Annotated in this window: 60 protein-coding genes and 1 tRNA gene (2 of these 61 only partly in view); 27 read left to right on the top strand and 34 right to left on the bottom strand. The window is 61.5% G+C overall.

Features of this window, described 5'->3' with window-relative positions; genetic code table 11:
• The 3 genes from MSIL_RS14240 to MSIL_RS14230 form a co-directional block, all read right to left on the bottom strand.
• Nucleotides 1–974, bottom strand: the 5' portion of a protein-coding gene (locus MSIL_RS14240; RefSeq protein WP_012591787.1) for a [protein-PII] uridylyltransferase. The gene continues 1,840 nt to the left of window position 1, outside the view; 974 of the gene's 2,814 nt are visible here — the first part of the coding sequence; it begins with the start codon at nt 972–974; the stop codon falls past the left edge of the window.
• Between the two features lie 127 nt (nt 975–1,101).
• Nucleotides 1,102–2,124, bottom strand: coding sequence for a glutathione synthase (gshB, locus tag MSIL_RS14235; RefSeq protein WP_012591786.1), 1,023 nt, complete (start codon nt 2,122–2,124; stop codon nt 1,102–1,104).
• A gap of 158 nt (nt 2,125–2,282) precedes the next feature.
• Nucleotides 2,283–3,716, bottom strand: a complete 1,434-nt coding sequence (locus MSIL_RS14230) for a TAXI family TRAP transporter solute-binding subunit (protein ID WP_244406139.1) — start codon at nt 3,714–3,716, stop codon at nt 2,283–2,285.
• 209 nt (nt 3,717–3,925) lie between these two features.
• Here MSIL_RS14230 and MSIL_RS14225 point away from each other — a divergent pair, with 209 nt between their 5' ends.
• The 5 genes from MSIL_RS14225 to MSIL_RS14205 all read left to right on the top strand — a co-directional run bounded on the left by MSIL_RS14225 (nt 3,926) and on the right by MSIL_RS14205 (nt 6,644).
• Nucleotides 3,926–4,288: an HdeA/HdeB family chaperone gene (locus MSIL_RS14225; protein WP_012591784.1), complete on the top strand. Its 363-nt coding sequence runs from the start codon at nt 3,926–3,928 to the stop codon at nt 4,286–4,288.
• A 215-nt stretch (nt 4,289–4,503) separates the two neighbouring features.
• A complete protein-coding gene (locus tag MSIL_RS14220) occupies nt 4,504–5,487 on the top strand; it encodes a SphA family protein (protein WP_012591783.1) in 984 nt (327 codons plus the stop codon).
• A gap of 127 nt (nt 5,488–5,614) precedes the next feature.
• Nucleotides 5,615–5,691: transfer RNA gene (locus MSIL_RS14215), tRNA-Arg, on the top strand.
• Between the two features lie 358 nt (nt 5,692–6,049).
• Nucleotides 6,050–6,427, top strand: coding sequence for a response regulator (locus MSIL_RS14210; protein WP_012591782.1), 378 nt, complete (start codon nt 6,050–6,052; stop codon nt 6,425–6,427).
• A complete protein-coding gene (locus tag MSIL_RS14205; RefSeq protein WP_041368077.1) occupies nt 6,411–6,644 on the top strand; it encodes a hypothetical protein in 234 nt (77 codons plus the stop codon). Before MSIL_RS14210 ends, MSIL_RS14205 begins: the two co-directional genes overlap by 17 nt.
• An 89-nt stretch (nt 6,645–6,733) precedes the next feature.
• Here the strand turns inward: MSIL_RS14205 and MSIL_RS21395 are convergent, their stop codons facing one another.
• The gene (locus MSIL_RS21395; protein WP_148213098.1) at nt 6,734–6,985 is read right to left on the bottom strand and encodes a hypothetical protein; all 252 of its coding nucleotides are present in this window, start codon (nt 6,983–6,985) and stop codon (nt 6,734–6,736) included.
• A gap of 579 nt (nt 6,986–7,564) precedes the next feature.
• On the opposite strand from MSIL_RS21395, the gene MSIL_RS21385 reads away from it, so the two are divergent.
• Nucleotides 7,565–7,753, top strand: a complete 189-nt coding sequence (locus MSIL_RS21385; RefSeq protein ID WP_012591780.1) for a hypothetical protein — start codon at nt 7,565–7,567, stop codon at nt 7,751–7,753.
• Between the two features lie 305 nt (nt 7,754–8,058).
• Here MSIL_RS21385 and MSIL_RS14200 read toward each other — a convergent pair whose 3' ends face one another.
• From MSIL_RS14200 to MSIL_RS14190, 3 genes are all read right to left on the bottom strand, one after another.
• A complete protein-coding gene (locus MSIL_RS14200; RefSeq protein WP_012591779.1) occupies nt 8,059–8,460 on the bottom strand; it encodes a hypothetical protein in 402 nt (133 codons plus the stop codon).
• A gap of 3 nt (nt 8,461–8,463) precedes the next feature.
• Nucleotides 8,464–9,159: a hypothetical protein gene (locus MSIL_RS14195; protein WP_012591778.1), complete on the bottom strand. Its 696-nt coding sequence runs from the start codon at nt 9,157–9,159 to the stop codon at nt 8,464–8,466.
• Between the two features lie 75 nt (nt 9,160–9,234).
• The gene (locus MSIL_RS14190; protein ID WP_012591777.1) at nt 9,235–9,561 is read right to left on the bottom strand and encodes a hypothetical protein; all 327 of its coding nucleotides are present in this window, start codon (nt 9,559–9,561) and stop codon (nt 9,235–9,237) included.
• A 134-nt stretch (nt 9,562–9,695) separates the two neighbouring features.
• Here MSIL_RS14190 and MSIL_RS21720 point away from each other — a divergent pair, with 134 nt between their 5' ends.
• The gene (locus tag MSIL_RS21720; RefSeq protein ID WP_012591776.1) at nt 9,696–9,854 is read left to right on the top strand and encodes a hypothetical protein; all 159 of its coding nucleotides are present in this window, start codon (nt 9,696–9,698) and stop codon (nt 9,852–9,854) included.
• Between the two features lie 89 nt (nt 9,855–9,943).
• Here the strand turns inward: MSIL_RS21720 and MSIL_RS14185 are convergent, their stop codons facing one another.
• Nucleotides 9,944–10,792 (bottom strand): ParB/RepB/Spo0J family partition protein, encoded by an 849-nt coding sequence (locus MSIL_RS14185; protein ID WP_012591775.1) that lies wholly within the window; start codon nt 10,790–10,792, stop codon nt 9,944–9,946.
• A gap of 492 nt (nt 10,793–11,284) precedes the next feature.
• Between MSIL_RS14185 and MSIL_RS14180 the strand changes: the two genes are divergently transcribed.
• The 4 genes from MSIL_RS14180 to MSIL_RS14160 all read left to right on the top strand — a co-directional run bounded on the left by MSIL_RS14180 (nt 11,285) and on the right by MSIL_RS14160 (nt 14,224).
• On the top strand, nt 11,285–11,863 hold the full coding sequence (locus MSIL_RS14180; protein WP_012591774.1) for a hypothetical protein: 579 nt from the start codon (nt 11,285–11,287) through the stop codon (nt 11,861–11,863).
• Nucleotides 11,864–12,241: 378 nt separating this feature from the next.
• A complete protein-coding gene (locus tag MSIL_RS14170; protein WP_012591772.1) occupies nt 12,242–12,496 on the top strand; it encodes a hypothetical protein in 255 nt (84 codons plus the stop codon).
• A gap of 53 nt (nt 12,497–12,549) precedes the next feature.
• Nucleotides 12,550–13,143 carry an SOS response-associated peptidase gene (locus MSIL_RS14165; protein ID WP_012591771.1) on the top strand — a complete coding sequence of 198 codons (594 nt, stop codon included), beginning with the start codon at nt 12,550–12,552 and terminating at the stop codon, nt 13,141–13,143.
• Between the two features lie 103 nt (nt 13,144–13,246).
• Entirely contained in the window at nt 13,247–14,224 is a 978-nt protein-coding gene (locus tag MSIL_RS14160) for an alpha/beta fold hydrolase (protein WP_012591770.1), read from the top strand.
• 113 nt (nt 14,225–14,337) lie between these two features.
• On the opposite strand, the gene MSIL_RS14155 is transcribed toward MSIL_RS14160, so the two are convergent.
• From MSIL_RS14155 to MSIL_RS21380, 5 genes are all read right to left on the bottom strand, one after another.
• On the bottom strand, nt 14,338–15,114 hold the full coding sequence (locus MSIL_RS14155) for a manganese catalase family protein (RefSeq protein ID WP_041369220.1): 777 nt from the start codon (nt 15,112–15,114) through the stop codon (nt 14,338–14,340).
• Between the two features lie 160 nt (nt 15,115–15,274).
• Nucleotides 15,275–16,951 carry an ATP-binding protein gene (locus tag MSIL_RS14150; RefSeq protein ID WP_012591768.1) on the bottom strand — a complete coding sequence of 559 codons (1,677 nt, stop codon included), beginning with the start codon at nt 16,949–16,951 and terminating at the stop codon, nt 15,275–15,277.
• The gene (locus tag MSIL_RS14145; protein WP_012591767.1) at nt 16,941–18,455 is read right to left on the bottom strand and encodes an ATPase domain-containing protein; all 1,515 of its coding nucleotides are present in this window, start codon (nt 18,453–18,455) and stop codon (nt 16,941–16,943) included. Before MSIL_RS14145 ends, MSIL_RS14150 begins: the two co-directional genes overlap by 11 nt.
• Nucleotides 18,456–18,781: 326 nt before the next feature.
• Nucleotides 18,782–19,021, bottom strand: coding sequence for a hypothetical protein (locus tag MSIL_RS14140; RefSeq protein ID WP_012591766.1), 240 nt, complete (start codon nt 19,019–19,021; stop codon nt 18,782–18,784).
• A 164-nt stretch (nt 19,022–19,185) separates the two neighbouring features.
• Nucleotides 19,186–19,695, bottom strand: a complete 510-nt coding sequence (locus MSIL_RS21380) for a CFI-box-CTERM domain-containing protein (protein WP_012591765.1) — start codon at nt 19,693–19,695, stop codon at nt 19,186–19,188.
• Between the two features lie 840 nt (nt 19,696–20,535).
• On the opposite strand from MSIL_RS21380, the gene MSIL_RS14135 reads away from it, so the two are divergent.
• Entirely contained in the window at nt 20,536–20,745 is a 210-nt protein-coding gene (locus MSIL_RS14135) for a hypothetical protein (RefSeq protein WP_012591764.1), read from the top strand.
• A gap of 283 nt (nt 20,746–21,028) precedes the next feature.
• Here the strand turns inward: MSIL_RS14135 and MSIL_RS14130 are convergent, their stop codons facing one another.
• The 16 genes from MSIL_RS14130 to MSIL_RS20835 form a co-directional block, all read right to left on the bottom strand.
• Nucleotides 21,029–23,005 carry a hypothetical protein gene (locus tag MSIL_RS14130; RefSeq protein WP_148213097.1) on the bottom strand — a complete coding sequence of 659 codons (1,977 nt, stop codon included), beginning with the start codon at nt 23,003–23,005 and terminating at the stop codon, nt 21,029–21,031.
• A 117-nt stretch (nt 23,006–23,122) separates the two neighbouring features.
• The gene (locus MSIL_RS14125) at nt 23,123–23,962 is read right to left on the bottom strand and encodes a hypothetical protein (RefSeq protein ID WP_012591762.1); all 840 of its coding nucleotides are present in this window, start codon (nt 23,960–23,962) and stop codon (nt 23,123–23,125) included.
• A complete protein-coding gene (locus MSIL_RS14120; protein WP_012591761.1) occupies nt 23,959–24,861 on the bottom strand; it encodes a hypothetical protein in 903 nt (300 codons plus the stop codon). The genes MSIL_RS14125 and MSIL_RS14120 overlap by 4 nt, the downstream gene beginning before the upstream one ends.
• 9 nt (nt 24,862–24,870) lie before the next feature.
• Nucleotides 24,871–25,122, bottom strand: coding sequence for a tail fiber domain-containing protein (locus tag MSIL_RS14115; protein WP_041368074.1), 252 nt, complete (start codon nt 25,120–25,122; stop codon nt 24,871–24,873).
• Nucleotides 25,119–25,922, bottom strand: a complete 804-nt coding sequence (locus MSIL_RS14110; RefSeq protein WP_041368073.1) for a hypothetical protein — start codon at nt 25,920–25,922, stop codon at nt 25,119–25,121. Before MSIL_RS14110 ends, MSIL_RS14115 begins: the two co-directional genes overlap by 4 nt.
• On the bottom strand, nt 25,922–26,116 hold the full coding sequence (locus MSIL_RS14105; protein WP_012591760.1) for a hypothetical protein: 195 nt from the start codon (nt 26,114–26,116) through the stop codon (nt 25,922–25,924). The genes MSIL_RS14110 and MSIL_RS14105 overlap by 1 nt, the downstream gene beginning before the upstream one ends.
• A gap of 4 nt (nt 26,117–26,120) precedes the next feature.
• Entirely contained in the window at nt 26,121–26,324 is a 204-nt protein-coding gene (locus tag MSIL_RS22355; protein ID WP_083772240.1) for a ribbon-helix-helix protein, CopG family, read from the bottom strand.
• Nucleotides 26,325–26,965: 641 nt separating this feature from the next.
• Entirely contained in the window at nt 26,966–27,370 is a 405-nt protein-coding gene (locus MSIL_RS14100) for a hypothetical protein (RefSeq protein WP_012591759.1), read from the bottom strand.
• The gene (locus MSIL_RS14095; RefSeq protein WP_041368071.1) at nt 27,367–27,672 is read right to left on the bottom strand and encodes a hypothetical protein; all 306 of its coding nucleotides are present in this window, start codon (nt 27,670–27,672) and stop codon (nt 27,367–27,369) included. The genes MSIL_RS14100 and MSIL_RS14095 overlap by 4 nt, the downstream gene beginning before the upstream one ends.
• Nucleotides 27,673–27,674: 2 nt before the next feature.
• Nucleotides 27,675–29,270: an AAA family ATPase gene (locus tag MSIL_RS14090; RefSeq protein ID WP_012591757.1), complete on the bottom strand. Its 1,596-nt coding sequence runs from the start codon at nt 29,268–29,270 to the stop codon at nt 27,675–27,677.
• A gap of 64 nt (nt 29,271–29,334) precedes the next feature.
• Nucleotides 29,335–30,312, bottom strand: a complete 978-nt coding sequence (locus MSIL_RS14085; RefSeq protein ID WP_012591756.1) for a DUF1376 domain-containing protein — start codon at nt 30,310–30,312, stop codon at nt 29,335–29,337.
• Nucleotides 30,309–30,764, bottom strand: a complete 456-nt coding sequence (locus MSIL_RS14080) for a hypothetical protein (RefSeq protein WP_012591755.1) — start codon at nt 30,762–30,764, stop codon at nt 30,309–30,311. Before MSIL_RS14080 ends, MSIL_RS14085 begins: the two co-directional genes overlap by 4 nt.
• A gap of 203 nt (nt 30,765–30,967) precedes the next feature.
• Nucleotides 30,968–31,186 carry a helix-turn-helix transcriptional regulator gene (locus tag MSIL_RS14070; RefSeq protein WP_012591753.1) on the bottom strand — a complete coding sequence of 73 codons (219 nt, stop codon included), beginning with the start codon at nt 31,184–31,186 and terminating at the stop codon, nt 30,968–30,970.
• A gap of 102 nt (nt 31,187–31,288) precedes the next feature.
• Nucleotides 31,289–32,017, bottom strand: coding sequence for a hypothetical protein (locus MSIL_RS14065; RefSeq protein WP_148213096.1), 729 nt, complete (start codon nt 32,015–32,017; stop codon nt 31,289–31,291).
• On the bottom strand, nt 31,978–32,628 hold the full coding sequence (locus tag MSIL_RS14060) for a site-specific integrase (protein WP_148213095.1): 651 nt from the start codon (nt 32,626–32,628) through the stop codon (nt 31,978–31,980). The genes MSIL_RS14065 and MSIL_RS14060 overlap by 40 nt, the downstream gene beginning before the upstream one ends.
• Before the next feature lie 169 nt (nt 32,629–32,797).
• Nucleotides 32,798–33,151: an integrase arm-type DNA-binding domain-containing protein gene (locus MSIL_RS20835; protein WP_083772238.1), complete on the bottom strand. Its 354-nt coding sequence runs from the start codon at nt 33,149–33,151 to the stop codon at nt 32,798–32,800.
• A gap of 677 nt (nt 33,152–33,828) precedes the next feature.
• Between MSIL_RS20835 and MSIL_RS14055 the strand changes: the two genes are divergently transcribed.
• Nucleotides 33,829–34,191: a hypothetical protein gene (locus tag MSIL_RS14055; protein ID WP_041368069.1), complete on the top strand. Its 363-nt coding sequence runs from the start codon at nt 33,829–33,831 to the stop codon at nt 34,189–34,191.
• Nucleotides 34,192–34,347: 156 nt separating this feature from the next.
• Here the strand turns inward: MSIL_RS14055 and MSIL_RS14050 are convergent, their stop codons facing one another.
• The gene (locus tag MSIL_RS14050) at nt 34,348–35,649 is read right to left on the bottom strand and encodes a TAXI family TRAP transporter solute-binding subunit (protein WP_012591750.1); all 1,302 of its coding nucleotides are present in this window, start codon (nt 35,647–35,649) and stop codon (nt 34,348–34,350) included.
• A 309-nt stretch (nt 35,650–35,958) separates the two neighbouring features.
• On the opposite strand from MSIL_RS14050, the gene MSIL_RS14040 reads away from it, so the two are divergent.
• From MSIL_RS14040 to MSIL_RS14030, 3 genes are all read left to right on the top strand, one after another.
• Nucleotides 35,959–36,210 carry a hypothetical protein gene (locus MSIL_RS14040; protein ID WP_012591749.1) on the top strand — a complete coding sequence of 84 codons (252 nt, stop codon included), beginning with the start codon at nt 35,959–35,961 and terminating at the stop codon, nt 36,208–36,210.
• Between the two features lie 118 nt (nt 36,211–36,328).
• The gene (locus tag MSIL_RS14035) at nt 36,329–38,035 is read left to right on the top strand and encodes a SulP family inorganic anion transporter (protein ID WP_041368066.1); all 1,707 of its coding nucleotides are present in this window, start codon (nt 36,329–36,331) and stop codon (nt 38,033–38,035) included.
• Nucleotides 38,036–38,201: 166 nt separating this feature from the next.
• Entirely contained in the window at nt 38,202–38,966 is a 765-nt protein-coding gene (locus MSIL_RS14030; protein WP_012591747.1) for a bestrophin-like domain, read from the top strand.
• A gap of 45 nt (nt 38,967–39,011) precedes the next feature.
• On the opposite strand, the gene MSIL_RS14025 is transcribed toward MSIL_RS14030, so the two are convergent.
• The 4 genes from MSIL_RS14025 to MSIL_RS14010 form a co-directional block, all read right to left on the bottom strand.
• Entirely contained in the window at nt 39,012–39,746 is a 735-nt protein-coding gene (locus MSIL_RS14025) for a hypothetical protein (protein WP_012591746.1), read from the bottom strand.
• A gap of 90 nt (nt 39,747–39,836) precedes the next feature.
• Nucleotides 39,837–41,066, bottom strand: a complete 1,230-nt coding sequence (locus MSIL_RS14020) for a patatin-like phospholipase family protein (RefSeq protein ID WP_012591745.1) — start codon at nt 41,064–41,066, stop codon at nt 39,837–39,839.
• A gap of 254 nt (nt 41,067–41,320) precedes the next feature.
• Entirely contained in the window at nt 41,321–41,593 is a 273-nt protein-coding gene (locus MSIL_RS14015; RefSeq protein ID WP_012591744.1) for a hypothetical protein, read from the bottom strand.
• Between the two features lie 1,459 nt (nt 41,594–43,052).
• Nucleotides 43,053–43,763, bottom strand: coding sequence for a carbonic anhydrase (locus MSIL_RS14010; protein WP_012591743.1), 711 nt, complete (start codon nt 43,761–43,763; stop codon nt 43,053–43,055).
• Nucleotides 43,764–44,766: 1,003 nt separating this feature from the next.
• Here MSIL_RS14010 and MSIL_RS14000 point away from each other — a divergent pair.
• The 11 genes from MSIL_RS14000 to hypD form a co-directional block, all read left to right on the top strand.
• Entirely contained in the window at nt 44,767–46,578 is a 1,812-nt protein-coding gene (locus MSIL_RS14000) for an NAD(P)H-dependent oxidoreductase subunit E (protein ID WP_012591741.1), read from the top strand.
• 1 nt (nt 46,579) lies between these two features.
• Complete coding sequence (locus MSIL_RS13995; protein WP_012591740.1) at nt 46,580–47,302, top strand: 2Fe-2S iron-sulfur cluster-binding protein; 723 nt, start codon at nt 46,580–46,582, stop codon at nt 47,300–47,302.
• Between the two features lie 80 nt (nt 47,303–47,382).
• Complete coding sequence (locus MSIL_RS13990) at nt 47,383–47,871, top strand: NADH-quinone oxidoreductase subunit B family protein (RefSeq protein WP_148213093.1); 489 nt, start codon at nt 47,383–47,385, stop codon at nt 47,869–47,871.
• 25 nt (nt 47,872–47,896) lie between these two features.
• Nucleotides 47,897–49,363, top strand: coding sequence for a Ni/Fe hydrogenase subunit alpha (locus MSIL_RS13985; protein ID WP_012591738.1), 1,467 nt, complete (start codon nt 47,897–47,899; stop codon nt 49,361–49,363).
• On the top strand, nt 49,360–49,851 hold the full coding sequence (locus tag MSIL_RS13980; protein ID WP_012591737.1) for a hydrogenase maturation protease: 492 nt from the start codon (nt 49,360–49,362) through the stop codon (nt 49,849–49,851). The genes MSIL_RS13985 and MSIL_RS13980 overlap by 4 nt, the downstream gene beginning before the upstream one ends.
• Nucleotides 49,848–50,261 (top strand): response regulator, encoded by a 414-nt coding sequence (locus MSIL_RS13975; protein ID WP_012591736.1) that lies wholly within the window; start codon nt 49,848–49,850, stop codon nt 50,259–50,261. The genes MSIL_RS13980 and MSIL_RS13975 overlap by 4 nt, the downstream gene beginning before the upstream one ends.
• Nucleotides 50,254–50,595, top strand: coding sequence for a hydrogenase maturation nickel metallochaperone HypA (gene hypA, locus MSIL_RS13970; protein ID WP_012591735.1), 342 nt, complete (start codon nt 50,254–50,256; stop codon nt 50,593–50,595). Before MSIL_RS13975 ends, hypA begins: the two co-directional genes overlap by 8 nt.
• Nucleotides 50,595–51,476: a hydrogenase nickel incorporation protein HypB gene (hypB, locus tag MSIL_RS13965; protein WP_012591734.1), complete on the top strand. Its 882-nt coding sequence runs from the start codon at nt 50,595–50,597 to the stop codon at nt 51,474–51,476. Before hypA ends, hypB begins: the two co-directional genes overlap by 1 nt.
• A 13-nt stretch (nt 51,477–51,489) precedes the next feature.
• On the top strand, nt 51,490–53,772 hold the full coding sequence (gene hypF / locus MSIL_RS13960; protein ID WP_012591733.1) for a carbamoyltransferase HypF: 2,283 nt from the start codon (nt 51,490–51,492) through the stop codon (nt 53,770–53,772).
• Nucleotides 53,773–53,776: 4 nt separating this feature from the next.
• Nucleotides 53,777–54,025 carry a HypC/HybG/HupF family hydrogenase formation chaperone gene (locus MSIL_RS13955; RefSeq protein ID WP_012591732.1) on the top strand — a complete coding sequence of 83 codons (249 nt, stop codon included), beginning with the start codon at nt 53,777–53,779 and terminating at the stop codon, nt 54,023–54,025.
• Nucleotides 54,022–54,787, top strand: the 5' portion of a protein-coding gene (gene hypD, locus MSIL_RS13950; RefSeq protein ID WP_012591731.1) for a hydrogenase formation protein HypD. 380 nt of this gene lie beyond the right edge of the window; 766 of the gene's 1,146 nt are visible here — the first part of the coding sequence; the start codon lies at nt 54,022–54,024; its stop codon lies beyond the right edge, outside the window. The genes MSIL_RS13955 and hypD overlap by 4 nt, the downstream gene beginning before the upstream one ends.

The raw sequence follows: 54,787 nt of genomic DNA, 5'->3' as shown, positions 1-54,787 counted from the left end.
AGCCGCGAGGCGATCGGCAGCTGCAGGTCGAAGCTCAGCCGCTCCTCGGCGCGCCCTGTCATGAAATGAAGGTGGCAGCGCACCCGCCAGAGAAAGTCCTCGCAGCGACAGAACAGGCGATATTCCGCCTTGGAGAATAGGCCGGCGGCGACGAGCTCGGACGCCTCGCGCACCTCGTAGACATATTTCGCGATCCAGAACAGCGTGTTGAGGTCGCGCAGCCCGCCCTTGCCGTCCTTGACGTTGGGCTCGACGAGATAGCGCGAGCGGCCGGCCCGGGCGATGCGCGCGTCGCGCTCGGCGAGCTTGGCGGCGACGAATTCGGCGCCGGAGCCATGCACGATCTCGCGCTCGAACCGCGTCCGCATGGTCTCGAACAGCTTGGCGTCGCCCATCAGCATGCGCGCTTCAAGGAGCGCGGTCCGCACGGTGAAATCGGCCAGAGCCTCCTCGAGACATTCCTCGATGGAGCGGACCGAATGGCCGACCTTCTGTCCGAGATCCCATAATAAATAGAGGGTCGACTGAACGATTGCCTGGCAGCGCTCGCCCGGCTCCTTGTCCAGAAGGAAAAGCAGATCGATATCGGAGCCTGGCGCGAGGGTCGATCGGCCATAGCCGCCAACCGCTGCGATCGCGAACGGCTTTTCGGGCGCGCCCGCAATCGGCGGATGAAGATAGGTCACGACATAATGAAAGATCGCGGCGATCAGCTCGTCTTCAATATGGGCGAGCTGCCCGGCGCAGGCGAGGCCCCGCCCATTGGCCTCGAGCGCCGCGCGGGCGCGGGCGCGCCCGCGGTCGAGCGCCGCGCGCAGGATCGAAAGCACCGCGGCGCGCGGCGATTCCCCGGCGCGCTGCCCGTCCGTATGGAGCGCCGCGATCTCGGCGCGGACGCCGGCGCGATCGAACAGCGAACTCTGCGGCGGGGCGGACGCGCGGCGCCGCTTCGTTGGGGAAATCGTCTCAAGCATGCCGTCAAACATTCCGACTAGATCACATTCGTGCTTTTCAATCGACCCGATCCGAAAACAGGAACGTCATCGTTTCCAGCTATTCAGACCACGATATAGGTCCAGAAAGTCTCCGCATCTATTGGCGTCATGCTCTAGAAGCGGCCCTATCTTCGCCGGAGCCCCGCGCGCCGTCGCCGCCCACATGGGAGGAGACTATATTGATTTTTTCGTTCCGTCTCGCCTCGATCGCGTCCCATGCCGCAATCGCGAGATCCGGCCCGCCGACGCGCCTGATCGCCCGGACGCCGGTTGGCGAGGTGACATTAATTTCGGTCAGATTTCCGTCGATAACATCGATTCCAACGATAATCAGGCCAAGCCGTTTGAGTTCCGGCCCGATCGCCGCGCAGATGTCGCGCTCGCGGGGCGTGAATTCCGTCGCCGCCGCGGCGCCGCCGCGCACCATATTGGAGCGGATGTCGTTTTCAGCCGGCACGCGATTGACGGCGCCAAGCGCGACCCCATCGATCAGGATGATACGCTTGTCGCCGCGGCTCACGGCGGGAAGGAACTGCTGCACGACCCAGGGCTCGCGGAAGGTCGTTGCGAACAGATCGAACAGCGAGCCGAAATTCGGATCCTTTCGCGCGACCTTGAAGACGGCGGACCCGCCATGCCCGTAAAGCGGCTTCATCACCACCTCGCCATTCGCCTCGCGGAACTCCTCGATGGTTTTCTTGTCGCGCGAGATCAGCGTTTTCGGCATCAATTCGGGGAATTTCATGACGAACAGCTTTTCAGGGGCGTTCCTCACGCTCGCCGGATCATTGACGACGAGGACATGCGGCGGCAGCATTTCGAGGAGATGAGTCGAGGTGATATAGGCGAGATCGAACGGCGGATCCTGCCGCAGCAGCACCACGTCGACGCCGGCAAGATCGACAGGCTTTTCCGCGCCAAGCGTGAAATGGTCCCCGGCAATATCCCTGACCACAATTTCGCAGGCCAGCGCGAGGACGCGTCCGTCCGAGAAGGACAGCCTGTCCGGCGTGTAATAAATCAGGCGATGGCCGCGCGCTTGCGCCTCCAGCATCAGGGCGAAGGTCGTGTCGCCGGCGATATTGACCTTTTCGATCGGGTCCATCTGGACGGCGACGGTAAGCGGCATGGGTCTCTTCTTTCTAGGGCGCAATCAGATCGCGATAAAAAACATTCAACGTCTGCCCGGCGCTTAAGGCCTTTTCGCAGAGGACGCGTCTTCCGCACAAGGCGTCGGCGCGGGTCCGGCGTCAAGCCGCGACCTGCGGCGCGGCAGCGGAGATAACCCTACCCCGCCAGCGCGGAGGGCGGCTCCGTCTCCCGCCGCGGCGCGGAGCCCCCATCATCCCCCGGCGCCTGCGCAGACCCCTTGCCGCCCTCGCGCAGGATCGAGCGTTGCTGCCGGTCGATTGCATAGCGGGCATGCGCGAGGCCGACCGAAAAAGCGCCGCCTTCGGCGCCAGAATTAGTCCTGACGAACCAGGCGACAATGCCGTCCAGCTCCGTTTCGAGCTTTTCGAGTTGGCCGAGATCGCGCGTGCGCAACGCCTCGTCGGCGACGCCGATCAGGCGATCGATCCGCGCCATCTCCTCGTGCGATTTGCGGCGGGAGAACCGGCTGATGGCGAGCGCGATGACCGAGCCGACTGCGCTCAGCGCCATGCCGCCCATGTAAAAATAATCCTGGAACTTGTCGAAAAAGCTTTGCTCGCCGTTCTCCAGATAGGAGGCGACGCCGGGATGCACGGGCAAAATGGGATTTTTGTCGTCGGTGTCCGGGGCCTCGATCTGCGCCGCGAGCGGCGACACCTGCATCAGCCTGGTCTTGGCGGTGAAAAGCGATTGGGCGATCGCGCCGGCGACGATATCGAACATCGAATTTGGCGCGGCGAGCCGGTAGGTTACGGCGAGCGCCGTCACGGTATCGTCCGGCGTCGGCGGCCGGCCCTTGAAGGCCCCGGCGGGGACGTCGATCGATTCGAAGGCTGGAAAGCGCTTGTTGATCGCGTCCGCCTCATCGACGGCGAGGATTTTCGGGGCCCCTCTCGTCGCCGCTTTGATCGCGGCGACGACATCGACGACCTCGCCCGGTCCGATCGGCCCGATCGCCAGCGCTGCACCGATGCGCTTGTCCGCGACCGCATGGCCTATTTCGTCCAGCGGCAGCACGACGCGCCGCACGCTTTGCGCTGGTATGTCGTAAAAGCTCAGAATGACGTCGAGAGCCGCCGAATTATAGGCCTGCAGCGGACCCTCGACGAGGCCGATGGTTTTGCCGGCGAGATCCGGTATTTTCTCGATTGGCGATTTGGCCGGCGTCACGATCGCGACGACGTCGCGGCGCAAAATGGCGATCGTCGCGCCATTTGCGGGGACGGCCGCGTCCGAACGGATAATCGCAAGATCTGCCTTATGGGTCTCGATCGCTTGGGCGCTCGCCGTCAGATCCGGCGTCGCCACCGGCTTGACGACAAGGCGGGGGTGCTGTTGCGAGAGCGTCGCCGCAAACGAATCGATCAACCGATGGGCGGGGCTGCCCGGCAGGCCCTCGGCAATGCGCAAGGTCGCATGCGGCGAAACAAAGCGGACGATGGCGAGGCTGGCCGCGGCGATCAGCAAAATAGCGGCGACCGTCAGCAACGCAGGACGCAATGGCTTTGGCCTCTGTTCCGCCGTCAGGCCGATCCGGCCAGGTCCAACGCCAACGAGCGCGATCTTCACCACTGCGCCGCGGCGGGCTCGCATTCTTTAGCGGGCGATTATGGACAATTCCATCAAGTTGTATTCGATCCACAGAATAAACGTCGCGGAGCCTGTCTAAAGCCTGGCCTTCAAAGTAGAAGTCTTGGCGTCCAATCGGCGCAAGACCCACAGCGGCCTGGACGCGGATATTGTAAACAGCCTGTCACGGCAAAAAAATCGGAGGAAAAATGCAACGGACCCTGCTCGCGGCCGCCACACTCGCAACGTGTCTTGCCGCGCCCGCCAGCGCGCAGGTGGCGACGCCGCTCAGCGCCTATGCCGACAAGGATGGCTACCTCGACGTCCAGACGCTCACTTGCGCGCAGCTTGCCGGCACCTATCAGGAAGACGCGAACTACCTCACCGCCTGGTATAGCGGATGGTACAATGGCCTCGCCAAGAAGCATTTCGCCAATATTCCGCGCAGCAAGGAAGCGGAGCATGAAACGATCGTCTATTGCAAGACGCACCCCGAGAAGACCGTCATCGAGGCGATCGGACTGGTCATCAAAGAATTCCGTGAAAAGAACGGCATCGAGATCAGTAAGTAAGAACGCCGCGGCCCAGCGCTGGCCACAACCTTTGGCTGCATCCCGGCCGGCGCGCAAGCGCCGCCGTGGCTGTAGCAGAATTGTAACGCATTGCGCAAATCATACAATCGCGCTTCGACTTGGAGTTATTTGCCTCGACTGACGCAACAACGTCCCTAGACTAGTCGGGCCGGGCAGGTTCGCGCCGGCAGGCAAAGCATGAAGGCGCCCTACCAATGCCCAAGGGGCAAAAAATAAAAGAATTCGTAGCCTTTCTATTTGCTAGTCTTACTCTTGGCTGCGAGGCGCAGGCCTCGGAATATGGACTCAGCCTGTATCAGCTGGGGTTGGTCCAGCCAGCGCCCGGCTATACGCCGCCACCGGGCCTTTATTTCTATGATTCTTACTATCTTTATACAGGCAGCGGAAATCTCTATCAGCACAGCCTGACCAAGGATCCGACCCGCGTTACCTATCAATTTGCGGCCAACCTCGCCATTTTCGCCTGGTATTCGGATCTCACCCTGTTTGGTGGCCGCCTCGGCTTTGCGACGACCAACGCCGTCGGTTCGGACATATCAAGCTATTCGACGCCCTTTGTCGACGCCGCCGGGATCAATCGGCGCAGCGACGTGCAGAAGACCGCAATTGGCTTCGCCGATTCCGAACTGACGGCGCTCCTCGGATGGCAGGCCGGCGATCAGCACTGGAAGCTGACCGCGAGCGGGTTCTTTCCGACGGGAAACTACCTCGCCGGGCGGCTGGCCCAGACCGGCCTCAACCGGCCCGCGATCGATGTCAAAGGCGCCTATACCTATCTCAGTCATGAAACCGGATTGGAGGCCTCGGCCGCGCTTGGCTTCACCATCAACGCGATCAATACCGCGACCGATTATTTGAGCGGCGTCGACATGCATTTTGAATGGTCGATCGGCGAGCATCTGCCGCTCGGCCTTTATTTCGGCGTTGGCGGCTATTTCTACCAGCAGATCACGGCGGACGCCGGCTCCGGCGCCGCAAAGTTCGGATCCTTTCAGGGGCGCGTCGCCGCGGTTGGACCGATCATCACCTATAAACTCAAGGCCGGAGACCAGTACATCGACCTCGCCGCCCGCTGGTACCATGAATTCGCCGCCTATAATCGCGTCGAAGGGGATTCGATCTTCGCGACCCTCGGTTTCCCGCTTTGGACGCCGCCGCCGGCGCTGGCGCAGAAATAGGAACAAAGCGGCGGCGGCGGATCTGCAAGGCCTCTTGCCACGCGAACGGCAAGCGGCTAAGTCTGCGTCGCCGAACGGCCCGAGCGCCCGCGAGCCAGTCCTCGCCGCGCCCTAAAGCCGTCAGCATGCGCCCGTAGCTCAGCTGGATAGAGCACTAGACTACGAATCTAGGGGTCAGGAGTTCGAATCTCTTCGGGCGCGCCAAATATATCAATATGTTGCGTTCCGTCTGGCGAATGCCTGCTTCCCAGAAGTCTCTGATGGGAAGCATATGGGAAGCAGATCGAATGCCCGGCGGCCGGTGAGCGGGCTGCCGCATTCACCTAAGACGACTTGCCGCATTCACCTAAGACGACTTGAAGAGCCGGGCCAAGGGTCCAGCTTCTTTGGCGACCGGGGGCCCCGGCGGAACGAAAATCAGCGCACATCCGTGACGATCACCACCGGCCGATCTCCAAATTGGCCTTGAAAATGTCGGAACCAAAGTATTCCGAAAACCTTCCGTGAAGAGGGCAGATCCAGGGGGAACTCCCGCCGTATTTGAATGCAATGAGCAGTTCAAATGGTCGATCTATGTGTGGAACCCGACATTATCGTTTTAATTGTTGAGGATGAGCCACTGCTGATGCTGCTGGCGGTCAGTATCGTTGAAGACGCCGGGTATGTCGCTCTCGAAGCTGGCAGCGCCGCCGCCGCCATCATTATCTTGGAAAGCCGCACCGATATCCGGATTGTGTTTTCTGATGTCGGCCTTCCCGGCGATATGGATGGGTTAAAACTCGCAAACCTTATCCGTGATCGATGGCCGCCCATTGCTCTATTGCTTACCTCTGGCCGTCCTCTCCCCGGCTCGGGAGAGTTGCCGGCAGGGGGAATATTTATCCCAAAGCCGTATCAGAGCGAGGAGGTGACCGACGCTCTGCATGAGCTGGCGGCTTAGTCTTGATGCTCGCAATCTCACGCGTGCGGTTCAGGCGTCGCGCGCTCCGGCAAAGAAAGTCCAATTCGTCGCGAAGGAAATAATCATCCAGCGGATTAAACCCCCGCGTGATTTGTTTGGCGGACATCATTTCAGTGAAGATCGACGCCCAGCCGGAGTGTTGACCCGAATTCGCGAGCTGGCGCGCAATCTTCATCGCTTGTTGGCGCTGCGCTAGAGTTGACATTCATGCCTCCCGTGACGGCACGTTCACGAACAGATGCCGGGCAAAGGTCGCCCGGCCCAATTCAATGCAATGACGACGTCTCATTTTGTCTCTGGCGCCATTTTGTCGCTTGGATGAGCCCCGCTTTGCGAACCGCTCTTCCCTTCGACATTGGGCGTTTCGGCAGCTGCCGGCGACCCCGCCATTCCACCGTTACCTGTTGCGCCTTTATCCGTAGCGTTCGCATCGCTGCCCGCAGCAGGTGGAGAAGTTTTGGTCGTGGAATCCGCAAGAGCCGCTCCGCCCGTCAATAAAGTAGCGAGAACGGCGAAAGTCATGATTTGTCGATTCATTGGTTTCCTCCCTGGTCAGTTTATGGGGTTCGAACCAATTGCTTTGGCTTTCGTTCCTTGAGCCTAGCTTCAGGCGCGACGATGGATTCAGGTTCGTGTCAAAGGGCTTTTCCGGATCGCGCGCTAAAGCCGCGAGAGGAAGAATTTGGAGGGGACGTGAATGCATAAGCTTATGGTTGGACTGATGTCCGCGGTGCTTGGGTTTGCGATGCTGGCGCCGGAGCCGGCATCTGCGCAGCGCTGGAACGGCAGTGGCTGGAATTACGGAGGGTCGCGCGGTCACCAAGGCGGCTGGAGCGGCCACCGGCGCTGCCGCACGCAATGGATCAATGGGCGCCGCATAACTCGCTGCTGGTACGATGCAGCCTTAAATTGGTCGCGCGCCGAGCAAACAAGGCACGTGACTTCACACCGCCGATTTTTCGTGCTCCGCTTCGTGCGCTCAGAACGATTTAGAGAATGGCATGGCATAGACTTGGCGCGCTCTTAAGCAAAAGACTATAATACCCTAAGAGCATTTTAAGGACCCAGGCGCATGAGGGCGCGATTATATTTCGACATCTTGAAAAGGAGGTCGAAATGTCGGCAGGCGAATTTTCGTTTCAACACGCGGCCTTACCAATACAGTGGCGACGGTCACGTTTTTTGCTCACAGCTCTGGCTTGGATTTGCGCCATCGCGGTGACCGGCTTTCTCCTCTACGTGTCCGTCGAAGAGCAAGCAAAGCTTGGCGCCATCAGCCATGTTGAAGATTTACCCTCGGATTAATTCCAGCTGCTCTGCTGCATCGACCAACCGCTGAGCCGCCGCCAGCAGGCGCTTGGCCTGCCGACGCCGAAGTCGATTGACGCGGCTGCGAGGGCACCCAGAGTTCGCCGCGTAACCGTGACAGGGATTACACAGCTCGCCGCGAAGATAACTCGCCGCTCCGATTCGCCGTTGCCAACCCCGACGTTCGGTTCATTCTGCGCAGCGAGAGAGTTGGACCATCATCCCGGGGCGCGGAAGCAAGTCTCGATGGTCCGCTCTCTCACCATTATTTGATCCGCGCCGGAGCGTGATGCAGGCGAGGATCACGGCGCTGCGCCAAACGCGCTTTGTTGGGCCGCGATCTTTTGCAGCGATGAGGCGATGGTCGCCATGGCCGTACTGAAAGATACGTCGCTGCCATTATAGGGAGTCGTATTACAGAGCTCGGCGCACTCTTCTAGAGCCAAGAATGACGCAAGGGCGATCACGCCTTCGATTGTGGCGGGCTCCGTCCGAAAAAGCTCCTCTTGCGCAGCGAACTCTTTCTCCCAGGCGGCGTCGTACTCGTCTTCCGTTATGTCGGGGGGAAGGTTTTCGAAACGGACAATCAGCTCTGACCACCGGTTAATGGCGGCGAAGATTGGATCGGCGTCCCGGTCCGGGACGATGTGTGCTGACGTTATCTCGTCTATCTTTTGGAGCAACAGCCCGACAAACTTTGGCATTGCTCAAGCCTCCCGCTTGTAGTTGGTGGGAAGCATCGCGACGATGGCGTCGGCCGTTATGTTTTCAGGCCCGACGGTCACGAGATAATCGGCGCGGTGATTGACCTCGGCGAGCGTCGCGCATTTGAAGCCACAGAGCGCTTTGAGCGCATTCTGCTCGCCGTCGCGCGCCCAAACTAAATCGCGCTCGGCTTCCTCTATGCCAGATGAGCGACGGATTTCTTCGACCTTGGCGAAAGCGTCGCGGACGACTTTGGTTATATCCTTCCTTGCGCCCTTGATCGCTGCGGTAATCTGCTTTCGGCGCTTCTCGGAGAGCGCCAATACCGCAGGACTGCTCAGCCCGGCAGAGCCCAAGCCAATGATCGTTTGGGCCGCGTGGATTAGCCCTTCCTCCTGATCTGAAGAAAGCCGAATCGGCGTTTTCCCATCCCACGTAAAGGGCAAGCATTTCGGCGCCGTCGCGCAAACTCTCTCTGCCTCAATATGGCGTTCTCGCGCCGCGAGAAAGGCCGCGTGGGCATGTCGATGGACGGCGATCAAATGATCCAACTCAGGGGAAACTTCAGGAGCGACAGAAGCTGCTGCCGCCGCAGTTACTGCCCCAAACACGGCTGCCGCGCTGCCGGAGCGAAGGAAAAGGCGGCGGGTTTGAGAAGGCAAGCCGGTGGCGGCTGCCGGAACGGTTGAGTTCGGCATGATGAATTCTCGGCTATTTGAAGGTTGACGAGGGCGAGCGGCGGGTGCGGCCGCCTGCTCGCGTGCTGAAGCCCCTTAAGCGGCGACGGCGAGCGTGCGGCTGGCGGCCTTGATGCGGATCACGGTCGACACGACCGCAGTTTCGAACCGCGTATAGGTCGGGCCGAGGAACTCGCGCACCGCCTTGGCGTCGAGCCGGCCGGCGATCTGTTCGGACGCTGTCACCGAGAAGGCGTCGCCGGCGACATCGGTCAGGCTGCGCGCGTTGAATTCGTCCTTGAGCGCCTTCAGTTCGGCCTCAGCCGCCTTCGCGATGGCGTCGACTCGGCCGATCTCGTCGGCAAGCGCCGCATCCGAAAGATTGTGGAAGCGGGAGGGAGTGGTATTGATCTTCGTAGCCATGGCGACCTCTTCTCAGGTGGCTGGGGTTAGGGCTGCGGGCGATGTTCCAGATCGCTTGCGGCCCGATTGTCTATCACAGTGATAAACATACGCCGACCTAGACGAATGTCAATCGGTCTGATAGACATTTTTCCATGGACGAAGAGAAGCGAACGACGCAGACGATCATTCGCACGAAGCCTTCGCTAAAGGCAGCGGCGGAAAAGGCCGCGCGCGAGGACGGCCGCTCCTTGTCGAGCCTTATAGAAAAGCTTTTGACCGATTATCTGCGCTCCAAGGGCTATCTGAAGTAAATCCCGCGCGACCAATTGGAGCCGGATCAATAGCTTATGGTGCAGGGTTGCAAAAGAGGCGTTTTTAAGCGCCTCTCTGCTCGTTTCACCTAGGCAGCCTCCTTTCCTAAGCTTGGGCCGAGTCTTCTCCTCAAAAACTTCCGAAGGGCGTCGGCCATCGTTTTCTTCGCAGTGCTGGGGAAGATTTGATCTCTGCCCGCGGAAATCTGCTCCCAAACATCGGGGAAACTGAACTTTTCCATTGCGGCCAGCAATGGAGCGTCCGCATCCCTCCATGCCGGCGCCTCGTGCAGCACCTCACAGAGAGCATCGATAATAGTTGCTCTCACAAAGCTAGCATTCCCGCCTGCCGTTCGAGTAATGCACTTAAGCGCGATGATCAGGGTGTCTGGTCCATAGATCGATAAACACCGCGCGAGCGCGCCGACCGCCTGCGTTTGCCCGATCTTTATTTGTGATTGAACCATATTTCGCCGAACAATCTCAACCCCAGCTGCGGCACAAACCTTTGCCAGTTGCAAAGCCGACTTGTCGCAAGCTGCAACTTTGGCGTGATAAAGCTGTTGGGCCGTTGTCTTGGTAACGTTCCCATTCACGGCTGAATAGGCAGCCGCCTGCTTCGCTCTGTCCGCTTGGACGATCTGGCAGGGCACCGTCTTTACAGCCCTCAGCATCGCCGCTGTTGTTCGGTGCTGCCCATCGACAATCGCAAACCGGCCACCCTCTACCGGCGCTACAATGACGGGGGCGAATTTCGACCAGTCAAATTGCTCTGCGATTTGAAACACGTTCGCAGCACCGCGCCTTCCGATTTGACGCTGATAAGTAGTATCAACCACGAGCTTCTCGATCTCCAGCCATTCGAGCATTGGAAATGGACCCGGCGAGAACTCCGATCTTGGACTCGCAAATCGTTTCTTGTTCAGCTCGCTATACATCGCCTTCTCCCTGATTGCGTGCGATTGTCCGCACGCTTCAGGAAGCGATCCAAGGTGAGACCGAGTAAATGGGCTTTGTGTCTCTATCCCCACAATGCACTTAGTTCACTCAATTCCTGCAGCTGCCGCGCCGGAGACGGAAGGCTTTCGGTAGCCTATCTTTTGGGCCGCGGCGAATAGCCGGAACACTTCGGCGGCCTTAGGGGCGGACTCTCCGTCCTGGCGTCGCGGTGGCAGCCTGCCTGTGTACGCCGGGTCAGGGAATCCGCGCCGACTGAGGATTCGCGCGCGCGGGTGTCGAGTTCATAGCCGGGAATGGCGGGGTGGGAAGAGGATGAGGAAGAGCGCGCGTGAACTGGCTGGCGCGTAAGCCGCGCCTTGGGCTTTCGCGCGCGCAATCGCACACGCGCGATCCGCGTTCACCGCTACAATCTCACTCGCCTGGTTGACGGCGCCAGCGCCCGAGGCGCGGCCAGGCGAGGGGTTCTTGGCATGGCAGACGACGATCTCACCCTCACTCCAGCGTTCACCTATTACTACGTCTCGCATGAGGTCTGGAGCGAGGTCAGCTCGCAGATCGCAAACGATGATCGGCATCAACTTCAGTTTGTTGCCCAGGGTTCAAGCGTCTACGACACGGCGGGAAAAGCCGGAACCTGGCTTGGACGGGCGGGCAAGCGGCTCACGCGGCTCGTCATCGCCGCCCACGGCGGTCCCGGATCATTTGTCCTCGGCGAAAACGTCACGAGCAAGAATGTCGCCCCGCTCGGCGGCTGGCTCTATTCCTTCTTCGAGAGCGACGCTGCGGGCATCGACATTCTTGGCTGCACTTCGGCGTCGGATGAAAAACCGCAGCGCATCGGTCAATACGAGTATGGCCAGGCTAATCCCCTCGGGGACGTTTCGCTCTCCCACCAAGGGTATAATCTGTTGAGAAGTCTCGCCGTCGCATCACGTCAAACGGTTCGCGGCGCTCTCAATGGCCAGCTAATGGCGGGCCTTCGCCTCCGAAGCACCTGTCGGAAAGTCGATCCAAACGGCGCGAACACGATTTATGAGGCCGGAATGTAGGGTCGGCGCCGGCCGGGCCGCCGGGGTAGAGCGACTTCGTCCTAGACTCGCGCCTCGCAGATCGTTAGAACAAAAAGTGAACGATTGCGGAGGTGCGGCAATGTCGAGGCGACCATATCGGCCCGAGATGCCAGACGACCTTGCGGCGGCAGTGCGAGCCTTGCGCGCCTGTCGCGAGGCGATGATCGGAATTTCAAATCGCGTCCGCATGAATGGGCCTGTCTCTCAGCAGGCGCACGTTGTCCTGGCGGCAATCGACGCGCTCGCCGCCGAGCTGACAGGCGACCGCGAATATTTCTGGAGCATCGGCTCCGGTGCGACCGAAGGCCAGTGTAAAGCTAAGGATGAGAAAGCGGCGCGGGAGCGAGGGGAAATCCCATGGCGGAAGTGACGTACTATGTCGCTCTGCCGTTCATCAGGACCGACGATGGCGATCTGGTTCCGGGTGAAGCGAAGGAATTCCAATCGGCCGGCGCAGCGGTCAGCGAGGCTCAGCGAATGGCATTCAAAGCTGCCGGCGCCGTCGCCTTTAGCCGCTCGGGCGATCCCGCCCTTGGCGAGTTTCAAGACGCCGTCGTGATCCAACGGTTTGGCGATGTGCCTGACGTCGATGCGCTGTTGGGAGTGAGGTAAGCTAGGCTGCCATCGCCTTTGACGCTATCGCAGAAACGAGCTTCGATCCGACCATGTGCAACGACTACGAACAGCATGTCGCCTGGAAGGCTTACTGCGAGATGATGCAGCTGCTGGAGTGGGGCATTCCTCCGCGCCAGAGCGAAGCAGACTTGCCCCAGGCCGACGACGTCCGAATCACCGACTTGGCGCCAGTCATGCGGGCCGCGGGCACCGACGTCGAGCTTGTTCCCATGAGCTTCGGGTTTCCCTCCGCCACGCCGCGCGGCGGACCCGTGTTCAATTTCAGGTCCGAGGGGCGCAGCTTCGCGAACACGAACCGATGCCTTATCCCCGCGTCGGCGTTCTTCGAGTTCTCGGGTAGCAAGTCGCCGAAGACCAAGCATCGCTTCACGCTGAACAACGCGCCTTTCATGGCCATTGCCGGCATATGGCGCGATCAGAAGGGGAATCAGCCGCCGGCGTTCACGATGCTGACGACGGCGCCGGGAGCCGACGTTGAACCCATCCACAACCGCCAGATCGTCGTGCTGCGCCCGGCGGATTGGACGGCGTGGATTTATCTGCAAAAGCCGGAGGGCGAACTCCTGCGATCGCTCCCAGCGGGCTCGCTGAGCGTCGAGACGGTGCGCGTCGGGCGGGGATAGCGGGACATCTTATTCTGGCCAACGCAGGGGAACGATGTCCCTTGCGCGAGGTTGCACCGCAACATTCGTCCAGCGGCGCACCCGCCTGCATGCAAGGAACCTCATGAAAATTCCCGAAGCTCTTTTGCCAGCGCGGCGCCACTCCAGTGTCGCGAATTATGCCCTTATCGCCGCGGGAGCCAGTATCGCATTGGGGGCCATGGCGCTTTTGGCCCACGAGCAAAAAAATGTGGCGGAGCAACGTCATCCTCCGGAGGGCAATTTCCTGGATGTGGATGGCGTTCGCCTGCACTATTTGGAGCGCGGCGCCGGCGAGCCGCTGATCCTTTTGCATGGAAACGGAACCCAGATCGAGGACTTCGAGACGAGCGGGCTGCTCGACCTGGCCGCCAAAAATTATCGTGTGATCGCGATCGATAGACCGGGCTTCGGCCACAGCTCCAGGCCGAGGGGCACCATCTGGACGCCGGCCGCGCAAGCCGATCTCATCCATAAGGCAATGGTTCAGCTCGGAGTTGAGCAGGCAACGGTGCTCGGACATTCGCTTGGAGCGTCGATCGCCGTTGCGCTCGCCCTGCGTCATCCGGCCTCCGTGAAAAGGCTTGTTCTTGTTTCAGGGTATTTCTATCCCAGCGACCGCTTTGACGCCGCACTGCAATTCATCGGAGCCCTTCCGGTTGTCGGCGACATCATGCGCTACACGATTTCCCCTTTGCTGGCGCGCCTGGCCTGGGGCGGCGTGATGAAGAAAATATTCGCGCCGGCCGAAGTGTCGAAATCCTTTTCGGCAGCAATCAAAGAGATGGCGTTGCGCCCCTCGCAGCTGCATGCAAACGCCGCCGACTCGGCGCTGATGATCCCAAACGCGGCAGCCACGCAGAAAAGTTACGGTGATTTAGCGATGCCAGTCAGCATCGTGGTGGGCGAGAACGATCGGCTGATCAAACCCAGCTCTCAATCGATGCGGTTGCATTGCGAGATTGTAGGCAGCGAGCTACGCGTCATCCCGCGCCGCGGACATATGGTTCATCACGGAGCCGCCCCTGAGATCATGCAGGCAATCGGCGCCTCGGCGGCATAGCCTGCGCTAAATTCGGCTCCTAGCTTCGCGGCGGGCCATTGCGCTGGCGAGCTGGCGAGATCCAGAGAGAACACCGAGGCGGCTATTCGCCGCCTCGGTGTTGGTCGAGTCGCTTAGCGTGTTTTCTCAAGCGGCCGAGCTTTTCCCTTCGGGGCGGGCTTGCTCGCAGGCAAACGCTCGTCATCCGGATTGACCGGCGGGGCGGGCATGCCGCCTTCAGGCTGAGGGTCTGCGATATATTCGAAATCCGGCTCTTCATTCCACGGGCCGCGCGCATCGTCGCCCTGAGATAGATTGAACACCAGCTTTACAGTTTCATCCGGCTCGATGTTCCCAAAGAACGGGTCGTCCAGCTTGCCCATTTGATCCAGGGCTTTAATGAACATGTTGGCGTGCGTAATCTCGCGCGTGAGCAGATGAACGAGGACCTTTTTCGTCCCTTCGTCCTCGCAAGCCTTAATGAGCGCTTCATATGTTTGGCGGGCGCCGGCTTCGGCCGATATGTTGGCGCGCAGGTCACGCACCACATTTCCGCCCTCTTGAATGTAGGCGGCCGTCCAGCAGCTCCCCTGACTATCCAGAAAATGGGGACCTCCGCCCTTCAGTTTGAAAAGCGGCGCATCATACACTGAGGTTTGGTCGATCTTGCTGGTATGGGCCGAAATGAGTTTGCCGACCATTTCGAGGTGACTAAATTCCTCAATCGCGATGTCTTGAAGCATATCGCGAATGCCGGCATTTTCGACGTGAAAAGACTGCACCCAGTATTGCAGCGCGGCGGTCAGCTCTCCGGTCGCGCCCCCGAACTGTTCGAGAAGAAACGTGCCGAATGCCGCGTCTGGCGTGCCGACCACAACGGGTTGAATTAGCTCTTTGCGATGGAAGAACATGAGCATCTTTCTGAGTTAGATGTTTGCGATTGCTGGCGATGTACGGAGATGGGCGCGATCGGGCGCTGCGCGCGCCACGAGGCTATTTCGCTCCTCGCTGGCCGCCGAACGTCATCCCTGATCAGAAGTTCCCCTTGGGCGCTCGGAACGGATTGGCCTCCTACCGGCGCGTTATCATCTCGCTGACCTTGGCCGCCAAGTCGTCGAGGCGAAAGGGCTTAGTGACCATGGACATATTCGTGCCGAGGAAGGCGGCCCGTATGGCGGCGTTTTCGGCGTAGCCGGTGATAAAAAGGATGGGGAGCTCTGGCCGATAAGATCGCGCGATCTCGGCGAGCTCGCGTCCATTCATTCCGGGCAGGCCGACGTCGGAGATCAGCAGGTCGAAGGGCGTCGAGGAGGCCAGCAAAGGGATAGCCGCATGCGGTTCGGCTGCTTCGACGGCCATGTATCCCAGCTCCTCCAGCACCTCGCGGACGAGCATGCGAACCGCGGGATCGTCCTCGACGACGAGGACGCGCTGGCCATCCCCGTGCGGCGCGCTCCCTTCGACAGGCGGCTCGACAACCGCGCCGGCCTCCGTCGCCGGAAGATAGATTTTCACCGTGGACCCAGCGCCCGGCTGGCTGTGTATCCGCACCTGGCCGCCGCTTTGCCGAGCGAAACCGTAAACCATTGACAGGCCAAGTCCCGTTCCCTGGCCTAGCGGCTTGGTGGTGAAGAACGGATCGAAGACCTTCTCGAGCACATCGGGCGGCATGCCCACGCCCGTGTCGGAGACTGCGACGATGACGTAGGCGCCGACTGCTGTGCCGTACCGCTCGTCTGCGCAGGCTTCGTCCAGATCGACGGCGCTCGTCTCGATCGTGAGCCGCCCGCCCTCGGGCATGGCGTCGCGAGCGTTGATCGCCAGGTTGAGCAGCGCGTTTTCGAGCTGATTCACGTCCACAACTGCTCGCGGCAGATGGGGATCGAGCACGAACTGAAGTTGCACGCGCTCATCGAGTGAGCCGCGGATCAACTGCTCTAAGGACGCCACGAGGCCGTTAATGTCAGTCGGTTTGGCGTCTAGGGATTGGCGACGCGAGAAGGCCAGAAGGCGCTGCGTCAATCCCGCTGCGCGGTTGGCCGAAGCCGCGGCCGCATCCATGAAGCGGTCGAGGTCCTCCAGGCGATGCGATGCGATGCGTCGGCGCATGATGTCGAGCGAGCCGATGACGCCGGTGAGCATATTATTGAAATCGTGCGCGATGCCGCCGGTGAGCTGGCCGACGGCTTCCATCTTCTGGCTCTGGCGCAGGGCCGCCTCCGCGCGTGATCGCTGAGCCACCTCCTGTTCCAACTCGGCGCTTCGCTCTTGCACCTTGGCCTCAAGCGCCTCGTGGCTCTGTGCGAGGAGCTCCATCTGATCTCGCAGCGCGAACTGCCGTTGGCGATTGCGCAGAGCGACCTCTACAGCGCTCAGTAGAGAGCGAGCTCCAAGAGGGCGCTCGAGTAGGACCACGTTGGTGATCTCAATCAGAGTCCGGCCAACCAGCCCATCCACGGGAAAGCGGCCGCTCTTCTGTCGGGAGATCAGAAGCAGGACGGGGATATCGGACCAAGGCGGTTGCAAAGCCAGCGCTTCGCCAAGGACGCCCGACAACGTCAAAGCTTCTTCGGTGACGAGAATGGAGCCGACACGCTCGCCTATCTCATCGACCAGCACCCTCAGGTTGGGATGAACTTGTGCATGATAGCCCGCGCTATGCAACAGGTCGGCCAGAGTCTCGCCGTCGCGGCCGAAGGGCGCGCAGACCAGCACCGGGTTGAGCGTAATCTCCTTTTTAATCTCCAACGGCCCGCGGCTCCATCAAGGGGCCAGTGTCTCCAGCATATTGCGGCGTCCCGGTCATCACACCCTTGAATGCGGTCAGTGGCTCCCCTACCCGAATTCCTCTCGCATCAATGCGCAGCTCACGAATTGTGTCCTCATGCGCGCCGCCGCGGTTCTTGATGATCGAGATGGCCTTGCGCAGGCGTCCTTCGACTTCAAAGAAGCGGATCAAAATGACAGCGTCGGCGACGTAGGATATGTTGAGCGTCCCGGTTCCCATGCCCCCGACCAATCCCGCCTGCGGGTAGATCAGGAAGGTCACCACGCCTTGGTGGTTCAAATAGGAGAGGAGTTCGTGCATCTGCAGGATCAGCTGCTCCTCCTGCGGCATGGAGGCCAGGTAGCCGATGAGGCTGTCGATCACCAACACGCGCGCAGATCGGTCTTCGACCTGACGACGGATCGTCCAGGCGAATTCACCCGGCGAGATCTCGGCGGGGTCGATCTGCATGATCGTCAAGACGCCGCTATCAATATGCTTCTGCAGGTCGAGACCCATCGCCCTGGCGCGGACCAGCAGGGTGCCAACGCGCTCGTCGAATTCGAACAGAGCCGAGGCCTCGCCGCGCTCGCAGGCCGCATAGAGATACTGAAGCGCTACGGTCGTCTTGCCCGCCCCGGCGGGGCCCGTGACCAGCGTGCTTGTGCCGCGCAGGGGGCCGCCGGCAAGCAGGTTGTCGAGTTCGATAACGCCGCTTGGCGTCGGATCGCCCGCGAAAGGAGCCTGATGCTCGGTAGCAATTAGGCGGGGATAGACTTCCAGCCCGCCCGTCCGAATGGTGAAATCGTGGAAGCCCGCCACGAAGTCGACTCCTCGAAGCTTCTGAACCTCTAAGCGGCGCCGCGCGGCCCCGAAATCGAGGGTCAGCCGTTCCAAACTGATCACCCCATGACAAAGGCTATGCAGGTGGGCGTCGCGTTGACCGTTTTCACCCGTGAGATCATCGACGAGGACGACAGTTATATGCCGACCGACGAAGAACTGCTTCAACGCCAGCACCTGTCGCCGGTAACGAAGAGGATCCTGCGCCAAGAGACGCATCTCAGACAGACTGTCGAACACGACGCGGGACGGGCGGACCTCTTCGACCTTCTCCTGGATCAGGCGAACAGTTCCCCCCAGCTCCATCTCCCAAGGGTACAAGATCGATTGTTCTCGCCCATCGCCCAGCACCTCGTTGGCTGAGGCAAGTTCAAACAGATCAACGCCGTCCAGGCTCCATCCGTGGGACGCCGCGACTGCTTCCAGCTCTTCCGAGGTTTCCGAAAGCGTCACATAGAGCACCCGCTCTCCCCTGCCGACACCCTCAAGGAGGTAACGCAACGCGAGGGTCGTCTTCCCCGAACCCGGCGCCCCCTCCAGCAAATAAACCCGATTGTCTGGCAGTCCGCCGCGCAAAACGGCGTCCAGACCGGCGCTCCCGGTCGAAATCCGCGACGCGTCTAACGGTTCGCCACCCTTCATATCGCCCTCTCGACAAGCTCGCGACTGATTGCATTCGCCTCGAGCACCAAGTCCGAGTAAAGCGAATTTCAACTCACAATACGCCCTAGTGTTCCCGGCGGCGCCGCCGGCCGCGCGATGCAGACGGCTCGGCCCTCAGTCTCGGAGACGCCCCCGGGGTTCCGGCGCAGCGATTACGGCGTTTAGCAGTGCGGCGCGCGCATGTCAGGTCCCGGTTCAAAGCCGCAGGCAGATCATTGGCGTTTGGCCTTCGGACGGCCTAGGTACCTCCCCGCGTGAGGACGTTCACTCCACCTTCAAAACCGTGATCGTCCGCGCGTCGCGCCTCAATGGGCGTCCTCTCCCTTACCTTTGTCGATCTGTCCGGACGGCTTGTTGGCGCCTGGCGGGATGGAAGAGGGCAAGCCGTCCTGACCCGCTGCGGCGCCCGTGCTCCCGCCCTCCGTATTTGCCTTCTCTCCCGCACCCGCGTCGTTCCTGCTCTGACCGGTGGGATTCGTATTTTGCGCGGCCGCAATTTGTGACGACGCCAGAAGCGCGATTGCTGCTCCGATCATCAACTTCATGACGCCGCCTCCTCCAAGAACCAGAACGTAACCGGCCGCCGCAGTCGAAACATTTAATAGCGGTCATTTTAGACTGCGGTCCAAACAAAGACTTCGATCAGAAGTTCCTCCACAGCTTGACGGTCAACAGAGGCCTGACAGCAGCGTCGGGCGAGCTCCTCGCCTCATCGCCGATATGTCGGATACATGCGCCGGACCATCGAAATCGAAAAGCTAACACAAGCAGATATCAAGGCTCGTAGAAGCCGCGATCTGCGCATCGCAACAACGATTTTGGGGGCGGCGCTATAATAGGCGGCAACAAACGCCCTGCCCCCCCGTTTCTTTAGCAGCACCTTGTCCCGATAGGCGCGCAGCGTTTCTAATTCCAGGGCGTCCGCTCCGTACAATTCAGTGGCGATAAAGCAATTGCCGCGCCCTTCATGCGCGTCGATCCCGGCCTTCACGTTCCGTGCGATACGAGAAACAGGCGTTCCCAAGGATTGAGCTGAGATCAACGTCCCGCATCCCGATTGGCAGTAAAAGTTTGAAAATCCGATGTTGCATTTCTTGCAAATCATCCCCTCGGAGCCATCGCTCAACGGGCCGAACCGAAATTCCAACGAGCCGCAATTGCTGCATTCCGTCAATTCATTTTGCGTGCCGCACCGAGGGCATATCGCGGTGGCGATCATGCTTTCCCCCTATGAAATCTTATTGTGCCGGGCAGATGGTTGAACAGCGCCGGACCGCCCCGATTAGCGTTATGCTAATCCAATTCTGGTTCGCTCGCCTAGCGGACTCTCTAGGGCAAAACGCATTCTCCGGCGGATTTAAGCCATGCGACCAGGGGCGCGGAGCGCGCCGATCCCGCCGCGATTTCGATACCTGCTCGCGCTTTTCGAATTATTGCCGGCAGCTGAACCTTTCAATGGCGCCGCCGTTAGGGCGAGGTCGCAGCGACATATGGAGAATTGCACATGAAGATACTGGTAACGTCGACTGTAGTTTTGCTTGCCCTCGCGCCTGCCGCATTTGCACAAACCGGGACCTCGCCGAAGGGCGGCGCTGGCTCGCCCGCAAACGCTCAGCCCGCGCCGGATAGCGGAAACGTGGTCGTTCCTCAAGGGCGCTCGGCCGCCGATCCCGTTGACCCGACGACAACGTCGGGACGTCCCTCCGATGGCACGGGAACGCAATCAATGGCGCCCTCCAGCGGCAATGCGCCGTCCGGTGAGCCGGATCCTGGTATGGGGCGCGGCCAGAAGTAAAGCCAGCAAAAAGCGAGCAAAGACCTCCCTTTCCAAGCGGCGTGGAAAGGGAGTCCCTCGATTCAAATCGACCCCGCGATTGCGAAGCATTGGGCCGACCATTCGATTGACGTGCGCGTAGACGGCTTCCGCGTCGCCCAAGCCGGAGCGCCTTCGGGCCGTCCGATCCGTTGATGTTCCGTTCCGCCCTCAAAGCCGCCAGCGTAATCTTCGTGGAGGAGAGCAGCGAGGGACCAGGCGTCCGGTTTAGGAAAGGATAGACTAATGGATGATATTGCAGCTTTTATCGCCAAAGCGCGGGCGGAGATCTCCACGCTCAAGAGAATATCGTCTGCTCATGGATTTGACGCGGCACGCCTGGCCGACCACCTTGAACGGGTCATCGATCAGGAGGAACAGCGGTTCAAGCGAGAGGCGGCAAATGACGCGCCGACAATTCCCGTGGAGAAGCTGAACTCCGCCAACGACGAATGACCCGCCGGCGGCGGGCGGTTGTCGCCAATTTTTTTAATCCACCCTTTCCTCGCTTGATCGTCCCGCCAAGGCGCGATTCTCTCCAAGGCATTGTCGAAGCCGCTCGCAGCGGCGAGGATTGCGGATGAAGTGGATTTCGTTTCAGATCTCGATCGTCGTCATCACCTGCTGGGTTGTTTGGCCGGAAATATCAAACGGCCGCATCGAATTTATAGCCTTTGCAGTTTTCGTTGCGTGGCTGTTGACGGACGGCATTTCAGAAGCGGTTGACGGAATGAGGAGCTTATTGCGGCGTCTGAGAAACCGCGCCAGAGCGCCCGGCAAGAAGAGCGGCGGCGAGATCACGCTGAACCCGTCCGACAGGAGCGACGCGCTGGGCGTCGGACAGGATGCCGAAGGCATGTCCAGGATCGGCGAGAAGGGCTTGGGCAAGCGCCTCTGATCTGCTCCCGAGCCGAGCACGCGCCAGCGCGTCGGAGGCCTTCCCCCAGATCGCGCCGGGGCTCAGCGTCATCAAGGCCTGCCCGAGCGCCGCGGCCGAGCCCGGCTCGGAAAGATTTCTCAGATCTTCGGCGTTGAAGGCCGTCAAAGAACCAGGGGCCTGACGCTTCCCCGTGGCTTCCAGCGCCGTCAGCAGGCCTTGCACGTCGGGCGCCGCGGCGGCGCCATTCGGCAACGCGGCGAGGCCGGCGTTCAAAGTTTCGCGCTGGAGAGGATTGCCGGCGACTTGCGCTGCAAATTTGGCTCCGGCCCATTGATTTTCGCCGGGAATATTCGCCTGCCCTGCTTCTGATAAAGTCGACGCCAAATGCTGCCGCGCAAGAGCCGGCGCGATCGCCGGATTCTGCTGGTTCAAATGGCCGATCGCCTGGGCCGTTTCGTCGGCCGCTCCTTCAAGCGGCGCGGACGGGAACAGCGCCGCGGTCTGCGCGCGAACCGCTGGCGTCTGGCTCATCGTCCCGAGCGGGCCTGCCTGCAACGGATCAAGGAACTGCTGGCGCCCAGCCCTCTGAAGTTGAAGCGCCGTATCGTAATCGCCGCTGCCGCCGCGCGCGGGGTCGCGGGCGATGTCTCGGGCGTCGCCGACCGCCGAACCATAGCTCGCCGCCTCCTGCGGCTGGAATCCTGGGTTGGCCGCATTGGAGAGCGCCTGTCCTCGCGCGCGCATGTCCTTCGTCACCGCGTCGACGACGCCGATCGAGTTATCGGGCAGATGAGCATATTGCGGCGCCAGCACCGGATTGGCGCGAAGGCGCGCGAGCGAAGCCTGAAAAGCCGGGCTATTCCCGATCGCCGAGAAATCATGCGGATCGATCGTCTGCGCCTCGGCCGCCTTGTAGAACGGCCGCGCCGCGTCGTTGATCCGGTTCCTTACTCTTTCGATCGCGCCGGTCGCGGCTTCCTGCCCCTGCATTCCGACGACGGACGGCTGCGTCGTGGCCGCCGCAATCCGATCCAGCGTATCGTTGACGGCTCCCGTCACTTGGCCGGGCCGCTCGGCCATCGCCGGAGCCATGATAGCGCCGCCTTCGCGCGTCCCTTCGACAAGGCGCTGTATGCGCCCCATCTGAGTGGCGCCGCCGGTCGCCTGCTGGATCGCTTCGGCCGAGGTCAGCCGAATCCCGCGCTGAGCAGCATGCTGCATGATCTGCTGAGCAGCCTGCATGGTTGGCGCGTCGACGCCTCGCGCGGCGTTCGCCAGCATGGTCTGCTCGACGCCGGGCCCGGTCGCAAACGATGCTCCGGCGCCGGCCAAGATCGGGGCCACGGCGCGGGCGCCGCCTTCCCATGGCGTGCCGGCGGTCGCTTGGCCAGCCGCCTCCGACGCCACGGCGGGCAAGACGCCAAACCGCAACGGCGCGCCGCCGGCCGCGGCCAAAGGCATAAACTGCCCGATCGTGTCCGCATACCGGCCGGCCGTGGTCTGCGGCTGATGATAAGGACCCGCCACGCTTTGAACGGCCTGATCAACCTGCGTCGAGTTCGGCATCGCGAAATTGTCCGCTGCCCGCGCGACGCGGCCCAGCAGACTTGGATCGGCGTTCTGGTCGACCTGCGGCATTGGCCGGTTGGCGTCGGCGAGCAACTCGGCGGCGGTCTTGCCAGCGGGAAGCTGGCCGGATTTCTCAAGACCATAGGCCGCCACAGTTTGCCCAAGGCGCGACGCCAAATCCCGCGCATCGCCGTACAGACTTGGAATATGAGCGATCCCCTTCTCGAGACCCGCGAGACCGCTTTGCGCGATGTCCTTTCGCAGCATCCCACGCGCCAGGTCCGGCGTCTGCAAATGGATCATGATCGACTTGCGTGACCGTGCCGCCAGCCTGAGCCGGCGCTCCGTCTGCAAAAGGATCGTAGTCGATCGCTGAAACCGGCATTATGGGCTCCACTTCAGGAATTTGCCGGGCCGGTTCGGGTCAGGCGCGTAGAACCCGCCGTCTTTCGCTTGCTTGAACCCTGCCGGCGGGGCCGACCCGGACGCGCCAGGGCCTGTTTCCGGCAGCGACAGCTGCAAGCTTGGCGGCGGAAGGTTCTGAATCTCCGTCATCCGCTGTTGCGCCGATTTCGTCGTATCTGCTGCAATCTTCCCGATATGCGCCTGATATTGGCCCATGAGTTCGAGGTTCTTCACTGCGATCTCGCGGCCCTGCGGCGTCGTCATGAGACCGCCCAGCGCATTTTTGAAGGATCCGGCAAGCGCCTGGTTCGGCGCTAAAGCGTCAATTGCCGAACTGTAGGCCTGAATGTCGGTCAGGCCTGGCGTCGCCATCCCATATTCGCCGAGCACCTTCTGCACCTGCGGGATAACGCCATAGCCAGCCTTCTTGCCAAGCTCCTCGACCGAGCCAAGCTGGGCGAGCGCCGCTTGCGCATGGACGCCGGCATCCTTGTAATTCGCGAGCGAACGAACGGACTGGCCGAGTTCTTCGCCTCGCGCCGCATTCTCCTGGCTCTGCTGGATGATTGAGCCAATCGCGGAGCCCGGCCCCAGGATCGCCGCGCCGACATTATCGGAGCCAGGCGCCGGAACACCGGACGGCTCACCCGGCACTGTCGGCACGGCGACGCTGTTGGTCGGATTCTGCCCAGATCCGCCGAGCACGGTTGGGATGGTCCCGTCTGGCCCGACATGGCTCAGCACGCCGCCGCGGAAGATCGGCGCGCCGGGTGCCTGATTTTGGTAGGAGACCGACGTGTTCCCCAAGGCGTCCGTCATCGCTTTCGGCGAAATCGTCTCGAGCAGCTGATGCTTAATACCAGGATCGATATTCGGGTTCGCGAGCACTGCGCCAATCGCAGCCGGCGAAACCGGCATGCGGCTTTGGGGCTCGGCTTGGATAGGCGCCGGGCCTCCCTGGGCGACTTGCGGCGCGGCGGCGCTATCTGGCGTCGAACGGGACCGGCCAACTGCGTGCCGCCCTGCGGCCCGCCGCCGATGCCTTGATTATCAGCGATGCCAGCCGCCCTGGCGCCGTGCCAGGCTCCCCATCCTTTTTTTGCCGCGTTGTCGAGTGCGAAATCGGTCTGCGCCTTCCATGTGCTTGGGTTACGCGCATCAAGGCCTGTCGCCTTGGTGAACTCATCGCCCATGCCCGGCGTTGCGTTGCCGCCGGGAGCGACGCCGCCATAATGGAGCTGGAAAGGCCCAAAGGATGAATTGTCGTCGCCGGCATAGGCCGATGCCCCGAGGCCCTCGCTGCGCGCGACTCGAACCGCCGTATCCGGATCAATGCCGCGCTGCTGCGCTGCCTGCCGGATATAGGCTTCCTGATCGGCGGGGACGACGCTGGACTGCGGGCCGGGAGCGATCGCTGGCGGTGCGCCGACTGAAGGCGCATACGCCGCGCTGACGTCTGTCGCCTGCTTCTGTGCCACGCCCAGCGCCTGCTGCTCTTGCTGGCCCGCCTGATACGCAGCGTTGCCGCCGACCAACGCGCGAGCGAGCGAGCCGAGTCCTTGCGCCCAATTTGCGACCGGCGTCGGTTTCGTCAGCTCGTTGGCAAAGAGGCGGAGCTGGGCGATCTGACCGGGCGTCGCGTAAGCGGGATTGATGTAGGAGGGCGACTGAAGCAGCGCTTGGCTAAGCGCGCTCGAATCAAAGGTTGGATCAGCCATGAATCCCTCTCACTGCCTTGACTGCGGCGCTTCGGTGGCGGACGCCCAAAGCGCTGCATTTTCTAACGCGCGTTCGTAATCGAGCTGCATGAGCCCGTCGGGACCGATGGTGACTGCCTCCGGCACCACGCCGACAACATCCTCAGCCATCAGCCCGAGGTGGAGTTCAGGATCCCCGACGTATCGAAAACGGTAGAGCGGCAAGCCATTCGCCAGCACTCCGATCTGCTCAACGTCGCATTTCTCTTGGCGCTCGCTCATTTGAGGCCAAGTGCGGTTGCAGCTTTGCCAAGCCCACCACCTTGCGCCCAACCACCGAGCACCGCGCTTGGGATGCTGAACAAGCCCTGCATCGTGTTCGCATATTGCTGGTTCTGCTGGTTATAATTCTGCTCGGCGAGCCCGGCATAATTCGCTGGCTGGATCTGCTCGGTTGGGGTCTGCGCAAACGAGGCGCCCAAATTCGCCGGGCCGGAACCGCCGAGGAGGCCCATCAGCGTCTGAAGCTGGTTCTGATAGGTCGACAGCGACTGATTGTAGGCCTGCCCTTCCGTGTTCGCCAAGGCGTTCTCGACCGTGCCGTTCTGGCTTTGCTGCAGCTGGCGTTTCGCATTGTCGTAAGCCGCCGAGCCCTGTGTGATGCCCTGCGCGGCGAGCTGCGAATCCAGATTTGAGTTCTGATTGTTGAACGTCGGCTGCATATAGTCGGTCTGCCACCCCATCATCGTCTTGATGAGGGCGTCATTCGACAGATCCGGGCCGTTGGTCAGCGAGCCGGACATGTTTCCAGCCAGCTCCTTCGCATAGCCGCCGAGCTGGCCTTGCGTCGCCTGCTGCTGATTCAGCAATTTCTGCTGCGCCGCGCTGAGCTGCTGCGTCGCCGTATATTGCGGTGTCCCGTCCGCATTGGTGCCGGTCTGCGTATAGGTCAACGTCCCGTAGGGCGTCGACTGATTGACCATGTTCATTTGCGCTTGCGACTGCGCGGCGTTCTTATTGTATTGCTGCTGCTGGTTCGCCGTTTGCGTCGGATCGGGAGGGCTCGGCTGGCTCAGGCTCATTAGGAGGCCTTGTCACGGGCAGAGGCGCCGTCCGGGCCGCCGGCGATCGCCAGCTTTTCAACCATCGCCAAGCGGACGAATTCGGCGGCGGACATGCCGAACTCTTCAGCGGCGCGCGCGATCTTGACTCGCGATCCCCGCGGCGCAGATATGCGGAACGAGGCGAGGATGATGTGCTGAGGGTCAATCGCCATTGCATCAGCTCCTGTGGCTGCTTGGTGATATCGGCTCCGCGCCCAAATGATTTGCGAGCGCCGCTCGCACGATAACTGACGGCGTCGTTCCGAGGTCGCGCGCACGACGTTTCAACGCCGTTTTGAGATCAGGCGGGCACCGGATCGCCAGCGTCGGCAGGTGTGTGCCGTTAGGCGAACGCCGGTGTGGTTGAATCGCCTCGGCCATGAAAACTCCCTACAGCTGATTTGCGCCTAGGAAGCGTCTCACAAACGAACGTAATGCACAACTATCTGATATTGCACCATTTATGAACTCTTACGGACACTTGCGCACATCAACAGTCATCCATGCACACTGTGGCGCGGATCACCTGTGCAAAAATAGTTCGAGAAAATCGCGGAAATGTTTCGTCGATCAACAGAAGCCGCTGCGTCGGTCTATGGTTTCAATCGCCGATCTCGCGTTGGCCGCTGAAACCTTCGCTGAAACCACTTGTCTGAAACCCGCCGTAGGACTGCCCTCTCGCGCGCGCGCGCAAGGTAAATCCGCTGACGATGTTGCGCACGCAGAACGCTCATCGCCTGATGACAAATGATGACATTCAGGCGCGCGTCCGGGAACTGCATCCGCCTGAAAGGGAATGAAAGGATAACGGCTGACGAAGCGTACGTTGTTGCTGGATATAAGGAAAACCGTTGCAACGCATCGCGCATGAAAACAAATGAGGACATTTGATGACATTCGAGCGAGAATTAGCGAAGGCGAAACCGCTGGCAGCGCTCACACCGAAGCCGGGCTGTACGCCCGGCCTCAAGAACGCTCAAAGATTGAAGTCAAATGAGGGTATTCGGAGGCGCGACCACCACTCATTGGCCAAGCCACGAATTGTGATGGCAAGCGTCGAGGAAGCGATAGGGCGCGTCGCCGGCAATGTTGGGGATCAATTCTAGGAGCGCCTCAGTTGCCGCATGCCGATATTCGTCTTGAATTTCTGGGGTGACCAATTGCCCTTCAATTGCAGGGGCGATCAATTCAATGGCGAATGGGTTCGGAGCAATAACAATTGGGCCGCCTGAAACAGCGATTGTCGCGACCCGTCGGCCCCAGCCCGTCCGCAATCCGCGCAGAAGATCGAGCTGAACCTCAATCGGGTAGGCCAGAACTTCGAGCAGGTCTGACACAGCGTGCCAGGGTAATTCCGGGCGAAGGCGCGGGCTGCGGAAGAATCGCAACCGGCAACCGTTCCCGGAATGAATGGGGCGCTGGATCATTGAGCAATTGCCTCCTGGCGCAATTCGGTTGAAGCAGGCGTTTCTGTTCCGCCCGACTGAGGGGTTGGAAAGGGAGGCGCGACAATGGCGTCCTCAGCGCAATTGGGCGGCATCGGGATGAAAAGCGTCTGGGCCGCCTCGGCGAACTCGTCGAGAGCATCAGCCGCGAAAGGAATGCGGGTCGGCTTCCACGATGGATCCGCGCTCAGCGCCTGGGCGACGAGCTTGGCGTAATCTAGCGTCGCTCTGACGCCGGCGTTATAGGCGAGGGCTTCGGCCTGCGTCATTTCGGTCTTTTCCATGGCTATGTCGCATAATCGGTCGAGACGTAGCGGCCCTTTGCGAGCGAATAATCGAGGTTGAGCTTGCAGGGAAAGCCGAGCTCCTCGAACCGCGCCTTGCGGTGATAGAGCGCCGCTTCCGTCTTGCGGTTGCTGCCGTCGAAAATCTCCGGTCGATGCACGACGAAGCCCTGGTCGACCATGTTGTCCCAGTGCTTGGAACCGGAGATATCCTCGAGGCTTGGCGGCGAGCCCCTCCGGGCGCTGTCCATCTTTGCGGGATGCGCCAGCACCTGCACGTGACAATTGAGGTCGTGCGCAAAAGCGTGAATCGTTCGGAGGCAGCGACCGATATAATCCGTTTCGGATTCGTTGCGCTCACGGGCGCCCTCAAGCCGATTCCACGGGTCGACCTGCACGATGCGGGCGCCGTGACGGATGACGGCGACCTCGGCCATGTCGAGGAACCATTCGAGCGTCGGCTTCTGCTCGGGATGGACGACGAAGAGATATCGCTCATCGATCCAGGCGTCGGCTGCTGCGATCTCGCCTTCCGTCAGGTCTTTCTCAAGGCCGCCCGCGAACAGGGTGCGGAGTTGCCGCCGCAGATGCGGCTTGGGCCGGGTTTCAAATGAGGCGACGCAGATCCCGACGTCATAGGCGCGCACCACGTTGAACCAGAGCTGCGACCATAAGGCCGTTTTGCCGTGACCGGGATGGCCGGTAACCACGGAGAGCGTCCGCGGCGCCAGCATGACCTTGCTCTCCCATTCGGGGAAGCCCGGCCGCCACAAGGTCAGCGGAGCGGGTTCGGGGAGCTCCCGCATGCGGTATAGCCCCGCGACGGGCCAAGGCAGCGCGCCGTTCTCGACAAGAGCCCTCAGCGCTTCAGGACCATCAGTCACGAGGAGATCGTTGGCGTCCTTGCAGCCATCCGGCCAATCGACGAAATGAAAACGCGCGGCGCCAAGCAGCTTCACCATGTCGGCGCGCAGGGACAGGCCGGGTCCGTCGCCATCCCCGCACCACACGAATTGCTTCGTCCCGCTGAGGCCGGCTAGGAGCGCCTCGTCGACGAACTCATAGCCTTTTTGCTCCGCCGGCGCGTCGGCCGCCCGCTCTTTGGCGCCGTTCGGGACGGAGAGCACGGCGTCCGCCGAAACGCCGGCCTCGACAAGCGCAAGGGCGTCGAACTCGCCCTCGGTGAGGTAGATGCGGCTCGGGGCGGCGGCGAGGACGCGATCGATGTTCCAAAATGAAAGCTTGAATCCCTTGCCTGCCACAAAAGCTTTGTCCGGGATTGCGCGCGCTTTCCAACCGCCCGGATAGCGAAAAAACAGCGCCTCGCATTTTCGTTCGAGTTCAGGGAAAAACGTCGTACCGGATCCGACGCCGAGACGCTCCAAGGTCGCCCGGCCGATGTGGCGCATCTGCATAGCCCATGCGGCTGCCGCCTCGCTGATCGTCCCGGCGCTGCGCGAAGAATTCGCCGCCTTGCCATCCACAATGCCAGCAGTTCCATCGCACGCCTTCTCGGTCGACGGAGACGGAAAGACATTCATCGCGCTTCTTTCGTCGGTTATGGCTGCATTGCGGGCAGACAGTTCGATAGTTTCCATGCTCTGTTCGCCTGAGAGAAATTCGGTTGTCGTGAAGGATGTCGGAGATCGTCTGCATCGGCCCTCACCATCGATCGCCGCGGGCGCGCTGCTCGGCCAGGAGATCGGCTGCCGTCTTCGCCTCAGGCGAGCCTCTGATCACGGCGCCGACGTATTCGCGCGGGTCAGCTTTGGTCGCCGCGATCTCGACCGCTGACCGCGCCAAGGCGATGTTGCCGGATTTGGATTTGAGCAATTTCGAAATTAGGCCGCCCGATGAATTTCCAAGGATCTGCTTGGCACGTCGGAAGAGGTCGGCTTCATCGCTCGGTGAGGTCGGGCGATGGAGATCACTCGAACCGGGGTTGCCGTCGCAAAGCGGCGGACCTGCATTCTTTCTTTCTTTTATCCCTCTCCCTTTCCCTTTCCCTCTAAGAGCATTTTCCGAAAGATTTCCGCTGCTGCTTCCGTCCGTCTCGGAAGAAAATCCAAGAATTCCGTCCGACGGATCGGCCTTTCCAACGAAGCCGCCCGCATTTCCGTCGGAAGATTGATCCATTCCGTTGGAAAGCTGCTCGGTTCCATTGGAGGGCCTTGCAGGTTCGGCTGGATTTAGCGGCAACGGCAGCGGATCAAGCCCATTTTCCTGGCGTGCCTTATTCACTTTCCTCAGCCGATCGCATTCCCGTTTCCAGCGGAAAGCGAGCTTCTCGGCCCAGGCCTCGTTTGCTTTTTCGGCGACGACAGGATGGTAAAGGCGGCCGTCGGCACATTTAATCCACCCGTAGAGCGCGCCCTCGCGAACTTTGAGCCACTCGCTGAGGGCGCGACCGAACCCTGCGAGCTGCGAAAGCTCAAGATCATCGTCTGGCAGGCTGGATGCGGGCTTCTGATGCCATGCGGCGCACCAAAGAAGCACGGCGCAACGAAACTCCTCGCCGGATATAGCTGATGCGATACGACTGTCTCTCAGCCGGCGTACGTCGAGCTTCATATATTGGAAGTCGGCCAGATCGGCGTCTTCGGGCGTGAGCGGCGCCGGCAACAGGCTTGCATGCTTCATGATCTCACCCCCATGGAGAAGGCGCGATCAATGATGCGGTTAAAAGCGGCTTCTTGGTTGGCCGACATCTGCTGCAGGGACGCCTCGTCGCGCGCCAGCATTTCCGCCACAAAATCAAGCTCCCAAACCGACAACCAATGCTGCCCATGAATCGCCGAGAGCCATGCCTGCCGTTGAACCGCGGTGAGTTCACTACAGAGAGGCGCGCGTCTGTATCCGCGGCGGGAAGAAGCCTTTGCCGGGGACCACCGGGACGCCCCGGGTTGTCGCAAAGGCCTCTCGATCATCCCTGCAAGATCATTGCAGTCGCATCCGGCCCTAGCCAAGGTGCGGTTAATAGCAGCGACAGCCGCGAATACCTCGCCTTCCTTGTCCGAAGAAAGGAGCCGGAGGAATTTGGCTAGCTTGGGGAGTATCCCAACGATTCTGGATTCTGCCGAAACCGCGCTCATATCGCCCTCCTTATCGGAAAGGCAAGCTCGGCGACCAGCGGCGCGCAATTGCGCCCAACGCAAACGCGGGAGATCAAAAACCGCTGTTGCGATTCGACTCGGGAACGCTTAAGTTCGGAGCAGTCAACGCCGCCAAGCAATTGACCAATTCCGAGGCCGGCCGCATCCCACGCGCGCCGGCCTTCGCATTTCTGGGCCATTGCTCAGATTGCCTCCCTGACGCGAGAGGCAAGCAATTCGACAATATCGCCGGCGCGCCAGCCGTATTTTCTCTCTCCGATCTTGATCGGCTTTGGCACTTTGCCCGTACGATAGAGGCGGCGGAAATGCGGGACGCTTACCCCGATAAATTCCGCGGTTTGAGCGGTGTTGAGAATCCGGCTCTTTTCCAGATCCAATGATAGGTTTGGGAGGGTAACCATTGTGCTCCTCGTGCTAAGATCACAAGTGATCAGCTGAGGAAGCCTAACGGGGGATCAGGAGCGCTTACAGAGAGTTCTATTTTTTTGGAACAACATCTGTTCCTATTTCTTGATTGGTTGATTATTTCCATAGAGCGCGCGGTTTATGTGTCCTGCGAGATTCGGTTTTCGGGAAGATACACAAAAGACAGGGGCGAGTGTGTCGCGCGCGAAACAAGTCAGTTCCTCTACCGTCGGGTCTTTCGGCGTGACACGCTTTTCGACGCTTCGCGAACGCCCCTTCGTATCTTGCCAGAGTTTCAATAGCTTGCCGACCGCCTGCGCCTCATCGGATTCGAATGTTCTCCCTGGTGGAGAACGTTTTTCCACGCTCGCGCCTGCCGATTGAACCCATCGTGCTAGAGCCTTGACTTGTCGGAATGCTGCCTCGTATTTGTTTCGGAATGGATCGTCACCCTTGTCGTCCGAGTAAGACGCATCGATCACCAGCTGGCGACTGTCGTCGTCCAACTGCGCGATAGATTCGACGGCTTCGTTTAATCTCATTTCGCAGGCTCTGAGAGCTGCTGATTTACTTCCCTCTGTCGGCCGCTTTCTGTAATGAAGCCCGATTCGCAATTCGCCGAGAATGCGCCTTATACGTTTCGCTATTTCGGAGCTCGTATCCTCATCAAATGTGCCTAAGTGGTCGGCAATTATTTTGTGGAAAAACGCATCCGAACAGATGTCGTCCAGGTTAGCTCCCTCGATGCCAACGGGGCTCCATTCGGTCGGTTTCGCCCGCACCATTTCTAGGTTCCAATGTTCAAGTTCGAGATATATTCCGCCCATTTTTCCAGCGCCGCTCGCTTTTCGGGGGCGTAGACGGATCGATTATAGACCCCAGCGACGCCGGCCTTGTGGCCAGAAACATGGTTGAGGATCGCCTCGACGACATGCGGCAGGACGCCAAGGTCACCCAGCCGGGTAGCGACCGTGCGGCGTAGGTCGTGCAGGCGCCACGGAGCCAACGGCCCGGCCGATAGCATCCGCTTGTCTAGAGATGCTTTCGCTTTGCTCCATCCAGAGAATGGCCCTGGGCCTTCGCCGAAAACAAACTCCCGCCCGGGCAGCCGCGGGCACGCCCGCAAGATCTCGATGGCAGTTGGGGACAAGGGTACGTCATGCGCCCTGCCGTTCTTCGTCCGGGCCGGATGGATCGTCCAAAGTCCCTGCTCTAGCTTAAGCTCTATCGATCTCATGGCGCCGACCTCGTCGCGCCGTTGTCCGGTGAGCATAAGCAACCGGACGATCGCGCCATATTGTCCCGAGCCAGCGTGCAGCCAGATCAGCCTCAATTCTTCGTCGGTGAATGTCCGGTCGCGCGAGACTTCATTCGACAGATTTGTGCCGACGACCGGATTGCTGTCCGAGACGCCTTCGCCTATTGCCCAAGAAAACAACGCCGACAGGGCCGCCCGCGAACGGTTGGCGCCAATGGGGCCGCTGCTTGCGCTGATCCGGCTAAGATTGGCTGCGACGTGACGTCGTTCCAATTCTTTGAGCGCGCAAGGATGAAGCGGCGCCCAATGCTTTCGCAAATGCAGGACAACCCCCGAATAGGTCGAGGCCTTAAGTTTTCGCTCGGCATAGGGCAAATACCGGTCGACGAGATCGCCTAATGTAAGCTCCGGGGTTTTTAGGGGCGCGCGCCACGACTTTCTCGGCTTGAGGGTCTTGGCCCAGCTGAACGCGCGCAATCGCCTCCCTAGCCCGTCGGCGAGCTTCGGTGGCGTCGATGGCTTCCACCGTCCCGAGACTTAAGCGGCGTTGTTGGGAGCCGACCCGGTACTGGGCGATCCAAGTTCGCTTGCCGCCGGCCCGCAGGCGCACGCCAAAGCCCGGGAGAGAGTCGTCGAAAACCAGCAGGTCGGATTTTCCGTCCGGCAGTTTAAGCCCGGCGACATTTGCGTTGGTGAGTTTCATTCGCGCCCGATTGGGAAGCAATTGGGAAGCACATTTTTGATCGCTTATGCTCGCTTACGCTTCCCAACATCTCAGGCTATGTGTGATTCGTCAATAGATTACGCATCTAAAAGATCGCTCCGATCACATCGGATTACCTATAACCTTAGACTACGAATCTAGGGGTCAGGAGTTCGAATCTCTTCGGGCGCGCCATTTCTCCACCACACCAAAACAAAGCTGGGCGCTGTGCAACCGTGATGGTGGCAGCCGGTCAAGACCACCTTTTCAGCCGCACAACGACCGGCCCCGCGGCGCTCGAGCATCAATGAGTCAACCCCGAAAACGGACATCCAAGGCGCTAAATTGTCGATACGATGCGCCGGCTGAAGCTCGACGCCCGAACGCTTCAGATCATCGTCGACGATGATCTGCAGCGTTGGCGTGGTCGCGACATGCCGAGGAAGATCTCACTCGCGAGCTCTTGAATGGCGCCTTCCGCGCGGCCAGCCGATGATCACTCGGCGACGGTGCGCGGCTCCTCCACGAGCGCATCAAAGGCGAGATCGGCCATGACCGCCGCCGCTCGGCGGCCAGCGTCAGCCTGCCATCCTCGGCGACGGCGACGAAATAGCAGAGATGCCGGAGCTCCACGCTTTACTTTATAACTTCTTTGAGCCTTCGTCTGCGCGGATCTTGTGGACGGTCATCATTACGCGGCATCGGACGCGAGAAAGGCGGCCGACGTGAAGCGAGGACGCCGCCCCGATCGCGATGGAATCGGTCGGCAGGCCGACAAACTCATCGGCGCGCCCGACGCGATTTTGGCATCGACTGTCAAATCGCGTCGACTGTCTCTGGCGATTGTCATCAGCGGCGCAACGGTGCGCGAGGAGGCGCACACGCTAGGCTCTGTGCGCCGCGGCAAGCAATTTGAGAAATTTAGTCGATTGAGAATCCGGACCACTACCGGCTGTTGGATTTTGACTGCGGGGACCAAAGTCAGGGCTCTGGCTTTTAAAGACGCCGATCATAAGACGCAACTCAAAGCGTTCGGATAGCCAAACACGCGGCGTTGGACGAACTCGGGAAGGACGCATGAGCCATGATAGCTGGGCTTGGTGTTGTCGGCGGCTAGGCGAAAACCAACGCTGCGCGCGGGGTCGCAACATGGCAATGCCGTTCAAATGGCTAAAGGCGTTGGCGCCAAGTCATGGTCAAGCGCCGGCGCTTTTCTGAAGCTCGGCGCGCTTCTCTCGCACGAGCCTGTTGATATACGCGATGACGAGAGAATTGGCTCCGACTTTGCTGTCCTCCAGCTTGCCGTCGAGCGCCTCCGCCGAGATGCGTTCGATAGCGGCGTCGACCCGCGCGCTTATGGCGTCAAGCTCGCCCAATGATGTTGCATTTTTGATGCTGTAGGAGATTTCGGGAACGCTCGCCAGTAGTGGAGCCTCCGGCGGCGATGGCCTGAGCATGTGCCAGATCGCCAGCAGCGCCGAATAAAGCGCGCCGAGGATGATGGGTCCCGTGTAGAGCCAGTCGCCATAACGTTCCATCAATGTCTGTTCCTCGCCGTCGAAAAACTCCTTCGCGCCTTTATGTACGGGGATGATTGCGTCCTTGTCGGTGCTCGCCGCCTTGATCAGCGCGGCGACCGGCGCGTCGGGGGTAAACCGCTGCCGATTCTCGAAAATAAAACGGGTCAATTCTGTCGCGATGTCTGAGCGCACGCTTTGGTCGGTGACGAGATAGGTCGTCACGAGCAGGGTCGTCACATTTTCGGGCGGGACCGGCGGCGACCCTCCGAACGCGCCGGATGAAATTTCGCCTTGCTCGAATTCGGGCGCGGCGGATTCGATCGCTTCGGCGTCATCGATAGACACGAAGCTCATCGACTTGCGAGTGAGTCTTCGGACCGAGGCCCACCGCTCCGATAGCGCGCCGCTCTTTGTTGTCGGAATAATGAACAGCAGCGCGTCGATCTTCTTTGCGTTGATGGCCGCCGCGATCTCGGCGACCACGGGCGGTATGTCAACCGATGCGAATTCGCCATGGTAGCGCTGCCGCATCCACGTCATCAGCCTCGCATAGGAGCCAGGCGGCCCGACCAGCCCCAATGTCTTGTCGGCCAACTCGCGAAAGTTCTCTATCTTTGCCGATTTCGGCGCGACGATTGCGATGGGATCGCTATGCAGGATGGCGATCGATCGGACTCGATCCGGCACGTCTCCCAAATTTCGGATGACGGCGAGTTGCGCTTGCCCCTTTTTCAGCCGCTCGAGCGATTCAATCGGCCCGGGAGTCTGTTCGATCGAAAGGCGGATATGCGAGCCGTCGGCCGCCAGAGCCCGGGCCATGGAGGCGATCAAATCGGCGTCGTCGAAGCTCGGCGGCCCGACCGCAACGGTAAGAATGACCGGGCGGTAGTAAAAATGCCAGACCCACGCGGCGAGGCCAACGATCGAAGCGAGGCAAAGCACGCCAATTGTCCGTCGCAGGCCCGCGCTGAATTTCATAACGCCTCCGAACGTCAAGGCGCGCTCTGCGCTTTGTCGCGAACTGGGGGCGATATTAGTCATTGCTCCCGGTTGCGCAACAGGAGGGAACGCGGTTGGCGTCCTTTGATTGGATAGGCAACCGCTTGAAATTGTGATACAATTGTATGCTGCGGTGCACGGCGTCGATTTGAGGTCGTCGCCTCATTCCGGGGCTTGGCGCAACCAGATGAGGGCGAGAGGTCGCCGTCCTCGGCGCGTGTCGACGCGCAGCGATAAGCGGCGTCGAGGCTGAGCTTTGGCGCTGCGGTGAAAGCAAGGAGGACAGCGATGAGAGTGAAATCAACATCGTTCGCCACCATGTTTGTCGCCGCTCTAACAGCGAGCGGAGCGGCTACCGCAGACGAAGCAGGTTGCTTCTACAACGGCGGCGGCCATCTCTGCGTCTGGTATCCTGGTTACGCCATCGCGCATCGGGCTCTGGCCGAAATCGCGCCTTTGACGACCGGCCGAAGCGTCGCGGTCTCCGATGCGATTCTCCCCGTGTCGGGCGGCGCGGCGGGCGCCGGCATCATTGCGTGACTCCCATGAGAAATTGCTTGCTCGACGAGGCGGGTTGGCTTGAAGCTGGCTGCTTCTGCAGGTTATCCGGTGGCTACGCGCGAGGCTTCGTCCAATAGAATTGAGCGGGGGCGCAAGCGTGGGCTGGCCGGGTGGATCGGTGATTCTGCAGAGCTTCCGGGGCTACAGGCCAAACTGGCTGCCCCACGACGCCATGGCCGGCCTCGCGGTCGCAGCAGTGGCGATCCCGAGCGCCATCGCCTATCCGGCGATCGCCGGCCTGCCGCCGCAGGTCGGCGTTTATTCGAGCATCCTCCCGCTGCTGGGCTATGCCCTGCTTGGACCCTCGCGCCAGCTCATCGTCGGACCCGACGCCGCGACGATGACGGTGCTGGCCGCGACTCTCGCCAATGTATCGGCGAATGCGCCGGATGAGCGCGTCGCCGCGGCGGCGGCGGTCGCCCTCGCCGTCGGCGTTTACTGCCTTTTCGCCAGCTGGCTCCGCCTTGGCGTCGTCGCCGCCTTTCTGTCGAAGCCGATCCTGGTCGGATTTATCAGCGGCGTCTCGATCTCCATCCTGGTCGGACAGATCGGGCGGCTGACCGGCCTGCGGATCGAATCCGGGGGGCTTGTCGCTCCCATCCTGGAGCTGGTCCGGAAAGCCGGCTCGATTCATCTGCTCTCGCTCGCCGTCGGGATGTTGGCGTTCGGGCTGCTCCAGATCCTGACGGCGCTGCGTTCGCCGGTTCCGGGACCTCTCGTTGTCGTCGTCCTTGCAGTCATCGTCTCCGCGATCTTCGGCCTCGAGCAACGCGGCGTCGCCGTTGTCGGAAGCCTGCCGAACGCACTGCCTGCGCTGGGCCTGCCGGACATGTCTCATCTATCCCTGCCCGAGGTCGCGCTCGACGCGGCCGCGGTCTGGCTCGTCAGCTTTGGTTCGGGCATCGTGACGGCGCGCAGTTTCGGCGCGCGCGGCAAGTTCGAGGTCGACGCCGACGCTGAGCTGATTGGATTTGGCGGCGCCAATCTCGCGTCGGGACTGTTCGGCGGCTTTCCCGTCACCGTTTCCGACTCGCGCACGGCCATCAACCTGGCTGTCGGCGGGCGATCACAGGCCACAGGCATCGTCGCGGCTCTCGCTCTCGCTGCGACTCTTCTCTACCTCAACGAGGCGCTGCGCGTTTTGCCGACGCCGGCGCTGGGCGCCATTCTGGTCGCCGCCGCGATCAGCCTCGTCGATGTTGCAAGCCTGCGCGAAATCTGGCGCATCAGCCGCGTGGAGTTCGTTTTCGCCCTGATCGGGATGGCGGGGCCTATCAGTCTTGGCGTGTTGCGGGGCGTCGTGATCGCCATTGGCGCGACGCTTCTTTACGTGCTGCTCCAGGAAATGCGGCCGCATGACGCCATGCTCGGCGTCATCCCGGGCCGCCGCGGCTTTTACAAACTTCACCGGTTCAAAGAGGCGCGACCCATTCCGGGGCTCACGCTCTTCCTCCTTCAAGGCAGCCTGCTGTTCTTCAACGTCGATTACCTCAAGGCGCGGTTCACCACGATCGCCCGCGAGTTGCCGGCTGACGCGCGCTGGTTCGTGCTCGACGCTGGCGCGATCGCCCAGCTCGACTCGACGGCGGCGGCGATGCTGGAGGATGTGCGGGCTCTGTTCGCCGAAAAGGGCGTTGTGTTGGGGATCGCCGAATTGCACAAGGGGCCGCGCGACATTCTGGAGCGCGCCGGCGTCCTTGATCATATCGGCGCGGCGATGATTTTCGAGGATCTTGAGGAGGCGGCGACGGCGTTTTACAGGCTGACTCCCAACGGAGCGCCACACTCGCCGCCCTTGCCGTAGCCTCGATCGCGTCGGCGCGCGAGCGGTCAAGGCGCCAAAGATAATCCGGCCTGGGCGTCCAGGACGCGCTGACGGCGGGCCGCCGAATAGTGGACGCCGTAACGGAGTAGTCGCATGATCGCCAAGCGGGGAGCGCTTGTTCCGCCGCCGCCTGCGGATTAGATCCATGCCGGAGTTCGCGCATTATCCACTCACCGCCGTATTCATCATCAGTCTCGCCGCTCTTTTTCTGGCGTGTGAAGCAGGTCACCATTTTGGGGCGCGCGCCGGAGGGGAGGCCAATATCTCCACCCTGGAAGCCGCGATGCTCGGTCTCCTGGCGCTGATGATCGGCTTCACCTTCGCCATGGCGCTGACGCGGTTTGACGAACGGCGCGCCGCGCTTCTGGACGAGGCGAATTCGATCGGAACGGCTGCCCTGCGAGCGCGCTTGCTGCCGGCGCCGCATGACGCCGAAAATCTGAAGCTGTTGCGCGACTATGTCCAGATACGGTTGGACCTCACCAACCACGTCCCGACGGCGGCGGAAACACAGGTTGCGATTGCGCGCTCCAACAAGATTCAAGAGGCGCTTTGGTCGGATGTCAAATTGGTTATGGCGAAGAACAATGCCATGGCCCCGACGGGGCTCTATATTCAAGCATTGAACGAAACATTCGATAATCAGGAAAAACGCCTGACTGCTTTGCGCAATCGCGTGCCAAATATCGTCATTCTAGCGCTCTACGGCATCTCGATTGTCGCCGTTGGATTCTCGGGCTACGCCAGCGGGGCCGCGGAACGGGACTGGAGATTGCCAGTTTATATCATGGCTCTCCTGATCGCCGCCGTCGTTTTGTTAATTCAGGATCTGGATCGACCTGACGCCGGGCTAATTTCCGTCAGCCAGCAGCCGATGGTCGATACAGCCAATGCGCTCGCCACCTATTGAGTATTGGAAATCGGACGTCGAACGGCTACCTCGCGAGCGCTCGATTTAGGTGAATATTTGTCTCGCTCCCGGTTTTGCTCCTGCGCCAGGCGATTCGCGCAGATTGTCGATCAGGATGTAGAGACTGACCAGTAAAACCCACGCTGGAAAAATGAATAAAACCCAGTCAAGATAACCGCTGCCGATAAGAAGCAATGCAGCCAATGCATATCCCAGCAATGCGATCCAGCGCGTCGTGAGGTTGGTCTTTAAAGCCAGAGTCGACGTTGTGATCATAAAGACGCCCGCCATCTTCAGCGCGTAGATTTGCATGACGTTGTATGTGAATGCGCGGGCAAAGGCGAAGGCGGCGGATCCCGGAAGCTCCCCTGACCCGGCGGAATGGGCTCGGATCAATCCTCCCATGGCCGAAGCGGCGACGAACAGCATCCCGAGAAACATGAGGCCGCTCCCGAGAAAAACAGTCGCAAAAAACTGGTCTTCCTTCTCCCCGAGGCGATCGCGTAGAACGCCGAGGAACCAGAAGAAGGCGATGCCCGCAAAAGGAACGAGACTCAAAGCGAGCGATACTCTTCTCGAATGCGTTTGGAGCCACAAGCCAGCATCGAGCGGATCGACCGGCACGGAGCGCCATAGCAGCCAGAGGCTGCAAATCAGGAGGACCGAAAAAATGATCCCGGCGATCGCGGCCGCTCGCGGCGTTCTCAGCCCGGGTCGGACGAGGGACGCCCTGGGAACGACCACGACGAGGAGAGGATCGTCCACGCGGTTTGGCGTCATATGCTGAGCTCCTGAGGAGCGGCCGTCGAACTACCACCTTGAGACATCGGGCGCTGCGCCAGATGATCAGCTACCCGGAGCTCGTGCCCGTCACCGGGCTGCTGCCCGAAAGCCGGGCGGCGAATGGTCCCACGGATAACCCTTTGCCGCCTTTTCGTAGCCGAAGCGATATAAAGCGCGCATATATTCCTGGTCGAATTCCACCTTGTGCTCTGCTTGAAACTCGTCGTCAATGTATGCGACGTTGAAGTTTGCGCCAGCGTGCTGGACTTCCAGATAGATCCGGTAGAGATCGCCAAGGCCTACATAATTGATCATTATCGCGACGGCTTTCCCTGCAATTGGAAGGGTCGCCCGCTGCACGTCGCTCCAATCACTGGTCAGGCGCGAATTGCGAATAATATAACAATCGTAGGCCTTTCTACCGAAGCCTGACTTTTCTTGCGCAATGCGCACGTCAAGACTGGACGGAATAAGAAATGCTTGGCTCACGGCGCCGCCATCGACGTGCATTTCCTGATACGATTTGCCATTGGCGGTTACCTCAAATAGCACCGGCGGAAACGCCCCTGGTATGGATGCAGATGCGAGCAGGATTCGACAGATGACATCGGCCGCGCTGGGATGGCCGCTCGCGGCGATCGCGCCGATATTCCATAGCACCGGCACGCCAGCGTCGAGATCGGTGGTCTGGATCAGCAGAAGCCGTCCCTTGCCATATTCTGCGGCGATCTTCGCGAGTAATTCTTCGTTGATATATGTTGAAATCAATGCAAGCAGCGGACTCGTGTCCGCCATCGCGTCCTGCACAAGGGCGGCGAGAGGGAGAAATCTCTTTCTAAAGACTTTCGATGGGTCGGTGTTGGTGTAAACGTCGGTGAGAGCCGCGTCATATTCAGGGCCAAGGAAGGCGAATGGCGCCGTCAGAGCTCCTGTGCTAACGCCGGTGACCAGTTTGAAATTTGGACGGCCGCCATGCGCCGTCCAACCGACCAGCAGCCCGGCGCCAAACGCGCCCTTGTCCCCTCCACCCGAAAGCGACAGATATTGCGCGTCGGGCAAAGCGTCGCCACGGCTCAGGCCAAGATTTTTTGCTTCGCGAACGAGCGCCTGCTCCTGCTCGATGGAAATCGCCGCCGGCTGAGACAGGAAAAAGCGAGCATTTGGGAGGCCAAGCGCGATCGCATCGCGAAACTCCGAAAGCGGCACGGGCTTGCGATGGCTGCGGCGCGCGTATGTAGACAGAGCCATGGAAATGGCGGCGCCAATGCGGTTCGCCGAGGGACGGCGGCGGGGATCGAGTTCGTCTGCGCTTGGCATGTTTTCTGAGCCGGATAGGCAAGATTTATCCGGGACTGCAGTTGCGCGCGGACGCATCCCCAGTCCGACGACCTCGACACACTAGCACATCCACGGTAGGCTCCGCCAACAGCATCGCCATTGCAATAGCAGCTGAAGCTCCACCGCCCATGTACGGCGGCGCGGACGTCATAACTTCCCAACACACCAGACGTTGGTTCAGAACTCAAAGGATGAGAATTTTGCGCTTAAGGTCACGCCCGCTGGCGCGTGGGTTACGTTTGTCTGCGTGCGTCGAAGCTTATTGTCTCAATAGCAAGGCGGGTAGGGCGCATATCCGCAGAGTGGTGGAGTGTAAACACCACGACGCACATAGCCTCCACGATAGGCGCCTCCGTAATAAGCGCCTCCGCGATAGACACCCCCACGGTAGACGCCCGCGCGATACGCTCCTCCACGATAGACGCCCCCTCGATAAACAGCCCCGCGATGGACGCCGCCACGATAGGCGCCTCCATGATAGCCGCCCCCGCGATGGACGCCGCCATGATAGCCGCCCCCGCGGTGTCCGCCGCGATAAGCCATGGCGTCGCTCGAAATAGCGGCGATGCAAAGGAAGGCAGCTGCGGCAATGGATATGGCGGTTCTACACCACATGGCGGTTCCCCCTCGAGCTGCCGCCGGCATCACAGAGTTCACCTGTGATTTTTATTTCGCCGACCCATCCAGGCTCATTGCTTGAGCCGCATTGGCCGCTGCGGCAGCCGCTTGGCGCGACCCTTCATTACTTGAGTTTTCATGGTTAGCACAAAACTCGCGTAAAATCCTAAGGGTAATCGGCGCCAGCCTCGCCACAGGGATGCAGCCCACGGATTCAAGCCTGTAGCTTCGCGTTAGCGCGTGAGACTCGAAGATCCGCGTCTCGAGCACCGAGCGGAAGCTACGCTTCGAGATCTCTTAGGCCCGCGTTTGACCGATCTGACGCGGATCAATGCGATCTGGCCGGGGAAGCAACAATGAGTTGCGAGTGAGTGCTCGACGTAATAGAAAGAAATATAAGACGCCCAGGTTTAGGGCCGCCGGCCACGTACAAGGACCGTTTAGGGGAGGAAAGCCATGAGTGATAAGTTTGACTCAGAAATGGTATCCCGCCGAAAGGCGCTTTCCCTTTTAGGACCAGCCGCACTGGGCCTCTCTGTTCTGCCTATTGTCCTAACAGTGTCAGATGCTGCTGACGCCCAGACGTACGGGATGCAGCGCCGCGCAGACCGACGCACCGGCCGCCAAATGCACCGTCAGCATCGGCGTACCGGTCACTACTAGTCCCACCGCTGCCGCGAATAGTCGAAAGTTAAGGGTCACGTCAAGTTGAGCCATGCTCAACATCTGGTCGTCGTGGTCCTAAGCATCGAAGCCAAACCTTGCGCTTCTCCCCCAGCGCTCAACAGTGCTGCGGCCCATGTCGCGTCTCGTATCGGGGGCACATTTAACAAACCATCCAATATCGGCGGGCGCACTGGTGCACACGGCGGCTAAATTCAGTCCGCATAATATTCGCAATGGGCGTCCTGTCATCGACGCTTACTCCACACCGAACATAACCTCCGCGGTAGGCGCCCTCCGGGGCGTGACGATACGCCGGGCATAGGTCAAAGCAGACCCAGTGGTTTTCTATCACCCGATGGTTGCTGAACGGGGTAGTGTCGATGCGGCAAACTTCGGCCAGGACATTTCGCTTTCCACTATTGGCGCGCAGCCGTTAGTCGTCCCATCGATGCCCTGCTAGGCCGCCGTGGCTACAGCTCGGGCGGCGTTATGCGTACCGTGACTATGCTTAGCCCGAGACGTATCTCTCCGGCGAGCGGGCTGTGGCAATTCCTGCCTTGGCCCGATCGCCCTCATATCGATGCATCTCGCGCCCGCCGCTCGCGTCGGCCGGACCTTCTATACATTCGCGGACGGCGAGACGGTATCGGGATGTCTGCGTAACGCGCCCCCACCCGGTCGTTAATCAAGCAGCGTCACGTTTCCTGTCGCCAGATCATACACGCCGCCGACTACGAGCAGCTTCCCTTTGGTCACGAGCTCGGAGAGGATCGGGGTCGCCTGCTTCAGTCGCTCGACGTTGTAGCGCACATTGGCGATCACCGCGCGGCCTTCGAGATTATCGCCAGCCTGCTTAAGCGCGGGCTCGACGCCGGGCTTCATTGCGCTGACGAGATCGGCGATATGGCCCGGCAAATCATTGCCGTTTTGAAGCGCCGCCACCGTGGCGTTGACGGCGCCGCAGCTTGTATGGCCGAGCACCAGAATCACCTTCGTGCCGAGCACGGCCGCCCCGAACTCCAGGCTTCCCAGCCCATCCGGCGTGACGAAATTGCCGGCGACGCGCACGACGAACAAATCGCCGGGGCCTTGATCGAACGCCAGCTCCGGCGCGACGCGGGAGTCGGCGCAGCCAAGGATAGCGGCGAAGGGCGCCTGGCCCTGCGCGCGGCTCGCCCGCCCTGCCGAAAAATCCCGCTGGCGGGGCTGGTTGGCGACATAGCGCGCGTTGCCTTCGATCAAAAGCTTCAGCGCCGCGTCCGGCGTGTCCGCGGCGGCCGCCGCAGGTTGAGCTTCGGCCACGCCGCCAAGCGGGGCGGCAGCTATTGCCGCGGCGCCGGCCAGCACCAGGCTACGGCGATTCAAACTGGTATCGGGGCAAATATTACACACCGCGTTTCCTCTCTCACGTCCTCGCGCGAAGTTTATTGTTGGCCCGCGCAGTTAACGATCAATCGCTTTTTGAATGAAGGAAATTCTTCAACTCTCTATGACGCAAACAGGACGTTTGGGGCGAGGAGCGTAATGCGGGCGGAGGTCCCCGACCTCAGGATTCGTGCAACGGACTGATTTAGGCGCAAATCCCTCCACCACGCCAAGGATATTGCGCGCGAACAAGCTTGAGCAGCGTCGAATCGTGTAAATCCACAACTATTGCGGGTGTGTAAATTTTCCGGCTGCTTCGTAAATCTAAAATGAAAATCAGAATCAGAATCGCTGAAACAAAAAGGAACCATGAGTTTTATGCGACGTTAGGATGCTGCTTTAACGATACTGCGTGGCTTAGATATTATCGATGAACCCGGAAGGGCGACTTTAATGTATATACTTTCGGTTGCTTCTTTCATCTTCGGAGTTATCCTAGGCTGTAATTTTAGAGCCTACATTCTCGCGCCTTCCTGCGCTGTCGTCGCGTTTGCCACGCTTGCGGTCGCCATATTCGTCGGAGAACGATTTTCTCACGCCGCAACATATGCCGCGCTCTTTCTGACGCTCCTGCAGTTTGGCTATCTGTTCGGCGTCATTGGCTGGTCGATCGCGGCGAAGCTTCAAAAGCGGCGGGCTGAACGAACGTCGCCCCCTCGGAAGGCGCCTGCAGCTTAAGCGCCCGCATCCTCCCGCCTCCCTGCTGGAACCTGAAATCGAAGCGTATTTGCGCTGACCGCTTGATTCAGTGTACCTCTTTCCCAGTGACGGCGGCGCTGCGAGCAGCGCGCATGGGACGTCCGCCCTTGCCAAAAGGTTGAAGATCGACCGTGCAACAGACGCATACCGTACTGTTCCAAAACATTCGGGTGCGTTCCGCCGAACTGCTGAACAAACGTCTAGCATTGGCGACCATGGGGCGCGCCGTTGTCGAGCGCGCGGTTTCGCGGCCAAGGTCCGGGATCGACCGATGAGCACGAACTGTGACGCAGCCGTGAAAGACATCGTCAAGGAGTTTGGCGCCGACCGGACCCGCCTTACAGATATTGCCCTCGCCGTCCAGCAGCGCTTTGGTTTCATCAGCGATGATGCTGTCCAGGCGATTGCAACGGGACTCGGCGTCCACGCCGTCGAAATCGAGGACATGGCGTCCTTCTATTCTTTCCTCGATCGCGCGCCTCGGGGTCGCTTCCGCATCCGTCTCTCCAAGACGCCGATCTCATTCATGAAGGGCGCGACAGACGTCGCGCGCGCATTTGAGGAAGCGCTTGGGCTCTCGCTTGGCGACACATCGGCCGACGGCCAGTTCACTCTCGAATGGACGAGCGACATTGGCATGGCCGACCAGGAGCCGTCGGCTCTGATCAATAGCACGGTCCTGACCGCGCTCACGCCGGAGGATGTCCCGCAGATCGTCGCGGCTCTCCGGCGGTGCGGACCCGATGATGGGCCGCCTCGATTTCCGCAGCATAAGCCGCAGGGCGCAATGCTTCCAAAAGCGGCAATCCGCTCGAGCCTCGTTCAGCCTGGGCCGTTGTTGTCCGGCCGGCCCGGTCGAGCAGACGGGATCAAGGCCGCCCTCGACCAGTCGCCCGAGCAGGTGATCGAAGAAATCAGCAATTCCAAGCTCCGGGGCCGTGGCGGAGCCGGTTTTCCGACCGGCATGAAATGGCGCCTCACGCGCAAGGCGGTCGGCGAGAATCGCTACGTGATCTGCAACGCTGACGAGGGCGAACCCGGAACATTCAAGGACCGGCTGCTGCTAACCGAATTCCCCGATCTCGTTTTCGACGGCATGACGATCGCCGGTTATGCGCTCGGCGCGCGGCGCGGAGTCGTCTATCTGCGCGGTGAGTATGCCTATTTGTGGGACCCGCTTCAGGAGGTCCTGAGAGATCGTCGGGCCCTTGGTCTGCTGGGCGCCGATATCTGCGGCCGCAGCGGGTTCGATTTCGACATCAGGATCCAGCTTGGCGCCGGCGCTTATATGTGCGGAGAGGAGTCGGCGCTGCTCGAATCCATGGAGGGGAAGCGCGGGGCGCCGCGAGACCGGCCGCCCTTTCCGACCGAGCGAGGATACCTGCGCCAGCCGACTGCCATCGATAATGTCGAGACCTTTGCCTGCGCGGCCCGCATCGTCGAGAAAGGGGCCGCCTGGTTCACGGGATTCGGGACGAAGGAATCGACCGGCACGAAGCTGATGAGCGTCTCGGGCGATTGCCAACGTCCTGGCGTCTACGAGGTCCCGTTCGGCATTACAGTCAACGAGCTTCTCGACCTGGTCGGCGCCCCGGACGCCGAATACGTCCAGATTAGCGGCCCATCCGGCCAGTCCGTGGCGCCGAAGGATTTCGGCCGGCGCATCGCCTATGAGGATCTGTCGACCGGCGGTTCGACCATGATCTTCGGTCCGAACCGCGACGTGCTGGATATCGTGCTGCAATTCGCGGATTTCTTCGTCCATGAATCATGCGGTTGGTGCGCTCCGTGCCGCGTCGGCGCCCCCCTGCTCAAGCAGGGGATGGAAAAGATTGTCGCCGGCCGCGCAACCCTTGCAGACATCGCTGCGACGGAAGCGCTCGCGAACACCGTCATGCGGATGAGCCGCTGCGGCCTCGGCCAGACGGCGCCGAACCCGATCCTGACCACCATGCTTAGCTTTCCCGAGCTCTACGAAGCAAGGCTCGCGCCTGTTCCCTTCGAGCCGCTCGTCCCCTTGCGCGACGCCTTGCGTGAAGCGGTCGAGATTCAGGGGCGCGAACCCGCGCCGCAGGAGCCCTAGAATGCGCGCAGAAACATTCAGCTTCACGATCGACGGAGTGGAAGTCGAGGCGTCGGCGGGCCAGTCGGTCATCCAGGCTTGCGACTTGGTGGGAATCTACATCCCGCGTCTCTGCTTTCATCCAGATCTCGAGCCCTCCGGGAACTGCCGCGTCTGCACCTGCAAGATCAACGGCCGCAACAGCGCCGCCTGCGTAACGCCGGCGGCTCATGGCATGGTGATCGAGAACGACACGCCGCTTCTTACCGCCGACCGGCGCGCCATCATCGAAATGCTATTTGTAGAGGGCAATCATCCTTGCCCCTACTGCGTCGCGAGCGGGGACTGCGAGTTGCAGGCGCTCGGCTATCGTCTCGGGATGGTCGCGCCGCCCCAGCCTTACCAATGGCCGGGACGGAAGATCGACGCCACGCACCCCGACATCTACCTCGATCACGATCGCTGCATCCTCTGTTCGCGCTGCATCAGCGCCTCGCGGATGGAGGACGGCAAAACCGTGTTCGGCTTCGAAGGCCGCGGCATCGCCATGCGGCTGAACGTTGACGCGAAAGGCGGCCTCGGCGACACCCAGATGGCGGCCATCGACAAGGCGGCGAGAGTCTGTCCGGTCGCCTGCATCGTTATCAAGCGCGACAACTACCGGGTTCCGAACGGCAGCCGCCGCTTCGACAAATCGCCGATCGGCAGCGACATCGAGGCGAAGCGAAAGCAGGTCAAAGCATGAAGGTCCCCTCGGCCGAAAGCCACGCCTCGGCAAAACCGAGGCTAGCCACCTGCTCCCTGACGGGCTGTTTCGGATGCCACATGTCGCTCCTCGACATCGACGAGCGCATCCTCGAGTTGATCGATCTCGTCGATCTCGACGTCTCGCCCTTCGACGACAAAAAGTCGTTCGACCGGCCGGTCGACGTCGGTTTCGTCGAGGGCGGATGCTCGAACGAATACAACGTCAAGGAACTCATAGAATTCCGAAAGCATTGCCGCATCCTGGTGTCAGTCGGCGCCTGCGCGATCAACGGCGGCGTGCCGGCGATGCGCAACACGGTCGGACTCCGCGAGTGCCTGGAGGCGGTCTATCTCCATGGGGTCTCCCTCGAAGGCGGCGGCATGATCCCGAACGACGAAGATCTGCCGCTGCTCCTGGATCGCGTCTACCCGTCGCATGAGGTGGTGAAGATCGACTATTTCCTGCCGGGTTGCCCGCCCTCCGGCGACGCCATCTGGGCGGCGCTCAAGGCCCTGCTCACCGGGACGGAGCCGGCGCTGTCCTACCAACTGCTGAAATACGAATGACGCACGACATTCCGGGACATAAGCTATGAGCGACGCTCAGGCCGGCCCGGCGCCGGTGAGCCGGGGGCCGCGCAAGATCGTCATCGATCCGGTCACCCGCGTCGAAGGTCACGGCAAGGTCACCATCAGGCTCAACGAGGCCGGCGAGGTCGAACAGGCCCGGTTCCACATCGTGGAGTTTCGCGGCTTCGAGCGGTTCATTCAGGGGCGGCTGTACTGGGAAGTTCCGGTCATCGTCCAGCGTCTCTGCGGCATCTGCCCGGTGAGCCATCATCTTGGCGCCGGCAAAGCGATGGACGCGATCGCCGGAGTGGACCGGCTGACGCCCACCGCGGAAAAGATGCGGCGACTGATGCATTACGGCCAGGTGCTGCAGTCGAATGCTCTGAATTTCTTCCATCTGGCGTCGCCCGACCTCCTGCTCGGGTTCGAGGCGCCGGTCGCGCAGCGCAATATTATCGGCGTGATCGAAGCCTTCCCGGAAGTCGGCAAATGGGCGATCTTCATCCGAAAATTCGGGCAGCAGGTCATCGCCGCTACCGGCGGCCGCCGTATCCATCCGCGGCTGTGCATCCCCGGCGGCGTCAACCAGAACCTCACGGTGGAGAACCGGGACGCGCTCAGGAAGGACATCGATCCGATCATCCAGTGGTGCGGTGAGGCTCTGGAGCTGCACAAATCCTTTATCCGCTCCCATGAGACGCTGCACGAAACATTCGCCAGCTTCCCGTCGAGCTACATGAGCCTCGTCGGGGCGGACGGCGGAATGGATCTCTACGACGGCGCGCTCCGCGCCATCGATGCAGGGGGGAAGCCGATCTTCGACGGCGTCCCCCCGGTCGATTACCGCGACTATCTCATCGAGGAAGTCCGATCCTGGAGTTATATGAAGTTTCCTCACATCCGCTCGCTCGGACGCGAAGACGGATGGTATCGCGTCGGACCCCTGGCCCAGCTCAATTGCTGCGCCTTCATCGGCACGCCCATCGCTGAGGCGGCCCGCAAGGACTTCATGGCGCTCGGGCATGGCGGTCCGGTCCACGCCACCCTAGCCTATCACTGGGCGCGCCTGATCGTCATGATCCACTGCGCCGAAACGATCAAGAACCTGCTGTTCGACGACGATCTTCAGGGGACCGACCTCGTCGTCAGCGGCGAGCGGCGCTCCGAAGGCGTTGCGATCATCGAGGCGCCGCGCGGGACATTGCTTCACCACTACGCGGTCGATGATAACGATCAGGTGACCGCGGCAAACCTGATCGTCTCCACCACGCACAACAACGAGGCGATGAACCGCTCGGTGACGAAAGTCGCTGTCGACGATCTCACCGGACATGAGATCACCGAAGGCCTTCTGAACCACATTGAGGTGGCGATCCGGGCCTACGACCCGTGCCTCTCCTGCGCCACGCACGCGCTGGGCGAGATGCCGCTTATCGTCACGCTGGAAGACGCCGACGGTGCGATCATCGCGACCAGGGTGAAGCAATGAGCATCTCCGGCCCGAAAGCGGCGCCCTCCTCCCCGCCGCGAATACTCGTCCTCGGCTACGGGAACCCCGGACGCCAGGACGATGGGCTGGGACCGGCCGCAGCGGCCGGGATCAACGGGCTCGGGTGGCCCAACATCACCGCCTACGACAATTACCAGCTCAATATCGAAGATGCGCTGGACGTCGCGGAACATGACATCGTGTGGTTTGTCGACTCGGCCAAGGCCGGCCCGTCGCCCTATGACGTGCGCGATCTGTCGGCGGCTCCGTCGATCGAGTTCACCAGCCACATCATGCGGCCGGAGGCTATTTTGGCCATCGCCCGCCAGTACTACGGAAAGTCGCCACAGGCCTTCCTGCTGGCCATTCGCGGCTATCAGTTCGAGTTTGTTGAAGAACTCACGACGGGCGCCGTCGAGAATCTTCGCGTCGCCTTGAGCATGCTGACCGCCAAGATCCGCGCCTTATGCCAGCCGGCGGCGCAATGAATATCGGCCTCGGCGACCGGCGCCGGACAATTCTTCTGATCGATGCGGACGCGCACGCCAGAGCGACCCTGCGAAAAGCGCTGGAGGCCGCGGGTTTCTCGGTGGGAGAGGCGGCAAACAATCGTGAGGGCGAACGGACCGCCTTGCGGATCATGCCCGATGCGATTCTCGCTGAGTTGATGACAGACCTCGCCGATACCGGAACGATGATTTCCGAGAGGCTCAAGGCAAGCGGCAGCAGGATCCCCTGCTACATCGTCAGCACGGCCAGCGACGCGCTGATGGGCTCCGTGGGACTCCATGAGATCGGCATATCCGGCGTGTTCCTGAAGCCGGTCGAACCCGCAATCGTGATCCAGACGCTCAAGACGCGGCTCGGAGTGCGGCAGGGAGACAGTGAACGTGCATGAGATATCTCTCATCGAGAGCGTCGTCGCCTTGGTCGAGGACGAGCGGCGCAAGCAGGATTTCTCTCGCGTCCGCATGATCCGGCTCAGGCTCGGCGCGCTTGGGCATGCCGAGCCGGAAGCGCTGCGCTTCTGCTTCGACGCGGTCACGCGCGGCACCATCGCGGAGGGGGCCCGGCTGGATATCGATATCGTACTCGGAGAGGGCTGGTGTTCAAGCTGCTCCCGGACTGTGCCGCTTGAAGAACGCTTCGCGGCGTGCCCGATCTGTGGGAACGCTCCGGTCCAAATGACGGCAGGCGATGAATTGCGCGTGGCCGAGATGGAGGTTGAGTGATGTGTACGGTATGCGGCTGCGGAACGGCGGTCATCGCCGAAAAGACGGCTCCCGAACAGCCGGACGTCGCTCACAACGGACCCGCGCTCGATCACGGGCATGCGCGTCCGCATGTCCACGGCGACCACAGCCACGGGCGCGCTGAGGGCGCGATCGATTTCGGCGGCGGTCTCGCCGGCCTGCATGTCCCCGGCATGAGCCAGGAGCGCACGATCAGCATCGAGCGTGACATCCTGTCGAAGAACAATGTCTTCGCCACAGCCAACCGCGCGCGTTTGCGGAACGCCGGCGCCTTCGCGCTCAATTTCGTTTCGAGCCCAGGCTCCGGCAAGACGTCGCTACTCGTTCGGACGATCACGGACCTGAAGCATCGCTGGCCGATCGCCGTCATCGAGGGCGATCAGCAAACCTCGCGCGACGCCGATCGGATCCGCGCCACAGGCGCCCCGGCCGTGCAGGTCAACACCGGCAAAGGCTGCCATCTCGACGCCCATATGGTCGGCCATGCCCTCGATCATCTGCCGCTTGAGCCGGGCAGTCTGCTGTTCATCGAGAATGTCGGCAATCTCGTCTGCCCGGCCGCCTTCGACCTCGGGGAAGAGCAAAAGGTGGTGGTTCTGTCCGTGACCGAAGGCGAGGACAAGCCACTCAAATATCCGGACATGTTCGCAGCGGCCGATCTCATGCTGCTGAACAAGGCCGATCTGCTGCCGCATCTGGAGTTCGACGTCGGCGCCTGTATCGAGGCTGCCTTGCGCGTGAACCCACGGATGCAGGTCTTAATCGTATCCGCGCGCACCGGCGAGGGCCTCCCTGAGTTCTATGCGTGGATCGAATCGCGCGCATCCGCAGCGGCGGCCGCCGCGACCCAGCAGGCATGAGGAATTTGCGGCGATGAGCTTGGCGGAGGCGCACAATGGGAGAGAGCGCTTGCGCATCCGCGTGAGAGGCGCGGTTCAGGGCGTCGGGTTTCGTCCGTTCGTGCATGGCCTGGCGGCGCGCTTTCGTCTTTCCGGCTTCGTCCTCAACGACGAAGACGGCGTGCTGGCGGAAGTCGAAGGCGCGGCTCTCGACGGTTTCCTGGCGGCGCTACAAAACGAGAGCCCGCCGCTCGCACATATCGACGCCGTCGACGTGACGCCCATGCCCCGCGGCGGACAGCAGGGCTTCGCGATTCGAGAAAGCGTCGGGCGAGACGCCGGGCGGACAAGAATGGTTGCCGACGCCGCGACATGCCGATCCTGTCTAGACGAGCTATTCGATCCGGCGAGCCGCTTCCATCTCTACCCGTTCGTGACCTGCACACATTGCGGGCCACGTTTCACCATTACGCGGCATTTGCCCTACGACCGCCGCAACACCTCGATGGCGGGTTTCGGCCTCTGTCAGGATTGCGCAGCCGACTATGCCGATCCCGCCAGCCGCCGTTTCCATGCCGAGACGATCGCCTGTCCGGTCTGCGGCCCGCGCCTGAGCCATCCGGTCGAGGAGATCGCGGTCGCCCTCCGTCATGGACAAATCGTCGCCCTCAAAGGAATCGGCGGCTTCCATCTCCTATGCGACGCAACGAATGAGCGGGCGGTTGCAACGCTGCGCCGCCGCAAGCGTCGCCCGGCGAAACCCTTTGCGGTCATGGTCGCGAACGAGGCCTCGGTTGAGCATATCGCGACGCCGAGCCTCGGCGAACGGGCGCTCCTTCGCCAGCTTGCTCGCCCCGCCGTTCTGATGCGAGCCCGCGCGGGATTGGCGCCCTCCGTTGCCCCGGGGCTGGATCGCGTCGCTGTGATGCTGCCGTCCGCGCCCGTGCATCATTTGCTGTTCCACGCCTTGGCGGGAGAGCCGAAAGGCGCCGCTTGGCTGGATCAGCTTCAGCCTGTGGCTCTTGTCGCCACCAGCGCGAACGTTGCCGGCGAACCACTGATCATCGCCGACGCCGAGGCACTTCAAGCTCTGGCTGGCGTCGCCGACATGATCGTCACGCATGACCGGCCGATCCTCATGCGGGCGGACGATTCCGTGATGGCCGTGATAGACGGCGGTCCGGCCTATGTCCGGCGATCGCGCGGCTTCGCGCCCGAACCCATCGATCTCGGTCAGGATGGTCCGGCGGTGATCGCCGTCGGCGGGCACCTCAAGGCGACGCTCTGCGTCACGCGCGGGCGCGAGGCGTTCGTGTCGCAGCATGTTGGCGATCTCAACACGGCGGCCGCGATCCGCTTCTATGAAGAGACCGCGCGACGCATGCTGACGATGCTGGATGTCGCGCCGCAGCTTGTCGCCTGCGACCTTCATCCGGACTATCGCTCCACTCGGTTCGCGGAGGCGATGGATCTGCCCATCCTGCGCCTTCAGCATCATGCCGCCCATCTCGCCGCCGTCGCCGCCGAACATCATCTGCGCGGACCGATCTTGGGGCTGGCGCTCGACGGGCATGGGTACGGCGATGACGGAAGCGCATGGGGCGGCGAGCTGATGCTGTTGGAGGGCGCCGGTTGGCGCAGGCTCGGCCATCTCCGGCCGCTTGCTCTGCCCGGAGGCGACCGCGCCGCCGGAGAGCCCTGGCGCATGGGCGTTGCGGCTTTGACGGCGTTGGGTCGCGGCGCGGAAGCCGTCTGGCGATTCCCGGGAAACGCGCTCGCCGGGCGTCTGGCGGCAATGTTGGCCGCCAACGTTCAAGGGCCGACGACGACCAGCATGGGACGGCTGTTCGACGCCGCCGCCGCGCTGCTGGGCGTGTGCGCAGAGCAGAGTTACGAAGGCCAGGCAGCTATGCAGCTCGAGGCCCTCGTGCGCATCCCAAGATGCCTGCGCGGCGGCTATCGCATCACCGGCGACATCCTCGATTTCACGCCTCTCCTTGCCAGCCTTCTCGAGCCCGGTCTGCAGGCGCGCGAGGGGGCGGAGCTCTTTCACGGCACGCTGGTCGCGGGCCTCGCCGAGTGGATCGGCCAAGGCGTCGCGCGATTGGGCCGGCCCGATGTCGTGCTCGGCGGCGGCTGCCTGGCGAACCGTGTCCTGGCGGAAGGACTGACATCGGCGCTCCGCGCGCGCAACCTCGTCGCGTGGCTCCCGCGCGCCGCGCCGGCGAATGACGGCGGACTCTCGCTCGGACAGGCTGCGATGGCGCGGGCGCATCTGATCGCCGAACGCATGCCATATCGGTCGTCCACGAGGTAATCCCATGTGTCTTGCCATTCCGATCCGCGTCGAAGAGCTTCTCCCTGACGATATGGCGCGCGTCACGCTGAGCGGCGTTTCGAAGATCGTCTCCATCGCCCTTTTGGAAGACGTCCAGATCGGCGACTACCTCCTGATCCATGTCGGCTATGCGCTCGCCAGGCTCGATCCCGACGAGGCGGAGCGCACCCTCGCCATGATGCGCGAGGCCGCCGTTCCCGCTCTGGCGGAAGTGAAGGGATCCCGGCCGTGAAACATATTGACGAGTACCGCGACGGAAGGCTCGCGCGCTCCATCGCCGAGGCCATCGCAACCGAGGCCGTTCGCGGCCGCCCCTATCGGTTCATGGAGTTCTGCGGCGGCCACACCCATGCCATCTCGCGCTACGGGATCGAGGATCTCCTTCCGCCGAACGTGCAGATGGTGCACGGACCGGGATGTCCCGTTTGCGTGCTGCCGACGGGACGTATCGACGACGCGATCCGACTCGCCATGCGGCCGGAGGCGACGCTGTGCACCTACGCCGATCTGATGCGCGCGCCCGCCTCCGCAGGCGCCAATCTGCTGAAGGCCAAGGCCGCTGGCGCCGACATCCGCATGGTCTATTCCACTCTCGACGCGATCCGCATCGCCGAGACGGAGCCTGACCGTGAAGTCGTATTCTTTGCGATAGGGTTCGAGACGACGACGCCGCCGACTGCAGTCGCCATCCGGCTGGCGCGCAAGAAGCGATTGTCGAATTTCAGCGTGTTCTGCAACCACGTCCTCACCCCGCCGGCGATGCGGGCAATCCTCGGCTCGCCGGACGCTCGCGCCGTGCGGGTCGATGGCGTCATCGGCCCCGCGCATGTGAGCACGGTCACAGGAACCACGCCATATGTGAGTCTCGCCGCGGAATTTTCGAAGCCGGTTGTCGTCGCCGGCTTCGAACCGCTCGATGTGGTTCAGGCGATCCTGATGCTGGTTCGCCAGGTCAACGAAGGCCGGCGCGACGTGGAGAACCAGTATTTCCGCC

Origin of the sequence: Methylocella silvestris BL2, assembly GCF_000021745.1 — a bacterium.
Lineage (GTDB): Bacteria > Pseudomonadota > Alphaproteobacteria > Rhizobiales > Beijerinckiaceae > Methylocapsa > Methylocapsa silvestris.
The sequence above is the reverse complement of the archived record's forward strand: the minus strand, read 5'-3'. Positions and strand labels throughout refer to the sequence as shown.

What these genes read in the sequence shown, in the direction of transcription:
- MSIL_RS13980 (WP_012591737.1), top strand. Translation starts at nt 49,360, where the DNA reads ATGAGCATCTCCGGCCCGAAAGCGGCGCCCTCCTCCCCGCCGCGAATA.
- MSIL_RS13975 (WP_012591736.1), top strand. Translation starts at nt 49,848, where the DNA reads ATGAATATCGGCCTCGGCGACCGGCGCCGGACAATTCTTCTGATCGAT.
- MSIL_RS21380 (WP_012591765.1), bottom strand. Translation starts at nt 19,695, where the DNA reads ATGATCGCCACCGCGATATGCCCTCGGTGCGGCACGCAAAATGAATTG.
- MSIL_RS14180 (WP_012591774.1), top strand. Translation starts at nt 11,285, where the DNA reads ATGGCAGACGACGATCTCACCCTCACTCCAGCGTTCACCTATTACTAC.
- MSIL_RS20835 (WP_083772238.1), bottom strand. Translation starts at nt 33,151, where the DNA reads ATGAAACTCACCAACGCAAATGTCGCCGGGCTTAAACTGCCGGACGGA.
- MSIL_RS14225 (WP_012591784.1), top strand. Translation starts at nt 3,926, where the DNA reads ATGCAACGGACCCTGCTCGCGGCCGCCACACTCGCAACGTGTCTTGCC.
- MSIL_RS14220 (WP_012591783.1), top strand. Translation starts at nt 4,504, where the DNA reads ATGCCCAAGGGGCAAAAAATAAAAGAATTCGTAGCCTTTCTATTTGCT.
- MSIL_RS21720 (WP_012591776.1), top strand. Translation starts at nt 9,696, where the DNA reads ATGGACGAAGAGAAGCGAACGACGCAGACGATCATTCGCACGAAGCCT.
- gshB (WP_012591786.1), bottom strand. Translation starts at nt 2,124, where the DNA reads ATGCCGCTTACCGTCGCCGTCCAGATGGACCCGATCGAAAAGGTCAAT.
- MSIL_RS21385 (WP_012591780.1), top strand. Translation starts at nt 7,565, where the DNA reads ATGTCGGCAGGCGAATTTTCGTTTCAACACGCGGCCTTACCAATACAG.
- MSIL_RS14115 (WP_041368074.1), bottom strand. Translation starts at nt 25,122, where the DNA reads ATGAGCGAGCGCCAAGAGAAATGCGACGTTGAGCAGATCGGAGTGCTG.
- MSIL_RS14130 (WP_148213097.1), bottom strand. Translation starts at nt 23,005, where the DNA reads ATGCTGCGAAAGGACATCGCGCAAAGCGGTCTCGCGGGTCTCGAGAAG.
- MSIL_RS14135 (WP_012591764.1), top strand. Translation starts at nt 20,536, where the DNA reads ATGGATGATATTGCAGCTTTTATCGCCAAAGCGCGGGCGGAGATCTCC.
- MSIL_RS14105 (WP_012591760.1), bottom strand. Translation starts at nt 26,116, where the DNA reads ATGGCGATTGACCCTCAGCACATCATCCTCGCCTCGTTCCGCATATCT.
- MSIL_RS14025 (WP_012591746.1), bottom strand. Translation starts at nt 39,746, where the DNA reads ATGACGCCAAACCGCGTGGACGATCCTCTCCTCGTCGTGGTCGTTCCC.
- MSIL_RS14210 (WP_012591782.1), top strand. Translation starts at nt 6,050, where the DNA reads ATGGTCGATCTATGTGTGGAACCCGACATTATCGTTTTAATTGTTGAG.
- MSIL_RS14190 (WP_012591777.1), bottom strand. Translation starts at nt 9,561, where the DNA reads ATGGCTACGAAGATCAATACCACTCCCTCCCGCTTCCACAATCTTTCG.
- MSIL_RS13990 (WP_148213093.1), top strand. Translation starts at nt 47,383, where the DNA reads ATGTCGCTCCTCGACATCGACGAGCGCATCCTCGAGTTGATCGATCTC.
- MSIL_RS14085 (WP_012591756.1), bottom strand. Translation starts at nt 30,312, where the DNA reads ATGAAGCATGCAAGCCTGTTGCCGGCGCCGCTCACGCCCGAAGACGCC.
- MSIL_RS14020 (WP_012591745.1), bottom strand. Translation starts at nt 41,066, where the DNA reads ATGCCAAGCGCAGACGAACTCGATCCCCGCCGCCGTCCCTCGGCGAAC.
- MSIL_RS14090 (WP_012591757.1), bottom strand. Translation starts at nt 29,270, where the DNA reads ATGGAAACTATCGAACTGTCTGCCCGCAATGCAGCCATAACCGACGAA.
- MSIL_RS14120 (WP_012591761.1), bottom strand. Translation starts at nt 24,861, where the DNA reads ATGGCTGATCCAACCTTTGATTCGAGCGCGCTTAGCCAAGCGCTGCTT.
- MSIL_RS14070 (WP_012591753.1), bottom strand. Translation starts at nt 31,186, where the DNA reads ATGGTTACCCTCCCAAACCTATCATTGGATCTGGAAAAGAGCCGGATT.
- MSIL_RS14200 (WP_012591779.1), bottom strand. Translation starts at nt 8,460, where the DNA reads ATGCCAAAGTTTGTCGGGCTGTTGCTCCAAAAGATAGACGAGATAACG.
- MSIL_RS14050 (WP_012591750.1), bottom strand. Translation starts at nt 35,649, where the DNA reads ATGAAATTCAGCGCGGGCCTGCGACGGACAATTGGCGTGCTTTGCCTC.
- MSIL_RS14160 (WP_012591770.1), top strand. Translation starts at nt 13,247, where the DNA reads ATGAAAATTCCCGAAGCTCTTTTGCCAGCGCGGCGCCACTCCAGTGTC.
- MSIL_RS14185 (WP_012591775.1), bottom strand. Translation starts at nt 10,792, where the DNA reads ATGTATAGCGAGCTGAACAAGAAACGATTTGCGAGTCCAAGATCGGAG.
- MSIL_RS14065 (WP_148213096.1), bottom strand. Translation starts at nt 32,017, where the DNA reads ATGGGCGGAATATATCTCGAACTTGAACATTGGAACCTAGAAATGGTG.
- hypF (WP_012591733.1), top strand. Translation starts at nt 51,490, where the DNA reads ATGAGCTTGGCGGAGGCGCACAATGGGAGAGAGCGCTTGCGCATCCGC.
- MSIL_RS22355 (WP_083772240.1), bottom strand. Translation starts at nt 26,324, where the DNA reads ATGGCCGAGGCGATTCAACCACACCGGCGTTCGCCTAACGGCACACAC.
- MSIL_RS14040 (WP_012591749.1), top strand. Translation starts at nt 35,959, where the DNA reads ATGAGAGTGAAATCAACATCGTTCGCCACCATGTTTGTCGCCGCTCTA.
- MSIL_RS13955 (WP_012591732.1), top strand. Translation starts at nt 53,777, where the DNA reads ATGTGTCTTGCCATTCCGATCCGCGTCGAAGAGCTTCTCCCTGACGAT.
- MSIL_RS21395 (WP_148213098.1), bottom strand. Translation starts at nt 6,985, where the DNA reads ATGAATCGACAAATCATGACTTTCGCCGTTCTCGCTACTTTATTGACG.
- MSIL_RS13995 (WP_012591740.1), top strand. Translation starts at nt 46,580, where the DNA reads ATGCGCGCAGAAACATTCAGCTTCACGATCGACGGAGTGGAAGTCGAG.
- MSIL_RS14100 (WP_012591759.1), bottom strand. Translation starts at nt 27,370, where the DNA reads ATGATCCAGCGCCCCATTCATTCCGGGAACGGTTGCCGGTTGCGATTC.
- MSIL_RS14030 (WP_012591747.1), top strand. Translation starts at nt 38,202, where the DNA reads ATGCCGGAGTTCGCGCATTATCCACTCACCGCCGTATTCATCATCAGT.
- MSIL_RS14195 (WP_012591778.1), bottom strand. Translation starts at nt 9,159, where the DNA reads ATGCCGAACTCAACCGTTCCGGCAGCCGCCACCGGCTTGCCTTCTCAA.
- MSIL_RS14110 (WP_041368073.1), bottom strand. Translation starts at nt 25,922, where the DNA reads ATGAGCCTGAGCCAGCCGAGCCCTCCCGATCCGACGCAAACGGCGAAC.
- MSIL_RS14015 (WP_012591744.1), bottom strand. Translation starts at nt 41,593, where the DNA reads ATGGCGGCGTCCATCGCGGGGGCGGCTATCATGGAGGCGCCTATCGTG.
- MSIL_RS14170 (WP_012591772.1), top strand. Translation starts at nt 12,242, where the DNA reads ATGGCGGAAGTGACGTACTATGTCGCTCTGCCGTTCATCAGGACCGAC.
- MSIL_RS14140 (WP_012591766.1), bottom strand. Translation starts at nt 19,021, where the DNA reads ATGAAGTTGATGATCGGAGCAGCAATCGCGCTTCTGGCGTCGTCACAA.
- MSIL_RS14095 (WP_041368071.1), bottom strand. Translation starts at nt 27,672, where the DNA reads ATGGAAAAGACCGAAATGACGCAGGCCGAAGCCCTCGCCTATAACGCC.
- MSIL_RS14205 (WP_041368077.1), top strand. Translation starts at nt 6,411, where the DNA reads ATGAGCTGGCGGCTTAGTCTTGATGCTCGCAATCTCACGCGTGCGGTT.
- MSIL_RS14080 (WP_012591755.1), bottom strand. Translation starts at nt 30,764, where the DNA reads ATGAGCGCGGTTTCGGCAGAATCCAGAATCGTTGGGATACTCCCCAAG.
- MSIL_RS14125 (WP_012591762.1), bottom strand. Translation starts at nt 23,962, where the DNA reads ATGACGGACGCCTTGGGGAACACGTCGGTCTCCTACCAAAATCAGGCA.
- MSIL_RS14000 (WP_012591741.1), top strand. Translation starts at nt 44,767, where the DNA reads ATGAGCACGAACTGTGACGCAGCCGTGAAAGACATCGTCAAGGAGTTT.
- MSIL_RS14155 (WP_041369220.1), bottom strand. Translation starts at nt 15,114, where the DNA reads ATGTTCTTCCATCGCAAAGAGCTAATTCAACCCGTTGTGGTCGGCACG.
- hypB (WP_012591734.1), top strand. Translation starts at nt 50,595, where the DNA reads ATGTGTACGGTATGCGGCTGCGGAACGGCGGTCATCGCCGAAAAGACG.
- MSIL_RS13985 (WP_012591738.1), top strand. Translation starts at nt 47,897, where the DNA reads ATGAGCGACGCTCAGGCCGGCCCGGCGCCGGTGAGCCGGGGGCCGCGC.
- MSIL_RS14165 (WP_012591771.1), top strand. Translation starts at nt 12,550, where the DNA reads ATGTGCAACGACTACGAACAGCATGTCGCCTGGAAGGCTTACTGCGAG.
- MSIL_RS14145 (WP_012591767.1), bottom strand. Translation starts at nt 18,455, where the DNA reads ATGAAGGGTGGCGAACCGTTAGACGCGTCGCGGATTTCGACCGGGAGC.